Raw genomic sequence first — 54,304 nt, forward strand, 5'->3', positions numbered from 1 at the left:
TCCAAAAGCAAACGCAGATTTCCTTGTATATCAAGGATCACACGGCCCTTCGGGTCGGGATTTGGCGTGAGCGTTATCGAGTGCACCATTTCGCGCAGTATCTGTGCTTGTGCCGGTGAATGCTCCAAGCCCTTCGTCAGTTCATCACGCAGGTTATTAAGGCCAGCCTCATAGCGGGCTATTGTGCCAGGGTGAATCGCGACGACATCTACCGGCGCGGGTTCGCGGGCCAGTTCCTCACGCGCTGCTTGTAGTTCGGCCTCTGTGGCATTCATCTGTTCGCCCAGACGCTCCTCGTTGCCGACATTTTTAATCAGCAATTGTAGTATGCGTTCAGCTTGAGCGTTTAAGGTCGTCACCCGTTTTTCGAGCTGATCACGTCGCTTATGGGCCGCGCGGGCAAACTCGACGCGGGCGGCGTTATATTCGCGGACATACTCAGCCAGCATTTCAGGATCGCGCAGGCCTTCCTTCAGCGCGTCGATCACTAAAGGCTCTATCTCATCGAGATAATAGGTTTTAGGGTTTGGACAGGTCACCCCGTCACGGTGACGGCTGCACATGATCCGGGTGCGAGATTTTCGATCTGCGCCGAACGCGCTCATGCCGCCGCCACAGGCTCCACATTTCAGCAAACCGGACAGCAGGCGCTTAGGCCGCTTTGAGGTTCCGGCTTCAGCGGGCGTCTTGGTGCGGCCTGCGCACAGGGCCTGTGCGTCATCCCATGTCTTTTGATCGAGAATGCGCAGGTGCGGCGCTTCACCATAGTGCCATTCGGAGCGCGGGTTGACGCGGCTGATCCGACTGCCGGTGTCAGGGTCTTTGATGAAATGGGTCCGGTTCCAAACGATTTTACCGATATATAGCGGGTTTCGCAGTATGCCGGTGCCGCGCTTTTCCCAGCCATATATGGCAGATGGGAGCCAAACCTTACCACGCGGGCCGTTGATCTTCTCATTATTCAGGCGCGTGCAGATGTCACGCGGCGATTTTCCAGCGATGTATTCGGAGAAAATGCGGCGGATGATATCGGCCTGATCCTCGTCAATCTCTGCATGGCCCTTCTTTTCACCCGTCAGTCGGTAGCCATAGGCGGCACCGGCGGCGATCAGGCCCTGATCAACCTTACCCTTCATGCCACGCTTGGTCTTATGGACGTTGTCTTCACGGAACATCTGACCGATGATTCCGCGCAGGCCGACTGTCAGGGAATTAGCCTCGCCTTCGTGAAGCGCGATTATTTTGATCCCTGCAAAGGTCAGTCTTTTATGAATACCCGCCAAATCTTCCATGTCGCGGGATAGCCGGTCGAGCGATTCCACCAAAACGACGCTGAATAATTGGTGTTTGGCGTCGGCCATCAGGTCTTGAAGGCCGTCTCGGTTGATCATGGATGCGCCGGATTGGGCCGCATCTGCATAGGTTCTAAGGATTGTTAGGCCATTGCGGTCGGCATAGGCGCGCGCCATAGCCTCTTGATCGGCAATTGACCGTTCATTTTGTAGGTCTGTTGAATAGCGTGAGTAAATGACGGCGCGCATTAGGTCTCTGAATCAGTCGTGGACGCGACATGATCAGCCCATGCGTGTGCTCTAGCAAGCTCTCTTATCATTTTTTTGAGCGATGCGCGCAAATCATCATGTGCGCGGGCGTCGGCCAACGACAGCACGGCAGGGCCGTGGTGGGGTTTTCCCATGTTGTCGTTGACCGGGTTGTTCATCAGATGTCGATGTCTTCCGGCCGGAAGTGGCGGGCCTTGGCACCTACGGGGATGGGTAGGCCGGTATAGCTGCCGGTGTATCCGCGCTCATAGACAAAGAAGGCGTATTCCTGTGGTTTCGAGCATTTGGCGTTGTACTCACCAAGCTGCATGGGGGCGCGTTCGGCCAAGGGCAGGAGGAAACGCAAGTTCCCCGCCGGGTTATGGTGGTGCAGTTTCTGGCGCTCCTGACCGAACAGGAAGCCGCTACGGGCTAGAATGATCACACAGTCGCACGATGTTTGAGCGTGCCTGACGATCCTTTCAGCCATGCCTCGGAGGGGCTTATCAAAGGGCGGGTTGGTGAAACAGACGTTATACATTTCCGGGTGCTTTGGCCCCCATGTCAGGGCATCTCCCAGGTCAAAGCCCTTGCCCCAATCTTCGATATCGAAGGCATGGACGCGGGGGAACAGTTCTCGCAAGGGGGCGACCATGTGACCAAGGCCTGCGCACGGTTCATAGATGTCCACATCTGCCGGAATATGAGGCCATGAAAAGGGGAACAAGATCGGGCCTAAGACTTCCCAGACCGCGCGCACTGTCCACGGGTGCGACGGGAAAAGCTGCAAATGGTTGGCGCGGTCGAAGAATTCCACGCTTTTGAACATGTCGGACTGATATCCGCCGATGGGCGCGGGGCGGTGCTGTTCAGACACCGCCTTGCCTTTGGAGGTCGGGCGCATCAATCAGCCTGCTGGATTGGTGTGAGAAGGGGGGAACTGCCGGAGGTGCGGCCAAGGTTTGCACGCCAGTTGAAAAAGCCGAGTGCGCCCACAAGCGGGATGAATTTCACTGGGCTGACATTGGCCAGCCGGTAGCCATAACGGCCTTGGAACCACGGGCTATCGTCTTCGGTGACGATTTCGGTGATGGTGGCGACCGCGACAATTCCGCCGAACCTGGCATCGGTCAGGATTTTGTTTTGACGGCGGAGATGCTCACGCGGAGAGCCGAGCGGGGCGGCTTTGTCGATGAACTCAAACGCGTCGGACATGTCTTCGCGCTTCATGCCCAGAGAGGCATGGATGCAGATGTCGAGCGGCAATTCTGTGCGGGCTTTCCAGTTGCGGTTTTCAATATCCTTGCCCAGATGCATGATCGCGTAGGCATGTGGCTGACGTATCGACAGGGCGAAATGGGGGAGGTCGTTCATGTTAAAATTTCCACGACAGAGAGAATGACGGTGATCAGGAAGGCGATGGCCACGGCGGCGGCTGCGAACGGCACGATGGGGTGATCGTCGCAAACCAAACGGGTCGGGGGCCATGTCGGCTTTTCCGGCGGGACGGCGGGTTGAACGATGCCGGATTGCTGGGCGGTGAACCGGGCATGGCAGGCGCGGCACATGTTCCAGTCGTCCTGACCGAAGAAGGCGGCTTCGTCGCCGCACAGGGTGCATTCTTTGGCAGGGCAATAGGGGGCGGTCATGATACCCCCCATGTCAGGGCGCAGAGGGCACCGAAGACGATAGACAGGCCGAGAGCGGTGAAATGCGCGATCTGGCCCCAGTCGGCCTCAACGTGTCGGCCTTCCGAGGCCGCGCTATCGATAAGAGGTATCAACGCCTGAGAGATGCAAAGCAGGGCCACGGCTAGAAATCCAAACATAGATGACCAGTTCATGCGGCACCTTTGCGGGCGGCGCGGATGGGCTGGCCTTTGCAGGTCAGGGAGGTGAAGGGTTTGAGCGATTGGCGGTGGCATTTGGTGCAGACAAAGCGGCCTGTTTTCATGTCGGGCTGTGAGGTGTGGGCGTTCATGATGCCTTCCTTTCGTGGTGGTGGCCGACCGCGATCAGGTCGCGGAAGGTGATGTCGCCCCAGATCAGGGCCATGTAGACGGGGACGGTTTTGCCTTCGGGCCGTGCGCGGACTTCGATGCCTTCGCCGTCGCCAATTTGGACGGTGCGAAATTCGAGCGCATGGCGGGGGCGGTTCAGCCGGTTGGTGATCAGTTCCATAACGTCCGCCGGTGTCCGGTCGGCCCGCCAGTCGTAGGCTTCGCCGCCGGGGGCCGCGTCCGTGAAGTGGACGGACACCCCTGCGCCGTCAGAAAGGGATTTCGTCATCGAGATCGACCTCCGTTTTCAGAGGGACGGGGACGGGCTTTGATTTTTCGATGATGCGGCGAGCGCGGTAGCAGGTCAGCGGGCCGTAGACATAGAAAGGCTGATCCGGGTTGGTATCGGCCAGACGCTGGGCCTCGGTTTTGGCGCTGTTTATGCTGCCGTGCTGATAGTTCGGCTGGCGACCATTGGGGTTCCAGACCAGCCAGCCGGGATGGGCGGGGGTGGGGTGGTTGGCGGCGACCGTGGCTTTTTCATCGGTTAACGGATTGAGGCCCGCGTCATATCGGGCTTTCATGTAGCCGTCAGCGTGGGCGGCATCCATCAGGCGGTCTAAGTTGAGCGCAATGTCCCGCTCAGACAGGTACCCTTCAGGTGCGTTTCCCAACTCGGAGAGTTTGCCGGGAATTGTCGATCTTAGGAGGTGCCAGTTTTTGGGCGACAATGAGATTTTCACGGGGTGCCTTTGCGGAATAGTGAAGTTGTGAAGGCCCAATTCAGCGAGGCGGGCGGAATCGAAGGCGTAGTTTTCGAGGCTAATGGCGTAGTCGCTTGGGGGCATGATCAGACCTCCCCGATGGTGGACATGTAGAGGTCGAACAGGGCCTCTTCCTCTTCGCGCTTGACCTTGTCTTTGCGGCGCGCGCGGATGACCATCATGATGATTTTGACGTCGAAACCTTCGCCTTTGGCTTCGTTTCGCACCTCTTTGGCATCGCCCTGCAGCATGGCGATGTCCTCGAAAAGCCGTTCGAGACGCTCGATCATGGTACGCAGACGGCCCTGAGCGGCGGCGTTGATCACATCATTCGGGGTGCCGTCATTGCCCGCGTTAAGGATTTCCTCGGTGGACATGCGGCCTGTGGCGATGCGGCTGGCGTTTTTCATCGCGCAGTCATGGCACCGCGGCACTTCGCCCAGGCGGGCCGTGGTTTGCCAATGCCAGCCATCGGGCAGGGCGTCAGGCGGGCCATCACCGTGCGCATCACAGCCGGAGCAGGTGAAGCGTTTAACCGGGCCAGTATAGACGGGCTTTGGCTTTGGTGCCGGTACCGGTTCGGCGTCTGGTGCCGGTGTGGCGGTGGCTGGCGAGGGCTCGATGTTTGCATCCGGCGGGCCGACCAAGATGTCGCGTTTGCCGACATGATCGCATGGGCCCACGATGCCGTTTTTCTCCATCTCTTCCATTATGGCGGCGGCGGAGTTGTAGCCGATCTGCAGCCTGCGCTGAATGTAGGAGGTTGATGCCTTGCGGTCGAAGGTCACATGATAGACGGCTTTTTTATAGTGATCTGGATCAATGCCCATGATCAGCTTCCTTTCTTAAGAAGGGGGGTGGTGCGAAAAACCCAGCAATGTTCTGACTTGTCTGTGAGTGCAGAATTCACGGTGCCGACTTCGACAAACGGGCGGGACTTGCAGGCCTTGAGGTGCTTTTTCACATCGTCGATGGTGAAGGTCATTTGCAGGTTGGCGCGCTTCACGGCTTGCTCAACCTCAAGCGGTTTGAGGGCGATGCGGTCAGGCTGGCGATGATGGTTTAAGCCTGCGAGTGAGCCGTCAGCGTTGAGCTTTTTGGCCGTCTCCTGCAGGAAATCGAACCATTCCCAGAACTTTTTGACATAGGGGTGATCATCACCGATGCGGTCGGCGCGGGCGCGGGCCATGTCGGTGATGTGCTCATGGCCGACCAGCATCATATTGTCTGGGATATCGATCAGTGCGCACAGAGCGTCGAGGCCTGCATGAAGCTGGGCATGACATTTGCGCACCCGGTCGTGGCCCACACCTGCCTTGATCAACAGGCTTTCATATTTGGGAATGGCTTCGTTAAAGGCCTTCATGTAGGCGGCTTCGCGCCTGATGATATGAATCATTGTGCCGGACAACTTGTCGCGGGGCCATTTGGCGATTTGTTCGGCGGCAGCTTTGGTGCGTGATGACCAGTTATCCTTTGTCCACTTGGTGGACATGATGCGGCTTAGGATCGGTTCACCCGATTGAACTTCGGCGTTTTGCTCGATCAGCAAAGCGCCGCGAAAGATCGGCTCATTGGTGTCGTTGCTCTGAGATTTCCGGCCTGTCGCGCGCCCGATGGTGCCGTCGAACAAGCTTTTGATTTCAGACCAGTCATATTTTTTTATGTGGGGGCCTTCCTCTTCGCGGTCGGATTCCACGAAAATTACGGGCAGGTTTGCTACCTGCGAGAGGGTGCGCAGATATCCAACCATCGTTGATTTAGATGGGTCGATACCTTCGTAGTTTTCCTGCACCCGTCCGGCCATCCGCCAGAGGAATTTCACGATTGTGGACTTGCCGGTGTTAGCGGGGCCCCACATTTCAAAATAGCCCATCGCCTGTTGCTCAGAGCGGATTTGCTCGGCAAAAAATGACATGACCCAGAACGATAGAGCCGCCAGTCCATTACCGGCCCATGCGGCAAACATGGGTTCTAACCACGACGTGTCGAAGTTTTCGGCGTCATAGACATGTTTTAGGATGCGGGTGCGTGACCTGAGTTTGACCTGCGTAGAGCCAAGGTCGAAATAGTCTTCGGAATTGACCCGAAGCACCTTGCCTTTATGGACGGCGATATCACCAAGGATGTAGGCACCATGCTCTTTTGAGTAGCCGGTAAAGTCGATAGTTTCGACCTCTTTGATATCCTTGGTGTGGTGCGAGATTATCCGGTCAAGCTGGCGGGTCGAGCCTTCCCACAGTGCGCCCGGTGCGGCCCCCATGAGGGTTTTTTTAAATTCAGAACCTGACACGATAGCGGCAGGGAGGAACGCGCCCTTATAGGTTTTGTCACGGCCCGGCAGATCGATCGATAAAAAGTAATGGCTTTCAAGTGTCGCCGTGTCGGTTTGCTTATAGAGAACGCGGAAGGCACAGTTCGATATACAGTGCAGTTCTAGGCAGGCCTCGGCAGCATAGGACTTTGAGACATCGTCTTTTTTGCTGATCTCTTCGACCTTGGCGGGGTCAATACCGCCCCACCAGGTGCGGCTGTCGTAGGTGAAAAAGAAGGATGCCGGCCGTTTTTTTTCGTCCTCTTGTTTCTTCCATAACAGGAGGGCTTTTTCCGATGCGCTTTTTGCCAGAAGTATCTTACCGTTCCATAGGTAATCCTTGATGTGGCGTTCGCCCAGAAGGTCGCGGCCCAGCAAATCATTCCAGTCATGATCGCATTTTTCACCTTCGGCCACGGGCTGGGCGGCTGTCGCTTCCCAGCCTTTTTTACGGGCCATCTCCACATATTTGATTGTGAATTCAGTGCCTGCCTTGCCGGTGTCAAAGGCGAAGATCAATTCCGGCGGCCTGACATCGAGGTCGGCGCAGGTCTTGCGAAGCTGGTCTAAAAATAATGCCGGGTAATTGTTGGTGCTCATGGCCGAAACGGCAAACTCACCAACCTGCCGCCAGCTTAGAGCGTCAAATATGCCCTCTGTGATCCATATCCGATTTGACCTTGCTAACTGTTCATAGCCTTGATCCGGGCATAGCCAGACGTGGCCGGAATAGCTGGTGCCCTTTTTGAAGTATGCCTTCCGGTCAAAGCGGGACGGTTGGTCGAGCAGCCGTTCCCAATAGGCCCCATTGGGCAACGGGAAGCGGATCGTGGCCGAGGTGATATCCTTATTGTAGTCCTTATAGAGTTCCTGCGTGTAGCAGCCCCGTAGCCCCATGAGATTGAGGCGGCGGGAATGGACAAGGTAGGCATCGGCAGCGGCGTTAGGGCTTTCGGGTGTCGGTTTATACCGGTTCGACCAGTGGTCGAAAATTTCAGGGTAAAGTTCCTTGACGGAATATTCGCGACCGCACTTGTTCGAGCGTCCACATTTGACCTTCCACGGATTTTCCTTGTGGGTGTAAAACTCACGCTTTTCGCAGGCCGGGCACCGGCCTTCTTGCAACCACTGGCCCTTATCCTTAAACCCGTAATCGGCAATAAGGCGGGGCAGTAACTCATCATAGATGTCCTGTCTCATCGACATAGGGCAGGGGTACTTTCAGGCAAAGAAATAGCGTTCGCGGCCAGAGGCTCCGGCGCGTCACGTCGTAATTGTGGGGAAGGTGCTGGTTTAGCCGGTCGAGTCTGGGCGGGTGCGCGTCTTAAGCCGGAGCATCGGCGCGGGTTCCTTTACGGTGCCCAAAGCTGAGGGCGAGATGGTTTCAATAAATTCAAGGTGTGCTTTCCAGCTATGGCCACATTCCAGATTTTCACACCGGTAATAGAGCCGTCGCAAGGTGACGCTGATCTCTTCGGAACTCCGGCAAAGACCACGCTCTCCACAAACTGCGCATGAAAAGACAGGCGCTTGATTGCACTTTCGTTTCGGCTTGCGGACGGGCTCACAAACCAATCCCGCCGCCGCATGTTCATTGTTCATACGATTATGACCCAGCCCAATGGTTACTAATTGAGGGTGTCCCACCACCATCATATTATTGCCCCTCTCGTTGGGGGATATCCTGTTCCTGACCCACATCGACGCCGATCCAGACGGTCGGCGGCGCAGGGTGCTGATAGGCGTTCAAGGCGACCGTATCTGCGTGGGCTATAGTCTCGAAATTGAGCACAAGCTTAGAGTCCGGTTTATTATATGTGCGGCGCAGGTCGGCCTCGATAGTATCGAGGGTGTCCGGCGTGGTGCGGTGGCGGTCGGCTTCGGCGCGTTGCAGGGCGTTGAGCCTTGCAATGGTTTCCTTGGCCTCAACCAACTGGCGCTCAATGGATTCGACCTGATCGCAGGCGGTGCCGTGAAGTGCGCGCGTCTTGGCGTGTTCTCTGCGCTCCGTTTCGATCTCATGATCCAGTCCGCTGAGATAACTACGCAAGGCAACTAGATCGGTCTTTGTCCCTTGCACCCGGATTGCGCTACGACCGGGGATAGGAATGTCGAGGTAATAATCCCGCGATGACATCAGGCGTGACCCCCTTGCTGAGTGTTGCCGCCGTTGAGCCAATCACCTATCTTTTCGGCCAGGTCTTTCGACGCCGTGCGCTTGCCTGTAGCGACCATTTGGACATACTGACCAGAGACGCCAAGGCGTTCACCAGCCTGTTGGTAGGTGATGCCCTGCTCGAATATGAAGATCTCTAATTTGGAACGGATGCGATTCTGTTTCATAGTGGTTGTTGATTGGGTGATTTGTTGATACAGTCAACCCAATATGTTTAATGGTGGGTTAATTTCTAAACGTAGCAATGTTTATTTCCTCCACGATGATGGCGGGATGCTTAAACCTGCGCCCAAAGATTCGACATTCGCCGCCGCTATGAAGTCCTTAAGGATGCGGTCAGGAAAAACCCTTTCCGAAATCGCCCCCGATGTCGGCGTCTCGGCGCAGGCTATGTCGCGTTGGGAAAACGCCACGGCCTCGTTTCCGAGTGAGCGCGTCATTCCATTTCTTAAAGCTATCGGTGCAACTGAGGCCGATGTTGAAAAGGAAATCGCGCACCTCACTGACCCGTCATCGATCCTTGCCCCTGCTAGGGAAGGGAAGTGGTGGCATGAGTTTCCGGACGATCTGGAGAAACATGTCGTCGGTGATGAGGTGATGTCGCCATGGGTAGAGCCGGGCGAGTCAGTCTGGGTGCATCGTGATCGGCACCCCCGCCGTATGGAGGGGTGCCTCATCGAATTCAAAGATGGCACGACAAAAATCAGGCTCTATGAGCGCGGCAAGGATGGTTTTTATTTCTTCAAGCGGCTCGATACCGACATGTCCGAGCAAGTCCTGCACTCTGATGTTGCCGGTATTCATCGCATCGCGTTTCGTGGGCATTGATAAATCACCCATTTGTGGTTGACAATATCAACAATATGGTTGATCTAATCAACCTATAGCAAATCACGCTATAGGAGATTGAAGAATGACCACACCTAAAACAAAGGCTCCGGCACGGGTTGATCTGGCTGTCGGGGCGAACGTCCGCCGTCTGCGAAAGGCGCGCGGCTGGTCGCAGGAAAAGCTGGCGGATGCCATCGAGCTGACCTTTCAGCAGGTTCAAAAATATGAGCGGGGCTCTAATCGCATCAGCGCGTCAAAGCTGTTTGATATCGCCCTCGCTCTGGAATGTTCACTTGAAGACCTGTTCCCGCCGCGTGATTGGCAGGTACGCCTTACAGAAGGTGGCACATGGGTCGAAGAGGCGAATACGCTGTCGGCCAATCACCCCCATCTGTTTGAGGCCCTATGCAGACTTAAGCCGGGGCAGGTGGAAATTCTGCTGGCGACCGCCCGCAATTTCGTGACGCCGCTGCAGGTCGCGGTCTAATGTGCGGTTGCATCGAGCATATTAATACCGAATTGGCACCGGATCACTGCCTTAACACCAGCATGTCTTTTAAGACCAAGGACGAACGCCCGATCATCAACCTGATCCGGCGTGATCGTTGGGTGACAGAATCCCGCCGGGGTAAGCGGTCATATTTCGTCTGTAATTTTTGTCCGTTCTGCGGGGAGAAATATCCAGAGACTGCGCAAGCGGTCGAGGTGGCGGCATGAGCAAGGAGGATGCGGCCTATTGGGTATTTATAAGCGCGGCGCTCGTCATTATCTGCATCACTGGCTGGTTGGTGCATAAATACTTCCCGGCAGACGACAATGATGACGACGACGAAAACCGTCTGCTTTGACCGCCCGCCCGTGCAAATCTGCACGGGTTATCCCCTTACCGCGTAACGGTGCTATTTTAGGGGTTTGCATTAATTTAACCACGATCAACCTATTAGGGAATTAGGCAAAGGGTAATCCCGTGATTGGGGAACTCGGTGAAAAGCGGCGTGATGGAGACAGGTGCCAATATGAACGAAGTCAACAAAAACGAAATCAGGGAAGCGGCTATTTCCATGCAAAGGGTTTTGCGTCACATGGGCGTCAGCCTCGATGATCTGGCCAATGGCGCGCCGGAACCGATCAGTTCCCATTTGGTCACGCTGGCGGCAGCGTGTGAAGTCCTGAGCGATAAGGCCGTTTTTATCGGGCAGACGGTAGGGGATTAGGCCATATCAGCAAAGGCCCAGATGATCACGGAAATTACGGTGGCAGACGCCCTCGCGCCTTTGACATAGTAACATATTAACGCAAAGGCCTTGCGCCCTGGCATGAAAAATGCAACTCCCGCCTGTGTAACTGCAGGCGGGTTTTATGATCGACTTGATAATTAAATGTTTGATTTTATTGGCGTGGGTAGCGTTCGGGATTTGGATTTACAGATTACCGCCAGTTAAACCAAAAGACGATGATGACGATGACCGTTTCTTTTGAGGGCGCACCTAAGTTTTGATTGGCTTTACGAAAACATCGATCTGGTGAAATGGCGCGGATTGCGACCCCATAAACTCGAAAACGAGGGTGTGCCTGATCCGCGTCACGATTAAACCCTGCGGTTCGCTATTGCCGGTGGCGACGATAAATATCTCATCGCCGGTCTTCGGCACATGGGACAGCGTTAGGCCTTCGAGGTTGCCGACGAAGGTTTCATCGCTATCCCAGATCAGAGAAATTTTAGCCGGCTCATCGCTCAAAAGGGGATATCCTCATCATCAAAGGCGAACCTTTCATTGGGGGTGTCTTCAAGATCGAGGTCGGCTTGCATGATCCGGAAGGCGTCAGGATCGCCATTCCCCAATAGAATCATGACGCGGGCAAGGTCGAGACCGGCGGGGCCACCGTTCTGGGCGCTTTCAACAAAGCGTTTAATCATCGTTGTTTGTCTTGGTGATAGGCTCATGGTTTCATCCTCTCATGAAATTGGTAATTGGCAATCAGGCTTAGGGCATACCGGCCACGAAACCCTCTTCGAGTTTGTCGTGCATGACGCATATCCTGACCGGGCCGTCACACTTACGGTCGAAGCACCGGAGATCACGCTGCACCTGGTCGATATAGAACCCGCCTAATCGGCCAAGCTTGACCAGATCGCCCGCCCATTCGTAACGGTGCTTGCCGCACATGCGGCATGAGACTTCAAATTCTGTGTCCGGATCGAGGTCGCGGAGCATGGTTTCTGTGCGCCAAGACATCAGTTAAAATCCTCCCTTCTGGGAATACGCGTGTAGGAAATTTTAGCCCCGGCATGATCGCCGGGCGGCGGCACCCATAGGCCGGGTGTGACTACGGTCGCGCCATATTTACGGGTCAGGTGATCGAGCGCATCCGACAGGCCCTCTAACTCACGGCGCTTGGCGTCATCGTCTTCGATCATATCCAGTTGCCGGACATCGATCGGTTTCAATTCGCTCAGGTTCACATCGACGCGGAAGACCGAAAGTCGCGGATCGACCTCTTGTCGCGCAACGCGCCACAGGTCTTCGACGCGTTCAAGAATGCCGACATAATCCGCATAACCCGCCATGTTGATCGACTTCGACCAGCCGCAGTCGCCATATGAGGATATGCAGTACATGCCCAAGGTCAGGCGGTTGGCGCGCCAGTTATCCCGGCGCATCCGCCGAATGGCCTTGATCAGCAACATGCGCGAAATCGGTCTGGCCTGTTCAAGGGTGCGATGGCTGGGTGGCAATATCCGGCTATGGCCGTACATGCCGCGCTTGGTCGGTTCGGCCTGAATGTCGTAGCCGTGCAGGGCATGCCACATTCTAATGCCACTGACCCCGCCCCATATGCCCCGTAGCTGATTGGGCGTCAGGTTCATCAGGGCTTCCATATCCCAGATGCGGGCAGCAAATAGCCGCTTTTTGATACCGGCGGCGATGCCCGGCACATCATCCAGCCGCTTATTGATCAGGATGTTGAACGTATCTTCAGGCGCCCACACCAGATTGCCGGTCGGCTTTGAGTCCTTGCAGGCCATCTTGGCCAGCAAACGGTTTGCACCATAGCCGATTGAGCATTCAATCCACGGCCCGACCACCTTATAGAGCCTGCGTTTGATTTCCTTGCCCACGGCCAAGGGGTTAAATTGCTGGGAGGGATCGAGCCTGCAGGTCATTTCATCAATCGATTTTACCGCATCGACCGGCACAACCATGTTGATCTCAGATATCATTTCATTGTGGGCGCGCCGGTAAAGGTCTGGGTCTTGGGGCCATAAGACTATGTCGGGGCATTTCTTATAGACCTCATTAATTGGCATGACGTTTTTAACGCCCATCGCCTTGGCTTCCCGCGAACAGGCTATGACGCACGACGATCCCGTTTTCATAGGGATGACGCCGACCGGCTTGCCTCTTAGATGTGGGTGGCGGAACTGCTCACACGACGCAAAGAAACCGTCGAAATCGAGATAAAGCCGTTCTGGCCGGATAGGTTTGCGCATGAGAAACACCAAAGGGCAGATGACCAATTGCCCGTTGTTCTATCTTTGTTCTCAGTTTTAAAAAGAGTCAAGCCGTGCGCCGGTTACCTCAAAGCGGGGAGGGGTTAAACCTAAAAGTCCCTGATGGCGCGGACAAATTTACACTTTCGACCGGCTTCAAATCCAGCCAATCGCGCCATTCATCTGGCAATAAAGTGATCGGTTCGCGCGTGTGATATGGGGATAAGTCGTCACCAGCGGCGCGGGTGAGCATGGTAAAGCTGATGATCGGTTCGGCCTGATCGGTCGGTTTGGCGATATCCCAGATACCGGCAAAGGCCATCATGTGGTTGTCGGCGCGGTGGATTTCCTGACGCTGTTTCTTTTTCGGATCAGTCGGATGCGGCCCCCACCATTCCCAGAAATAATCAACGGGGATGAGGCAGTGACGTTTCGCAAACGCCCCTCTGAATGACGCGGCGGTCGAGGCCGTTTCGACCTTGGCGTTAAAGGTGGATAGCTTGAAATCGGCCAGAGGTTTATCCCACCAGTTGGGCACAAGGCTCCACCGGCCATCGACAATCTTGGTCATGCCATCCTTGCCGACCGCGATAAACGGGTAATGGTTTGTCGGGCGAATTTCGACCTTATCCAGCAGGGCAGGATTCGGGCCGTCCGCAATGGCCAATATGTCCTGCAGTTCCTGCCAGCTAATAGGGTTCTTTGGGGCAAAGCGTCCGCACATAGTCTTAAATTCGCACAGTGATGTCGGTGCATATGTTGCTGGTGAAGCCCTTCGACAAATGCGGCGGGTTGATGGATTCGAGTTCTGCAACAATTTCGTCGAAGTCTTCGTCAGGCACAACTTCCTCGCCACGGCAAAATGCGTATTCGCCTTTTACCCCGCGCCGGATCATGTCCAGCTTCTTAAGACGTTCAAATGTCCAAGGATGGAGGCCGATGCGAAGCGCCTGAAATACATAGCGCCAATGACCTGGTACCGTCGTGCCGGGTTGTTCCCACTTTTCGATGCCTTGGCGCGATAGGCCTGTCGCCTTCGCCAGATCGGCCTGTGTCCAGCCCATGTATTTGCGAAAGGCTTTGACCTCGTGCAGGTCGAGGGGTGGCGGGTTGGTGAAATTTAATGACATGGTAGGCCCTTTGTGATACCTCTAAGGGAAGGATCGAGGAGCGTTTCCGCCCCCCAATCCCCCCGCTTAGAGTTTTAGTCTCACATTGCTGATCATCAGTTTGGCGACTACAATCAGCTTTGTGAGGCTAAACTTAGCGGAGAGGGTGAAACTAAGTTTCATCTTTGGTCTCCGTAAGTATCAGGCAACAGCGCCTGACCAGAAGACATTATCCCTACTAAGTAAGGATTGCAAGGCTTAATTGCTTTCCTTTTTGGAAGCTAAATCGGCAGCGAGCTTGGCCTGCTTTCGTGCGTTCTTTTTATCTAAAATGCTCTTCATGGATTCACTGAAAATGCGTTGGCTCCCTTTGGATGACTGTATCTGCGAGGCGAGGAATGTTAGAACAGATCGAAGGCTTGCCGCATCCTCAAGACATTCTTCATCGGTCTGAGCATGCAGTCCCTCACTGAAAATTGAATGAAGTATCCCAAGTGGATTGATACCTTCGGTTTTCAGAACAGGCGGCAGTAAATCCATAACGAGTTCGATTTTCTCGGAGGTTTGTTGAGTTTTCTTGACCTCGATTAATGCCTCATCAAATTTCTTTAAGTGATCAGGTTCAATTAAATCGTGTATATCGTCTATCAGCTGATCGATTAACTCTTCAACTATACGTCGATAATACGAGAACGCTGCAATGCCGTATCCTTGGGACTCGCACAACAACCCCTTAGATAAATAATCTCTATGCTCTCCGAGCATATTTTCAATGTTAGCATCAGATGACATTCGCCAAGGAGGATGTTGTCCAACTTTCATGACGAATTCGCTTTTTGGGGATGTGTAAATATAGAACCGGTAAGTCGTATTCTGGCAATGTGTGCATCTATAATCAATTGCTCTGTAACTGTTCGACAGATCAATGTTTCCATGTACAGTAGATGTAAAAGAAAATGTCCTCGTGTTGTTGCATGAGTCTTTCTTGCAGAATAAGGAAAGCTTAGCAGTAGCGTAGTCGGTCATCACGTTTGGTGTATCATCCTTAAATTTTCGATATAAAGGATATTGTTCTAAAAATTTTGCAGCCGCCGACATTTTTCCTCACAAGCTTATAATATGCTTAAATCATAAAGGTTGTGAGGAGACGTGTATAGGAATTATATCGTCTCAAGTTTAAGCCGTGACGACAGACCGCCGCTGCCATCCATCTTGTGTTCGGCCTCTTTGACCAGCCACTTATGCGCGTCGATTTCTGATTTAAATCCGGTCAAGGTTATGGGCCGCTCCGGCGTGATGTCGGGGCGGCCTAATGCTAACGGGATAGAGGTCGTGGCCTTGGATCGGGACACGCGCTTATGTTCGGCCTCGGCGGCTTGGCGGGCGCTGGTCTCGCTGGCATAGGTTTTTTTGAGGCGCTTGGGCTTGCCATCGCCGTTGCCGCCTCCGGCCACCACGGTCTTTTTCGTGCCGGTGGCTATGTCGTGATAGCTGGCTTCCACGCCATTGTAAGTCTCGCGTTCGGCCCGCGAATATTCCGGAGAGCCTTCGGTTTGATTGCGGGCGATGGTCTCGGTCGGGATGGCCTTGCCGCCTGCGGTCTGGCCCTTGCCGATGGGCGCAAAGATCAGCTTTCCCATCTTGATCGTGGCGACCGCGTCGAACCTGCGTCCCAATTCACTGAGGCGGGCGGCATCGGAGCGCGCGCCGGTGCCCAGCGCCGGGATCGGCTTGCCTGTCAGGTCTGAATCGATATGGGGCGTCAGGCCATTGTCGGCAGCTATGGCCCCGATGATGTCGCCCACGGTGGCATTGACGAAAGACCGCTCCCGCCGGATGGCAAAGGCATCGGTAAAATCGGCCGACCGGGCGCGTATGGTAATTGTGTCGGGATTGCCGCGCCAGCTTGCCTCATCGACTTTGAACGTGCCCTTTTTTATCAGGCCTATGGGTAGGTTAGCCCCTTGTTTCCAGCCCATTTCAACAGTCAGAGTACGACCGGCGGGCGGAAGTTCGATCTGCCCGTCCTTATCATCGAGCACGATTTCAAGGTCGTCGGCCTCTTCGCCCCGCTTTTCGGTTAAGGACAGGCTCAAGAGTCGCGGGCGCATGAGGTCGGTCAGGTCGCGACCGTCGAGCGTCACACGCCATGAGGCGATAGGATGGCGCTTTTCACCGGCCATTACGCCACCCCTGCTGTCGTGGTCTCAGTCGCCGTTTGGGTGGCCGCATCTTCGGCGCGCTTAAGCTCGATGGTGAAATCGGACTTGCGGTGCATGCCATCGACAAAAAAGTTCGAGCGTTTCTCATCAAGGCTGAGGATGGCCCATTCGCCCAGGACTTCGCCGGTGCCGCTGACCATCGTATAGGCATCGCCTGCGTCGGCCATTTCGCGGATCTGTTCAATCGCGCCGTAGCTCCCGATGACGCCGCCATAAAGCACGCCCGAAACGGTGATGGTCTCTTCGCCGGGGCCGACATATTGCAGGGCAGGGCGCGCCCCAAAGCGTTCAGTCTGGGCATGACGCCATGAGGTGCGACGCTGCAGTTCCTGATAGGGCATTGAGGCCAGTTCAAAAATGAACATGCCAAGCGTCATCATCATGTCGCGTTACTCCTAATCGTCACTGTCGCGAAAGGCCGACCGGTCGCGGGCCTTTTGCTTGTCCATGAGGTTGTTAAACCGGCGCTCAACCTCGGCTCCGATATCCTCTACCGATTGACCGGGGGCGGCATGGATATGGATTTCTACCGTGCCGACGCTGGGGGTGGCGCTCATGGCCATCGGCGCACTATTGGAGGTCAAGGCAGGCGATGCCCCGGCAGACGTTCCCACGGCCACCGCACCGGCGATACTGGCGGCAAGGGTCGTCATGCGCTTCAGCGGGTTCATGCCGGTCGTATCGATCCCCTTAGCCAGACCTTCGGTGACATAGCCGCCCATTTGCATCATGACCCGCGACGGGGATTTGATGTTCAGCTTTTCCTTGAAAGCATTTAGGCCCGACATGGCGAGCTTGCCAAAGGTCAAGACCAGATTGGGGATGCCGCCTAAAATGCCATTGATGATGCCCTGCACGATATTGAGGCCAATGGTTTTCCAATCGAGGTTTCGGAAAAAATCCATGATCGGTTGCCATTTGGAAATGATGATCCCAAGCGGCGTCCACCTGAAGAACGCCTCTTTCAGAGCATCAAAATGTTTGATGGCCAAAAACACACCGGCCCCGATCAGGGCTATGGCCGCGATCACCGCCAGAATTGGCCACAACGCCGCCCATGTCGTGATCCCCAAGGCCCCGAAGGCAAATGAGGCCGCACCAGCGGCAACGCCCAAGGCTCCTAACAGGGTGATCAAGCCACCGCCGATGGCGACGAAGGTCATCAGCGCACTGGATAAGGCCGGGTGATCCTTGGCCCAGCCGCGCCACAGATTGGCCATGCCGCGGACTTTGTTCGAGACGGCCACGACCGTAGGTAACAGGCCTGTGCCCAGTTCAATATTCAGGGCCTTGAGCGAGTTCATGGCCAGACCGGTCGCACCCTCGGTCGTAGCAATCCGATTGAGATATTCCTGAGTCATCGAACCGGCATAACGCGACCGATCCCCGACCATGTTGAAATTGGTTTGAAGCTGGTCAAGGCTGGTCAGCAGGGGCGCGATGGCGGCAATCGACTCTGAGCCGAACAGTTCGGTCAAGGTTCCCGCCTGCGCCGCCTTGGGCAGCTTGGCGATGCGCTGCAGCACATCAAGGATGGTGCCGCGTGAATCGAGCTGCATACCCTTCGATACTGCCTCGGCATTAAGCCCTAAAGCCGCGAAGGTTTTCACCTGCGTCTTTGTGGCGGCTTGGCCCTTGGTGAGGGCCAGCATCATGTTTTTGATGCCGGTGGCGCCGATTTCGGATTCGATGCCGATTGAGTTCAGAAGCTGGGCCATCGCCGCCATGTTGTCGGCGCTGACACCGGCGACCTTACCCAAGGGGCCGATACGGGTGACCATATCGGTTACAGCAGCCGCATTGCCGCCATAGCTATTGGTCAGGGCATTGATCTGATCGCCCAACTGGATGATGCCAGTTTGATTAAGGCCGAACGCCGTGCGCCATTTGGCCATGGTCGATCCAGCCTCTTCGGCGGATACGTCAAAGGCCACACCCATCTTTGCGGCCTCTTCGGTAAAGGCCAGCAGTTCTTTGCGGGCCTCATCATAGCGGCCCGCGCGCAAGGCTTCCTGCGCCACACCGGCCCGACCGGCGGCGGCGGCGATCTGGGTCAAACCCTCGGCGCTCAAGGGAATTCGGGTGCTCATATCGAGCAGATCATTATTGAGCCGGCGAATACCTTCCGGCGTAAAATCCATGACCTTTTTAACATCGGCCATCGCCGCTTCCATCGTCATGGCTTGCTGGGTTGCCAGCACCATAGGTGCTGTAATAACCGCCCCAGCCCCCATCATGCTGGCCCCGCCGCCCATCAGCTTGCCGCCGGTATCCTTAAAGCGTGCCGCGCGCTGTGACGCCGCCGCCAGCTTCTCAAGTTTCTGTTCCTGTTCGCGGATAGCCAGATTGGCGCGGTCTGCGTTCAGCGTCAGCCTGCGTTCGGATTCAGCCAGGTCATCCATGTTGATGCCCGCCGCCTGCAGCTTGGCCGACAGGCGGGTCAGTTCCTCGACGTTCTTGGTAGTCTTAAACTTCTCAAGGTCTTTTTGGGTTTTGGTGATGGCCTTGAGTTCGTCCTTTGCCCCTTTGAGGCTTTCCTTGGCGATCTGAGCGCGCTCGCCAATGGATTTCAGCGGCCCGGTCAGCTTATCGAGCGCGCCGAAAATGACGCTTATGCGCAGGGATCGATCAGACATTCGACTTACTTTCCGGGGCGTGGCGAACGGCGGCACGTTTGCGCCAGCTCATCAGATCGGTGATGGACATGTCATCCATCACCGAGGGGGGCCAATTGAAGACAAGGGCTATGTCGGCGTAGCTGTCTTCGATATATCGGGGGAGGCCGTTTGCATGGCCTTCGGCAGCAAAAAATTGCCCACCTCCACACCGATCGTCATCAGGTCGGCAAGGCTAAGGGCAGACACTTCCGCCTCAGTCACATGCGGGATCGCAATACGGGGAATGACCGTGATCAGGGCGTCGGTTTTGAGCTGGCCAAGTTCGACCAGGCTAATGCCGCGCATCTCCCCAGAGGATGGGGCGCGAAGGGTCAATTCCTTGATGGCGTTATCGCCGGTGCCAATGGGCGTATCCAGCGAGACTTTGATAAGCTTCGTCATAGTCGGGTGTCCTTAAGAGGGTTAAGCTTCGATGGCGGCGCGCAGTTCGGCGTAGCGGTCAACGCCACCCACGATCATCTTCATGCCCAGCACATCATTCTCGATCAGGACGCGGCCATCCTCTTCGATGCGGTAATAAACAAGCTTGGTGGTGACAGTCGGCTCGCCCTTTTCACCAGCCTTGGCCGTGCCGGGTGCGATCTCACTATGCTTGCCACGCACGATGATCTCGACCTTGCGCACCTCGCCCGTATCATCGGACTGATAGCCGCCTGCAAAGCGTAGCTGAACGCCATCAAGGGAGGGGACGCCCCACTGCGCATACATGGCTGTCAGATGCCCGCCGGGCTTCCATTCCAGTTGCTGTTGTTCCATGCCCTGATCGATAGAGACCGGGCTTTGCATGCCTGCACCGCGATAATCTTCGGTGATGGCCGTCAGGCTGGGTAGGGTGACCTCGGCAATGCGGCCAAGGAAGCTTTGGCCATCAATGAACAGGTTAAAGTTTTTGAGTACGGCGGGCAGCATGGGGATGGCTCCGATGTGAAGGGATGGCTAAGCGGGAGGGGAAGGAGGCCAACGCACCGCGAAGGCCTTTATTGTTTAAGCCGCTATCTGGTCGGCCAGATTGGCATAATAGGTGTCGGTGATGCGCTGGTTTAGGGTCAGCGATTCCAGCGGGGCGCAGGGGGTGTAGTCGTAGTCGATGACCAACTTGCCGCCCGCCAATTGCGCCTGAGCGTTTTTGGCCGGGTCGTACCACATCGAGGCCCCGATCAGATAACCTTGGGCGACCAGCTTACGCAGGGCGTTGTTGCCGGTTTCAATGATATCCTTGACCAACGACGCGGTCAGGGGCTTATCGATGGCCCATGTCAGGCTATCGCGAATGATCTGGCGCACGGCGGCACCGGATCGCACGGCAGGCTCAAAGGCAAACAACGGCTCATCCGAACAGGTGCGGTTACCCCAAAAGCGGAAACCTTCGTTGCGGATCAATGCCGTGACTTCGGCATCGTTCAAAATCTGCGTGTCGGTATTTTCACCGGAGATGTCGAAGAACACATCTTTCGACAGGCCGGTGACGCCTTGGACGGCGACATTGGATAGCGACCGGTGCCAGCCTTCGCGCTGATCGATCAGGGCGCGCAGGCCCAAGGCGCGGGCGACCGCCGAGCCCGTCCAGTCGGTGAAGTCCGGCCAGATCAGCATCATTTCACGCGAAATGAAACCCGCCCTGTAGGCGGTGGCTTCCGCAATGGTGGCACCGATAGCGCGGACATAGGCCATGGCGTCAAGCTTGGCAGCAATTGAGGCCAGCTCGGTGGCGACAACCTGCGTATCCAGACCCGGCACACCGATGATCTTAGGCTGAACACCCAATTGAGCCTTTGCGGCCAGCAGGGCTTTCAGTCCGGTTTTCTTACCGGCATTGGTCACGGTGCCGACAATGGCCGTTTCGGTCGCGGCAGGGTTAGCGCCTTCGGCCACGCGCACGATCACAAGGGTGGGGTTGCACTGTTGCGCGATAGCCAGCAGGGATTTACTAAGTGTGCCATTCACGCCCGCCTTGGCGATGGCGGCATAGATATCGGTGAACAGTACCGGTGTGTCCGCCGGGAAGGCGGCGATATCGGCATCGGAAGAGGTGGCCACCAGACCGATGACGGCGGTCGAGGCTTCTGCACTAGGGCGGGTGCCGGTCGTGATTTCAAGGGTTTTAATGCCGTGGGGATTGGCCATCGGGTTAAGCTCCGGTTAAGGGGATTTGCAGAGAAACGTCAGTCGGGGTCGGGACATCAATGCGCTTGGCGTCGATGGTCAGGGTCAGGCGACCGGCGGCGGTCGCGTCTGAAAGGACGATGCGGGTGATGCGCACTCGCGGCTCCCATTTGGCGATGGCTCCGGCACTGGCCGCACAGATCAGAAGGCGGGTCTTCGGATTGCCCGGCGCATCGAGCAGGCGATAGAGCAGCGATCCGAAGGTGCGGCGCATCGGGCATGACCCCAGCGGCGTCGTTAAGATGATGCCGATGCTTTGGGCAATGTGGGCCAGCCCCTCGATGCGCTTGCCGGTTTTGCGATCCATGCCACTCATTCTGGATTACCGGTCTTAGCCACACCGGCAGACACGCTGCCGTGCTTGTGAGACTTGAGGCTAATGGCTCCGGCAAGGACATCATCTTCCGAGGTGATCTTGCCGGTGGCATCAATGGGGCCGGTGACCTTAACAGGGCCTTCGATCTCAACACCTTCCGGGGCGATGATCACGGCCTTGCCGGTCAAGTCGAGGGTAAGGACATTGGCTTCGTAGTTGTAGTCGAAGGTGGTGCCATTTGGCATTTTGATGTGGACGCGCGCACCGGTGACCGGTGGCGGATTGGCCGTGGTGAACAGGCCGCGCAGGATGACCGCGCTTTCGATATCGCCTTCCATACAAAGTAGGATGACGGACTCGCCCTCCGACGGCGGGCACCAGGTCGAAACGGAACCGGCGCATTCACACCACGGCAAGGCCGGAGAGGTGATGTCTCCGACCTTAACCGTGGCGGTGCCGGTATTCAGATCGACAGTGTCAATGATCCCTTTGCGGATCACATCACCGATCAGGCCGGGGATATCGTCATTGTAGCGCATAACTCGCACGATCATCGCCCCCACCGGATCACGCCAGTGGGGGCGATTGTCAGGTCGCACCTGACAAGATCAAGGTTTATGCAGGCTCAGAGGGCGTATCGCTTACGGGATTGGGCAGGGGGTTGGTAATCACCCCGGCTTCGATCTTGGCTTGCACGCCGTTGGCAACCTCAGCCACGCGGGCAGTCGTGGCCTTGGCGTCATACTTGCCCTTGTCGGTAAGGCAGGCATTGACCGGGCGAATGTGGGTCACGCCGTTGTGCGAGAACTCGACTTCGACGGCTTTGGCTTCCGGATCGAAAGCGCCGATATTGGTTTTCATGGGGGGCTCCTTAAGCGTAGGCGATGGCGATCCACGAGATGTTGATCGCCGGGTTTCCGTTTGAGTTGTTGTTGCAGACGACCATCTGATTGGCGGTCGGGGTGCCTTCGACTTCGCCCTGACCTTCGGTTGCAGAGTTAAAAACCGCCCTCCCGATACCACTGGCGTTATACCAATGGGGCGGCGCGGCAAAAGCTTCCGGGAAGTTGATCGTGCGTTTCTGATCGGCGGGCACGTTCATGGCGATCCCTATCTGGATTTTCCACGGGCCGATGCGCATGACGTGGCCATTGGCATTAGATGCCGCGCTGAACATGCTGTTGATCAGGTCGATAAAATATTGTCCCTGATAGCCGTCAAGCAGGTCGGCATCTAGGCCTGATCCAGAGCCATCGTTTGACGGCTTCCATGTATCGGCGACATTGGCGGGCGTATAGCCCAGACGGGCGGGAACATTGGTATAGAAGCTGCCGTCCTGACCATCAAGCAGATCAGCATCGAGGCCAGACCCTGCGCCATCATTGGCCGCGTGCCAGACGATCCCGCCATTCGAGACCATGGTCGCGGCATAAAAGGGCGCGTATGAGCCGGGGTCATCATTGTTGGTGCGCGCACGCAACGAGCCATCCGCGTACATTTTCAGGTGGGCAGCGGCGACTCCAGACCAGTGAAACGCGATAGACGGCGCATAGGCCGCGTCATTGGTGACGTTGCCGACATAGTTGACCTCACGAAGCTGGATCGGGGCCGATCCGAAACCCTGAAGCGCCTGATGACCGGCAAGGATAGCACCTGCTGATTTTGCCGCTGATGCCACACCGTTGTTGCGGACATAGCCATCCCCCTGCAGGCCATCGAGCAGATCGGCATCGAGGCCGGAGCCCGCACCATCATTGCCTGCATCCCAAACCCGGTAAAAGGTTGAGTTGCGCGCGACATTGAGGCCGGTAGCGCTGACGCACCACAGGCCACCCGTGCCAATACTTGGATCAGTTAATGGCACGCCCTTGGCGCGGTATGCGTGCTGGGCATCGACATCGGAGCGGGCAAACTGCGATCCCTGAACGCCATCGAGCAAGTCCGCATCGGAGCCGGAGCCGGAACCATCATTGCCCGCATTCCAGACCGTTTGACCGGCGGCAGTCATTTGGCCGCCGCTTTGAAATAACCCGCTGGCATCAAGGGCGGCACGGGATGCGCCGCCGATCATGAAATAGTAGGTATTGTTGACCCGGTTGAAATACAGGTAGTCATTAAGGTCAAAACTAATGACCGGGTTATCCCCCTGAATGTCCGCATAGAAATTGGCATCGCGGCGGATGGGGCCGCTAAAGGTATCTCCTGCCTTATTAGCCGGAGAGTATCCCAGCCGCGCCGGGATATTGGAAAAGTATGCCCCGTGCTGCCCATCGAGCAGGTCGGCGTCCATGCCGGAGCCGGAACCATCATTCGAGGCCCGCCAGACATCGCTGAGCTGTGCGGCGACCCATGCGGAGAACGCAAACCACAGGGTTTTAGGGGTAATGGCGGCATTGGCGACCACACCCGCCTGTGCTTCGGCATTGGTGGCCAGCCGCAACACACCGACCACGGTTTCGGTGGCGGGCGGGTTTAGAAAACCGGTGCCTTCAAATTCAATGGTGGCGGCGGCGACATCGACAAAGCCGATATCAGCCGACATCAGGACGTTAGAATTGGCGGTTTTTTCAGCAATCGGCGTGGGCGATCCGAACAGGCCGAACAGGGTGCCATCCGAGAGATAGAGCGCAAACCCGCGCAGGGTGTAGTTGGTCGCACTTTCGTCGTTAAGCGTGACGTGGATGATGTCATCGGCCACGACCAGACCGCCGAAGGTGGCCAGCCGTTTGATTTCACCGGGCAGGGCGATCATGGCGGCATTGGCGACAAAGACCGAGGCCGTTACCCCGATGTGGGTAATCGTGACCTTATTGGTGCCGGTATTAGCCGCATTGACCAAGGCGGCGCGACCGGCAGTGGTGATTATAAAGGTCTGGCTCATTCAGGACGGGCCTCTTGCGTAAGCGTCACTTGGGATTGCAGGGCGACAAGCTGGGCGCGGATTTGCCCGGAGGTGTCATAGAGATCGAGCATGGACTGAACACAGTCCGCGGCAGTCATTTGCTCTACCGCTCCGCTGCTTGAGAGCGTCATTCCGATCTGGCTATTTCCCGGCGGCGGACTTTCGGTAGTTCCGGCGGCGGTGTCAGCAGGTGCGGCGAGATTTCCGGCCGGTTTGGCGTTGGCGAGATCGGCGGCTTGGTCGAGGATGCGCAGGCCGTCAGCATCGACGCAAATAGTGCGATAGACAGGGCGTACAATAATGCGTTCAGTTTCACGGCGGATTTCCTTCACGGCAGTTTGGCGCTGGGTTTCAGCAATGGCGGCGTCGTGGCTCAACAGGTTGATGTGAGACTGCAGCCTGCGGATGGAGGTCATGGCGGCCTCGGCTTGGCGGGCCGATGCCAGTTCCGCTTTCTCGTAAGCATCCTTGCTGCCTTCGAGGTAACCGGCCCCGAATGTGAGCGTGACCATCGCCAGGCACAGGCCGAGTGATTTTAGAATATCGATCATTGAAACAACCCGATCAGGTTGCCCGCGATCTTCTTGGCTGTGGCCAGTTCAAGGACGGCAGCGCCATTGATCCCACGTCGTACCCATTTGGCGTCGTTGCGATCAGCGGGGATCGACAGGCCATTGACGTTCCAGAATTCGACGGCGGCAATGGCCGCGTACAGGGGCTGCTCAAGGAATTGAGGGGATTCGATCAGCGGGCGTCCGACTGCCTTTTCCAGATCGGCATAGTTCTTTTTGCCGGTGTGCATCAAAAAACCCCGACCGCGATATTTAAAGCCGTCGCCACTGGCCTCATTGCCGTTACCGTTACGGTTGGCATAGATCCGATTGCCGATAGCTTCATCGCCGCGACGGATCAGCCCGGTGGCATCCGCAATCCCTTTAACGGCGCTGAACGTGGCGTCGAGATGGGCGGCGTCTTTATAGTGCAGGCTTTCCACGAGCCGGGAAAACCACTGCGATTCAATGGCGGTATTGGCCAGAAAATGGGCGAGGCGGTAACGACCGATGATGCCGCCCTTGATGAGTTGTGGGGCCAGCGCGTCGGCATAGGTTTGCAACTGCGTATCTTGCCTGCGGCCCGCTGCCATCGCCATCATGGCGCAAAGCTTTTTAGGGCCGAACACACCATCAGTCGGGCCGGGATTATAGCCACGCTTGATCAGGTTGGTTTGAGCGGTTTTAACTTCGGCGGGCGTCATGTTCAGGTCTCGCGATTGTGACGGCAATGGACTTCGCGGCGCGCATGATGAAGGGCTTTGCGAAGGGTAAAAATGAGGGCGATCAGGCCAAGGGCTGTGAGGATCAGGGGCAGGGTCACGGCGTCGTCTCCATTTCCAGCTTGCGGCGGATGAAGAATTGCAGCCCGTTCAGCAGGAAGCCGAAGCCCAGCGCCCCCATGATCATGGTGAGCAGAACCGATACGACCGGCGGAAAATTGGAATAGACCGTGACGGCGACGCTGACGGTCGCAAAAGCGGGCAGGGCTGACAGATCGGAGATGGCCAGCCAGCGGCGTTTGCGCCGCCAATGGCTGAGTTCAATCGGATCGGTGGGCGGTTGTTTGCCAATGCCAAACAGCATGTAGCCCAGCCTGCCGGTGATCGAGGTCAGGCCCGCAAAGAAGCTGATTAACCAGAGGATGGCCATTTCGGGATGCGTCATAGGCCGCACGTTCATCGCGCGCATGGGGGAAGGGAAGGGTGGCCCCTTGTCAGGTCACACCTGACAATCGCCGTCGGTCGCGTGTGGTTTCGGCATGGGCGCAAATGGCCTCATGAGCGACGCCACCTTTAACGCCATTGACCTTTCGCGCTTGCCCGCGCCGGACGTGATCGAAGCCTTAAGCTTCGAGGCGATCTATGCTGAGATGCTGGCCGCGCTCAAAGTCTATATTCCCGATTTTGATGACCTGCTCGAATCCGATCCGGCGGTGCGCATCCTTCAGGTGTGCGCCTATTTTCGGATGATCGACCGGCAACGTATCAATGACGCGGCCAAGGCGGTCATGGTGGCCTATGCCTTGGGCGCTGATCTCGATCAGCTTGGCGTCATCTTTGGCGTGCGCCGTCTGGAAATCACCCCGGCTGATGTTGAGGCGGGCACCGCCGCCGTCATGGAAAGCGACGATGAATTCCGCGAACGCATCCTGCTGGCCCCCGAAGGCTATAGCGTGGCCGGGCCGGTCGGGGCCTATATCTTTCATGCCAAGTCCGCCGATGCCGATGTCGCGGACGCCTCCGTCATCAGCCCAGACCCCGGCGAAGTGCTGGTCACGATCCTATCGCGCTCAGCCAATGGCGCGGCATCGCCCGAACTGATCGCCACCGTAAGCGCGGCCCTGTCTGATGAAACCGTGCGCCCGTTGACAGATTTTGTCACCATACAGGCGGCGACCCTGACGACGTGGCAGATCGTGGCGGACATCACCACCTATGCCGGGCCGGATGCGGCGGTCGTGATCGCCCAAGGGCGTACAAATGCCGAGGCGCTAATCGCGCGGCAATACCGTCTGGGGATGCGCCCGACGCGGTCGGCCATTATCGCCGCCCTTCACGTAGAAGGGGTTCAGAATGTGGTTCTGACGTCTCCGGCGGCTGATATCGTCATCGGCCCAACCGAGGCCAGCCGATGCACAATGATTACCCTCAATCATGACGGGGTGGTCTGATGACATCGGTGCTGCCCCCCAATGCTTCGGCCTTAGAACGCGCCTTTGAACAGGTGATGTCGCCCGGTTTGCCGGTGCCGCTCCGCGATCTGTGGGATGCAGATACCTGCCCGGCTGTGCTTTTGCCGTGGCTGGCCTTTGGGCTGTCTATCGATGGCTGGTCGGCAGACTGGCCGGAGGCGGTTAAGCGCCAGCGTATCCGCACGGCCATTGATATTCAGCGGCGCAAGGGCAGCGTCAAATCGGTGCGCGATATCGTCACGGTGTTTGGCGGTCAGATCGCCCTACGAGAATGGTGGCAGACTGAGCCGAAAGGTGATCCCCACACCTTCACGATCAATCTCAGTCTGAACGATGGCGCAGGCGCACCGGCAACCGCCGCCTATATCGACGCCGTCATCAACGAGGTCAGGCGCACCAAGCCGGTCAGGTCTCATTTCGAGTTTATCCAAGGTCTCAATGTGTCAGCCAGTGTCGGTATCAAGGCGGTGGCGCGGGTGGCGGTCTATGCCCGCCTCAGCCTGACCGCCCCGGCCGCAGCTTAAGGAACGTAACATGCCCGATGTCGAAGGCCGCGAACTCAATGAACAGGATATCCGCGATGCAGGCGGGCTGGCGCGTGCCGATGTCACCGAAAGCTTTCTGATCGACCGGGGCATGATCTCGACCGAGGCCATCACGGAAGAACTGTTGGCCGACAAAGGGGCCGCGCTCCGTGACGAAGTCATCGGCACCGATGACGACCCCGGCGATCTCGTTTTGCTGTTTGAAAACAAGCTTATCTGAAGGAGGCCCCATGGCTGCTTTAATTACTCGCGTCCTCGATCTGGCAACCCGTATCGCGACCCAATGTAAATCGATCAAAACCCTGATTAACGGTAATACCGCTGATCTGTCAGGCCTTAACACGACCATCAAAACCAATCTGGTGGCGGCGCTCAATGAGTTGAAAACGGAACTCGATTCCGTGGCTTCCGCTGGCGGCGCGACCATTAATGATGCCTCGAACGCGTCGGCTACACAGACCTGGTCGATCAACCGGATCACGGTCAAGATCACTGAGGCCATGAATGCGGTCTTAAACAATGCTCCGGCGGCGCTCGATACCCTGGACGAATTGGCGGCGGCGATTGGCGATGATGCTAATTTCGCGGGCACCATCACCACGGCGCTGGGCAACCGCGTGCGGCATGACACCGCCGCGCAGGGCCTGACCGATGTCCAGAAGCAAAACGCCTGCGCCAATCTGGGCATTGGCAATCCGGACACCAATTTCGTCACCACCTTTGAGGCGGGGCTGGTCTAATGGATTTGGTGGATCGCGTTAAGGCGCTGGCCACGCGCATGGCTGGCGAAATTAAGGCCGTACGGCTTGAAATCGGCTCCGGCGGTGCGCCGCGCGGCGTGATCACCTATGACGCGCCCATCGAAGCCGGGACGGTTTTCACCAGCGTCTTGCCGGAGGGTGTGATTTCCGCCGACCGGCAATGGACGCTCGATGAGGCCAACATTCCCGGCGAAACGGGCGAGACCTATACCGCCACGGCGGCGGGCAGCTTGAAGGCCTTGGGCTGTAAGCTGTCGAATCCGGTCTATGCCGCCGTCAGCATTGACATGCCTGAAATCGATACCGCCGAAATCGTCATTGTCAGTCTGCCGATCTGGTCAGCAACCCTCAACGCCGTCCGCGCCGGTGAGCGCAATGGCCGGATCATGGTGTTTGGCGACAGCATTCCTCGCGGTTATTATACTGGTGGGATCAATGGCTTTGGCAATGACGAAGCCTCCAAGAATCTGACGGCTTTGCTGGCGGATAAGATCACCGCCGACACCACCTTTTTCGCATCGAGCAATTCGCTGGTCGGTAACGGCAATATGGGCGCGGTGGCCGCATCGGACTATGACGCGCGCATCACCGATGGCACGGGCTGGGATAATACCGAGGTCTATGACGACGCAGGTATGACAACCGGCGCTTATAATCTCTGTATCGTCGGGGCCGGTCGAACCCCGCTGACCTTTGCCCCTGATCATCAGACCGATACCATCGAAATTTATTATCCGCGTGCCCCCTATCTGGCGGGAGACGGCTTCAACGTCGATCTGGTTGCGGGTGGTGCGGTTACCTTCCTTGATGCCTACAACGCCACGGCGACCTTCCAGAAAACCACAGTCACGCGCGCTAAGGGCACCAACGTCTGGCGGCTCACACCTGCATCATCCGATATGACGTTTCTGGCGGGCTTTGTCGCTTATGACTCGACCAAGAAAGAAATCACGATCCTCAATGCCAGTTGGTCGGGTGGCGGTATCCTCGATCACGCCAGTTCGGCCAATTCCGGTTTACCTTTGGTCGGCATCGATGTCTTTGATCCCGATCTGGGCATCATAATCCCCAGCGGCAATGATATCTTAGCCGGGGCTACCGAGGCCAGCTATAAAGCGGCGCTCAATGCCCTGATCGACAAGCTTCAGAGCCTTAACAGTGACGCGCTTGTGGTTCTGCCGCCACCTGCCGCCCCCGCGATGGGTAGCATGACCAATCTGCGCACCTGGTCGACTACCGTTGCGGCCGCACAGGGCGTGCCGATGATCGATCTATTCGATGTCTTCGACTATGAAGATGCCGTGGCGGCAGGCTGGTATGCGCCGGACGGTGTCCATGTTATCGGGGCCGGTCAGGCTGCAATGAGTGATTTCATTTTCGCCCGGATCATGCCGTAGCCCTGTTCATCTCACCGTCCTTAGCTATATTGGGCTCAAGCAATCAAAAGGGGCGAGCATGAACATCGACTGGGTCTCGATTATTTCTGGATTAGTCAGCGGTCTCATAGCGGGCGGCGGCATTGTTGGGTTATTCGTGAAGCATTTAGGCCAGAAATGGATTGATGAACGCTTTCATAAATCGAGGCTCAAATTACAACATGAAAATCAGCGCGAAATAGAACGCTTAAAAGGCGTCGTGCAAGGGTACATCGACCATCAAACCCGCTTAAATACTCAGGAATTTAATGCATTAACTCAAACCTACAACTCCATGTATGAGGCTGTCGTAGAAGCTCAGAGTGCGCTCGCAATATTTAGCAGATCCGATTCGATTTTGGGTGTAAACGAAAAAGTAAAAAAGCATATTATGGAAACAAACGGTCTCATAGATATTGAGATAGAATTTGTCTTTGAAAAGAGTTCAGATTTTGAAATGGATAGTGCCTTTCGCACGATACTTTTCCGGAGGAAGGTTCGTTACGCCCGCATTCTTTGCCAAAACTTTGGTGATACACTCAACAAAAATTCTATATTTATAGACAGTGAGATTTTAAAAGAGCTTCGAGAAGTCCATAAACTTTCAAGCTGCGCACTCTTTGAGCGAATGAATGCTGACGATGTTCCTGGCATCCTTCCCGTAGAGCAGGATAAATTTCGCTCCCAAATTACGTCATTGCTTGAAAATGTAGAGCTTCAGATAAGAAAACGTATTTGGGATCGCCAAATCTGATTTGGACTCCTTATTTCATCTTAATAAGTGCTTGAATACTATATCCAGCACGTCTTCGCGTTCGGCCAAGGTCATGCCCAGAAGCTCACGCACGGCGTAGGTGACAGCTTTTTGTCCACTAGCCGGCTCATCTTTAAGGCCCTCCTGATGCACCTTGGCGATGCGGGAAATGCCGCCGATAAACCCGATCCACGCTTCGCGTTCATTGGCGCCAGAACGCAGGTATCGCGATGATCTGATCTTGCGGAACATGTCGCGGTCGCGCAGTGCCGGGCGATTGCGGATTTTGCCGCCCCCCTTGTTCTGATCCTCCGGTGAAACGCCCAGCCATCTGATGACCTTGTCCCAGAAGAACGACCGTATGCCGCCCGCTTCGACATCATAGCCCGTCAGGAGCGGCCCATCCCTGCGCCATGATTTCATGAGCACGGCACGAGCCGGGCCGATGCCGTGCTCTGGGTATAGGAAACGTACAGTGTAATTCCCCATTGACGGTTCGCGCTTTTTCCGGCGCGCCTCAAAGGCCGATCCATCGGGATTTTTTTGTGACTTGATCCGGTCGGACTGAGATTTACGCAGATCCCGCGCCACACGCCGCATGACAGAGCGCTGACCGGCGGGCGACAGATCGCGCAACATTGTGGAGGCTATAGCTTCGAGGTCTTCGACGGCCTTCAGGTCATCCATTTGCGGTTAGCGGCGTGCCGTCTGTGCCGATAATCTGGCTGCCGTCCGATAGCTTCAGGAAGGTGATCACCGGATAGCCCGCGACGAATTCGCCCTGCCCATTATAGACGCGGCGCAGGGGCACGGGGGGATTGACGATCAACTCTTCACCCGCGATGTCGGGTTCGGCGCGGTGGGTCATTTCATAGTCGCCGGGCTCGCCATTAGGCTTTGGCCGGACATCGACAGCTTCGACCAGGCTAAGCGTGATGTTCAGGTCTATTTCGTCAGTGCTGATGTAGTCGGCATCAAAGGTAATAGCCTTGTCGCCGGTGCCATGGTTGAGCAGGGCGTCAGGCTGGTGTACCCGAAGCCACAGAACGATCGGCAAAATGATTTCGTCGGGGTGGCCTGAGAAGCTGCGCACCTCGATTTCGAGCGTGTAGCGATATTCAAAGCCGTGGTTTTCACGGTGATAGCGGGTGGCAATGTGACCGCCGCGTATCCAGATGCGCAGGTTTGAGGATTCGCGCTTAAGTTCCGGCACGCTCTCGGTAATAAGGGCGCGAAGGCTGGCGGGTTTATCCATCGATGTTTAATCCCACAACTGAACGATTTCGCGGGCCGCGACGGGTGATGCGGCGGCGACCGGTAGAGTGACGGCAAAGCCTTCGGGCAGGATTGCACCAATATCGGCAATACCGCGGTTAAGATCGAGGACGGTCTCGACGGTGCCAGAGCCTGCGCCTAACACCCGCCAGACCAGCGCATCGAGGGTTTCGCCCTGCAGGGCTGTCTCGACAATCGTGCGCATCAGATCAGTTCCACGGTCGTTCGGGTGACGCCCAAGATATCGCGGATGGCATGGACGCCGTTGCGGCGATGGTCGCAAGCGGTAGGAGCCTGTTCTTCGGCGCGCTTGGCCCCTTCATTGGTGGCGCTCACGTCGCGGTGCGTTTCCATCAGATCGGCGGCGGCGAAGGCCATCACGGCACGTTTCCAGATGACCACCAGTGCCTTTTCGCCGTTGACCTCATCAGGGCTGACCGCCGATAGCAGGGCATGGCCTTCGGCCAGCCGGTCGAGCCGCCAATCGCGCAGGTCACCATTGACCGTTATAATCGCTCCTTCGATGGCCTCGATCAGGCGGGGATCAGGAATGGTCGAGCCGCCGATCCGCATCGTGTCACGGAAATCATTTAGTCCGATATCCGGCCAGAACGCGCCGCCGATGACCTTTAATCCGGCGGGGGATGCGGGCTTGGGCGGGGAGGCGATGAAACCGGACATGGATATCAACCATTTTGTTGACGTCACCAAAAAGGTGGCTGGAAAGGTTTCGGGGGTGGGGATCAGGTTTCAGGACGGTGTTGATGCCGTCTGAAGCCTTCACCGCCCCCGAGCGCCGGGGGGCGGTTCGTTAGGTGTCAGAAGGTTCAGCCGTTGCGTACGGATCAGTTTCCGGTTCCTGTTCGGCTGGCTCTTTCTTCAGTAGACGGGTGAGGACACCGATCTCCTTTTTGACACCGCTATTCGTGTTAAGTTCATAGGCGCGGCGCAGGTGCTTTAAGGCTTCACGGCGGGCGGCATTCGGTGCCCCAACTGAGGCTTCCTTATTGTCCATAAGGCGGTCGGCCTCGCGCATCAGCAATAGGCCGATAGCCTTATGAAGGTTGGCGCGGGCCTGATCAAACACGTCATGGGTAAAGGTCAGGGCGGAGGCACGTTGCAGATGTTCGACCGGAAATTCATCATGCAGGGTGTGGGCCTTGATGGCGGCGGCTGACACGGTATCGATCAGGAATGTAGCAGGGGAGCTTTTGAAACGAGCAGGCAGATCAATATTGTGTTCAAGGATATGTTCGGCCATCGTGAAGGCCGATGAGAAATTGCCCACGTCGAGTTGCCAGACCATCAAGTTGGCGAAGATTTCATCCTGGAGGGCGAGGCCTGAATCTTCGGCAGCGCTGAGGACGCCGTAAATATAGTCGTCATACTCCGGCAGCATGTCGCGCTTTTTGGCGATCTTGTCCTCGGTCGATTCGATCTGCTTAAGCTGGGCGCGGTGCGCGCCAAACTTGGCGCGGAGTAACTCGTACTCTGTCGCTTCTTTTCCTTCCTGCGGACGGTCGGCGGCGCGCCCGATTGATCCGGCGGCAAGGATAGCGGCTCCGGCAAGGACAGCAATGCGGTGGGCGCGGGCGGGACTGGACATTAAACACCTAAAAAAAAGGGGGGAGCGGACGCGCCGATCCCCCTCAGTTGCAGGGAGGAACGGGTTAAGCGGCGTTGCGCTCTTCGATATTTTCGATCAGGCAGGCAAAGTCCAGGTCTTCGATGACGTAGCATTCGTTCACCGATTGGAAATCATCGACCTGGTCGAGTTCGGGGTTGTCCTTGATGTTGCGGCGACGGGTGTCTTCCTGCTCATAGATCGACAGGTTCGAGAACTTGGTGATCAGGATTTTTCCGGCGGGGAAGAATGGGGCGCGGTAGGCAGGCAAGCCGCCGAGGCGCTTTTCGGCCATGATCAGTTTCAGTGCATTTTCTTCGGTCGGGGCCAGAGGCTGGTTGACCTTTGGCAGATACTTGTCATGGAGGAGGTCGCGACCGACAATGGCGACGAGGCCGGTGTCATCCGCCGCCCATGACGGCAGGAGTTCTTCGACGGCATCCATCACAATGGCGTCAAGGTTCTTATAGCTGTTGCCAGCGTGCGTGCCGTAGTAGACCTTGGTGCCGCCCGCCGGGGCTATGGACAGTACCTGTGCCGGGGCTTCGACGCGCAGTTTTTGTAGCCAGCCGATATTCACATCCTGCAGCATCGGGTTCGCGACCAGATCGGTTGTGACAGCGGCAGAGATGCCGTTAAAACCTATGCAGATACGGTCAAGGCCCTGCGCATGAGCGATGTGATTAGAGATGCGCACCTCGAAATCGTCGAACTTGGCCCAGCGGTCAACTTCGGAATATTTCAGGTGGGTATCGAAATCGGTCTTTTTACACAGGTACTCACGGCCATCCATCGAATGGACGGACTTAGTGGCGCGCTTGGTACCGCCAGCGGTATTGGTGCGTGAGGCGATCCGGCGATTGACGCCAAGCCCAAGCAGTTGCCCGCCCTGTTCCTTGACCAGTTCGATGTTAATCAGCTTAAGGAAATCAACCGACTCCTGTTGCTTATCGAGCAGCTTTTGCTGGATCGTCGGATCGACGTTGAATTTCGTTTCAGCCGACGCCACATTATTGATCAGGGCGATGTGGGAAACGAAAGCGGTGTAAAGGAGGCGGGTTTTGTTACGCATGTGCGGGGAGGCTCCGGATAGGTGACAGGGCTACGAGGTGGCGCTGATTAGCAGTCAGCGCGCGGGCGGTTGTCGCCGCCGGGGGAAACGGGGCGTTGGGTGAAGGTGTTGGACGGGGTAGTTTCCATCTTGGTTTGAAGCGCGGCCAGATCGCCGGTCAGCTTGGTGAAGCGCTCATCATTGGCCTTGGTGGTCGCCTCAAGCACGGTGCCGATCCTAGTCAGGCCTTCGGTGATCGCGGCGGAAAACTTAGCATAATCAGACGCATCAGCGGGTGGTGTTACGACCGGCGGTGCTGGCTCAGTCTTGGTGGGTGTCGCCAGACCCGTGAAGAAAGCCTTCATGGCCGAAAATGCCGAGATGACCTCGCTGTTTTCACCGGTCGCCTCGTCTTCCAGTTCCAGCGTAAATTCTTCGGCGGCGGTGATCAGGTTGCCAGCTTCGACCTTGCGTGTGGCGAACGGATTGACGGTGGCTTTGGCGGCAAATTCAAGCATTTCGGTCGCCAGCGAGGCCGGGCTATCGGTGACCGCCAAACCCTGCAGATAGGCCTTTCCCGACTGAGCGAAGTTGGGGTTGATTTCGATTGAGGTGAAAAGCTTCTGCCGCTTTTTGTTGAAGGCGATCAGTTCTTCGGTCGGGTCGATCTGGGCCAACAGGGCCAGACGCTTTTCTTTTTTACCGCCGACTTCGATTTCGATTTCTTCGGTTTTCAGCGCCAGCACATCGCCATAAGCTTTGAATGGGCCGTCCGCTGTCAGACCGCGAAAATGTTCCATGTTGACGCGAGACGCATAGGTTTCACGATTATAGGTCGCGGCCATGTCTTCGATGTCTTTGCGCTCGATCTTGCGACCATCGGCAGTCGCACCCTCAGTGGCTACACGGTGAAATTTCGATTTGGCCATAGCTGGCGGCTCCTTGGGTCAAACGGGGCATGAAAATGCGTTTGGGGCCAAAGAGGTGCTACGCGGTGTTTGAAGGCAACCAGCCCCAATTGTGAGGTATGACCTGACAAATGGCGTGTCTCACGGGCGCGCGATGGGGCGGCATATCGTCCGCAAATGACCTGCGTCCACCCTGACACCATCCCCTTTGATGCCCGCCGGATGGCGCGAAGCCTATATTGGCGCGGCTGGGGTGTGTCTGAGATCGCAGAGGAACTGCGTTTAAATCCAAACACGGTGCAGTCGTGGAAAACGCGCGAAAAATGGGATGACGCCCCGGCGATCCGCAAAGCCGAAGACAATATGGTCACCCGCTTCAATATGTTGATCGCGAAGGAAAAAAAGACGGGGGCGGACTTTAAGGAAATCGACCTTGTGGGTCGTCAGCTTGAGAGGTTTGCGCGGATACATCGATATTTAGAGCCTGACGGGCATGAGGGCCACCTTAACCCCAAGGTCGAGAACCGGAACAAGGGGCCGAAAAAGGCACCGGATAAAAACCTGATCGATGCCGAAGCGGCTATAAAGTTGATTGAGGCGTTTTCGGCTGGCCTGTTTGAATATCAGGAAGGCTGGCGCGATTCATCGTCTTATCGCACCCGCTTTATCCTCAAGTCCCGTCAGATTGGGGCAACCTACTACTTTGCGCGTGAAGCCTTCATTCGTGGCCTTGAGACCGGCAATAATCAGATTTTCATATCGGCCAGCCGGGCGCAGGCCAATATCTTCAGGCAGTATATCGTTGAGTTCGTCAGGGCCGCGACCGGCATTAAGCTGACCGGCGATCCTATGGTTATCGAGCGAACGGACGCAGACGGCAATTCACTGGAACCGTTTACGCTCTATTTCCTCGGCACCAATTATCGCACCGCCCAAGGTTATCACGGCGATGTCTATATCGATGAAACCTTTTGGATTTACGGCTTTGACGAAATCTTTAAGGTCGCGTCAGCTATGGCGACCCACAAGCGTTACCGCCGCACGCTGTTTTCGACGCCGTCGACCATCGCCCATCAGGCCTATCACATGTGGACGGGCGAACGGTTTAACCGCCGCCGCGCCAAGGACAAGCGGGTTAAAATCGATGTCAGTCACAAGACGCTTAAAAACGGACACTTAGGCCCAGACGGCATCTGGCGTCAGATTATATCGGTTCACGACGCCATAGCGGGCGGTTTCGACCTGGTCGATCTTGACGAGTTGATGATCGACTATTCGGTCGGAGAGTTCGCAAACCTGTTTTTGTGCGAGTTCATTGACGATAGTGAATCGTGCTTCCCGCTGTCGCTGGTCAGGCCGTGTATGGTCGACAGCTATGAGGTGTGGGACGACTATGAGCCCTATGCCTTGCGGCCTTATGCGGGTGAAGTCTGGATCGGGTACGACCCGAATAAGGGCAATGTGGGTGATCCGGCGGGCTTGGTCGTTCTGGCGGCACCCCGAAATTCCAAGGGCAAGTTCCGGGTACTTGAGCGGGTGCGCCTGATCGGCAAGGACTTTGAAGAACAAGCCGCCGAAATCAAAAAATACTGCGCCAAATACCGCGTGACCGAAATAGCCATCGACACGCAAGGCGTGGGCGAGGGGGTCTATCAAATCGTTAAGCGCTGGTTCCCGACCGTTCGGTCTGTGGCCTATTCGTCGCAGTCCAAAGGCCAGATGGTGCTTAAGGCGCAAAACGTCATGCGCAATGGCCGTCTGGAATTTGATGCGGGCTGGATCGACCTCTATGCGGCGCTCGCTTCAATCCATCCGCAAATTACCGCCAGTGGCCGGGACGTGACCTATGTGTCGCGCCGGTCGACGGAAACCGGGCATGGCGACATCGCCTGGGCGCTTTTGAACGCGCTTTTCTGTGAACCAATGGACGCCACAGACGGCGTCACCCCTACCGCAACCGTGGAGTTCTTCTGATGACTAATGCCGCCCCTGCGACCAAAACACCCGCCAAGCGCTCAAAGGGGAAGGTCGAAGCCTTCACGTTTGGCGATGCCGAAAGCGTTCTGGATCGGCGCGAGTTGCTGGAGCATATCGAGTGCTGGCGCAACGGAAAATGGTATGAGCCGCCGATCAGCCTTAAGTCTTTGGCGCGGGTCATGAACGCGGGATCGCATCACCGGTCAGCCATCGTTCTCAAAAAGAACTTACTGGCGGAAAGCTTTATTCCGACATCGTTGTTATCGCGGGCAGACTTTGAGCAATTGGCGTTGGATTATCTGGCGGTAGCGAATTGCTATGTCGAGCGCGTCGACAATATGATCGGCAGGCCAATGGCGCTCAAGCGGTCAATGGCCATGTATACGCGCCGGGGTGTCGAGCCTGATCAGTTTTATTACGTGAATAACCGGTTTCAGGCCCATGAGTTCGCCAACGGCTCAATCCTGCAAATCATGGAATATGACCTGTCGCAGGAGATTTACGGCCTGCCTGAGTATCTGGGGGCGCTGCAAAGCCTGCTGCTCAATGAGGCCGCGACCCTGTTCCGCCGCCGCTATTACCTTAATGGCGCTCATGCCGGGTTCGTGTTTTACCTGTCGGAATCGACGCTGGCGGTAAAAGACGTGGACGCTATCCGCGAACAAATCCGCAAGGCCAAGGGCGTCGGCAACTTCAAAAACCTGTTCCTGCATGTGCCAAACGGCAAAAAGGACGGGGTGCAGATCGTGCCCATGAGCGAGGCGGCGGCGAAAGACGAATTTCTTGGCATCAAAAACACGACCCGCGATGACGTGCTGGCCGCGCATCGGGTGCCCCCTCAATTGCTGGGTATCGTTCCTGCCAATTCCGGCGGGTTTGGTGACATCGGCAAGGCCCGCGACGTGTTCTTTGAAAACGAAATCAAGCCGCTGCAATCGAAGTTCCTGCAGATCAATGACTGGCTTGGCGTCGAGGCGGTCAGGTTCAAAGAGTTCCAGGCGGTTGGCGTTGGTTTAGATTAGACTCTACTAAGCGTTGTGTTATGGATCATGTGATAGCGGAGGGGCGATAATGATCGAAATAAAATATAATTGGGAACCAATATCCAATATCAGCTTAAGCCTAGACGGAAAGCCGACATTCGGTGATCTGAGTAGTTTACAGCTTGCGGGTATCTATAAATTCGACCTGACCTGCACACAACTGGGACCGTGCATCTATATCGGTGAAAGCAAAAACATCAAAAATCGTTGGGGAAACTATAGGCTTGGCGCTGCACAGACGGCATATAAGGTTCACCACGTCCTTAAGAGTGTCCTGCGCCGACAGGGTGTAGGTGCCGCGCATAGGATGATCGACTTAGAACTCAAAATTCACGGCATCACAAGGGACGTGAAATTAGAGGATAAAGATTTTAGGCTGCTATTTGAAACCTCCGCAATAGAGGACGCCCGGAGCCAAGGATTAATTGTCTTGTCCAGGCAAACCCTAATCGACCGCCTATTGGAATATGATGTTTTAGATGGCGGGGAAGTGACCTAAACACCTCTGCTCTTCGTTCAGATCGCACCCCGCCGCCTTGGCAGGCGCGTGGAATAAAGTGTGATTTGAACGGAGTTTCAATAAAATGAATGAGTTATCAACGGTAAAACCGGTGAAACCTGTTGCCGCATACATTGGCGGTAAACTTGGATTGGCCCGGCGCATCGGTGAGCGGATCAAAGACATCCCGCATGAGACCTATGCCGAAGCTTTTGTCGGCATGGGCGGGGTGTTTTTCCGGCGGGATGTGAGGCCTAAGTCCGAGGTCATCAACGACTATAGCGAAGACGTGGCAACCTTCTTTCGGGTGTTGAGGCATCATTACGTCGCCTTCACCGATATGATCCGCTGGCAGATATCTAGCCGGGCTGAGTTCGAAAGGTTGATCGCCACAGATCCCGCGACACTGACGGACATGCACCGGGCAGCGCGGTTCCTCTATCTCCAGCGTCTGGCATTTGGCGGTAAGGTGGCGGGGCGAAATTTTGGGGTATCGACGGGCAGGCCCGCCGCATTCGATGTCACTAAGCTGGTGCCAATGATCGAAGAGGTGCACGACCGGCTGGCCGGTGTTGTGATCGAGCGGTTGCCGTGGGCTGAGTTCATCCGGCGTTATGACCGAGAGGGAACGCTATTCTATCTCGACCCGCCTTATTACGGGAACGAGGGCGACTATGGCCGCGATCTGTTCAGTCGCGATCAATTCGAGGCAATGGCCGAAGTATTGGCCGGGATCAGGGGCCGGTTCATCTTGAGCCTGAATGACAGGCCAGAAGTAAGGGCGATCTTTCAGGCGTTCGATATTGAGGCGGCAAGGGTGCGGTATACGATCGGCGGAATGGACAAAAGTATTATCGCAGGAGAGGTCATAATAGGTAACTAGACGGCCACTCACTAGCTGTACCACCCAGCAGGCCACGGCCTGTCGGGCTTCTTTTTGCGCGTGAGCGGCCTCCCGTGGGTCAGGGCGGGCCAAAACAAGGCCTTGGGCGTCCAGCCCTGCGCGCCGCGCTCGTCCCCCCACCTCGCCTGCGCGCTTTTTGTATCACTTTTAGTGCAGTCTGGCCGATTCGTGCAGCCCTTGCCATGTAAGCATTAGCGGTAGGTTTTGAGGTGAGTTGTGATCGTGCAAATTCGTGCAGCCAGAAGGCCTTATTAGCCTCCGTGAGAGTAACGATCTGTGGTGAGAAATCTTTATGAGGGGAGGAAGTTTTTAAGGTGCAGTCGGGAAAAACCTAACATTTTCGATTTTCGCCCTCATCCCTTGCTCGGCTAAATATTTACCTAGTAATTACAATATGTTGCGATCTTTAAAATGTCAGGGGTGGTTCCTAATCTCGTCTAACATTCATGCCTCACTTTCCTAATGTCATTGAATTATAAGAATAAAATATAACCAATAATATAGAAAAGGTTAGCTGATCAGGTTAGGTCGATGTTAGGCCCCGATTAGACGGAAAGCCGTTTATATTCAATGACATTAGAAATGTTAGGTTTTTCCCGATAATACCCAGAAAATGGGGGCGGTTTAAACATAGCGCTAAAGGTGACGTGAAAAGCGCCGCGCAGATACCTGAGCGGCGGCGGGCGGTCTAAGATTTGCGTGGGGATTAAGCGCAGAGGCGCAGATGGTAGGTCGCGGGCGCTTGGCCGGATATGTGTGTGGAACGCCCAAATCTGGCCCCCGCAACCATCTCAAATTCGCTAGGATTTGAGAGAGCTAAAGTAGAACCAGAAGCCGCCCTATCGGGGCGGCTTTTCTTTTTGTCCAATTTATGATTTGAGCAGTCTTTCGTAGCCAACTCTGAGTCACCGATATTTGTACCAAGCGATTTGACATCAAGCGGTAGCGAAGAAGCTGCCTGGCGTGGGTCGTGCTTTTGGGATTGCTTGCTTGGCTTTCGGGTGGAAATATCCAGGATTCCAGCGAGTTCACCTACCACAAGGACTTCGAGTTTTCCGTTCTCAGGTATCAGCGTAAGGTGGCAGACGATGCCGCGTATTGTTTCGGCGGCGCTTAAACGCTTTGCCTCTGTCTCGTCAGCAAGCGCATTGTAAAGGTCGGAAATTTGAGTGCGGTAGAAGTTTGCCATTTCCGGATGTAGGAGAGGAGGGGGCTCTACAAACTCGGCAATGAAGCGGTCGAGTTCCAGTTTTCGCCTTTCCATTTTGGAATTCTTGTCTCTGACAGTTTCTTTCGAGATCGTGTCACTCAGATAGAGATCGATAAGCCTTTCCGCCTCCCTCTTAATTTTGGCGACTTCCGCCCGTGCGGCTTCAATGGCTGCTCGGGCCTCCATACGACTTAAATTGACTTCCTTAGTGTACTCGACACAAAACTCTTGAAAAAGTGACGGCTCCATCAGACGATGTCGCAAGGCATTGAGAACCCGTTCTTCCAGTTCGGCTCTGCGTATAGTCAAGTAGTTTGAGCAGGTGCCTTTATTCCGGGCCGTTGCGCAGCCTACCGATGTTGCTGAAACAACTATGAAGCCGCCACCGCATGTAGCGCATTTGGTCATCCCAGAGAATAGGTACTTTGGGCGCCGGCGCTCGCGGAAATGATTATCGGGTATTTGGTCATCGGCCGCATTAACTGGATTATCGTTAGACTTGCCCTTAATACGATCTTGTCGCAGCTTAACCGCTTGCCAAAGTTCGTCCTCAATGATCCGCAATTCTGGAACATCGTGGATTACCCACTCAGACGGTGGGTTTGGCCGGGCTTGCCGACGACCGGTACCTGGTTCTTTGACAAAGCGTTGGCGGTTCCAAATCAAACGGCCGATATACATCTCATTGTTCAGGATGCCGTTTCCGCGTTTGCGATTGCCGTTTATTGTGCTGAAGCCCCAGTCTCCGCCGCCAGGCGCACGAATTCCACTCCTGTTCATTTCAGCCGCAATAACCTTTGGCGACTTGCCATTGGAAAAGTCACGATAAATACGGCGTACCACATCCGCCTCGACAGCATTTATGGTGCGATCACCTCGTATCAGTTCACCATTGCCGTCGAGTTTGCGAACCACATCATAACCGTATGAATTGCCGCCCCCCGATTTGCCTAGCTCCACTCGACCCTGCATGCCTCGGTGTGTCTTCTCGGCTAAATCTTTTAGAAACAGCGCGTTCATCGTGCCCTTAAGGCCGATGTGGAGGTGTGAGACTTCGCCCTCCGAAAGGGTGATAATCTTCACACCGGCATACGACATGCGTTTAAAAACACCGGCGATATCTTCCTGGTCGCGCGATAACCTATCCATGGCCTCAGAAAGTACGATCTGAAAGCGACCAGCCATCGCGTCAGTTATCAGAGCCTGAATTCCTGGACGTAGGAGTGAGGCGCCTGATACGGCGTGATCGGAATATTCTTCGACGATCTGCCATCCCTGCTTTTCGGCATGGGCCCGGCATATACGGAATTGGTCTGATATGGATGCGTCACGTTGATTGTCTGACGAGTACCGAGCATAGAGCGCGACCTTCATAAGCCTGACTCCGGAATGACTATTGTTAGTGATCGACAGGTCTGGCGAGTGGGTCGCGATGGACCTGACGGGCTGCGCGCCGCGCGAGAATTTTTACTAACTCCCGAAGCCTTGGATCGGGACCGCCCTCTTGTGGTGTCATTTCTAAGGGAAGCTCCAGAACAGAGGAGGGGATACGGTAAGTTTGCTTGGACATTTGCGGGCCTGAGTAATTGAGATGGCATTATTTCCGCCTAGAATTGATTGAGCTTGGGAAAAAGGCAAACAAATTCATTATGTTGAGTGGAGTGGTTTCTCGCAGCAGCTCAAGCGACAGCGAACGCAATCGTAATCAAGCGTCGTGCGACGTAGTAGGAAAAGGTAGGGACGGCGGCGACTTCACGTTGCCAGCAAGGTCCAATATGCGTCGAGCCACTCTGGTCATGGTTAAACCGCTGATGTGGACGTCTAAAGGTAACCAAATTTGTTGATGAGGTTCAAGAGCAAAAATGATCCTGAAGGCCACTCAGCGCCACCGCGTAATTTATCTGCTGGCCCAAAATCAAAAGACCAGGTTTGTTAGGTACGTGTACGTTGCTCCAAACATCGTGCCCGAAAATCATCTCAAGCGGAGCCTGCCCGTCTTGCTAAACCCAGCAACGGAGTTACTGAGGGCACGAGGAAGGGGGGAAATGCTAACGCGCGCAGCAAATTCATGGCACGCAAATCCATAGCATTCATCGAAGTGAAACCTCCGCAGACTGTTTGCATTCTTGCAGCCTAGACTCATTTAAAGGGTAGCGTTAGGGTTTCACGACGGAGATAATCATGGACCAACAGACAACAGCTATAGCGACGACCCTCGCCAGCCAAGCTGCCGAAAAAACTTCAAACTTTATAAGCGAAGTAATCGGCGACAACTTGAAAAACGCTGTGGGTCTAATGGGGGCAGATTGGCTGTTGGTTAAACGGGAGGAAAACCTTGAGCAGCTCCGCAGAAAGAAAGACGAAAGATTAAGCATCCGCGGAATTGCTGATACGGTGCCGGTGAGTTTATCCATTGCCATCCCGCTCATTAGGGGAGCTGCAGACGAAAGCAGAGATGAAATCCAAGACCTTTGGGCAGCGCTACTGGCCGCTGCCTTGGACCCAAATCGTGGGAAAGACGTTACCCGGTTTTTTATAGACGTATTGCAAAAGATGGAGCCTTGGGACGCGAAGGTCTTTCAAGCAATATGGACTTACGAGCCGGACTTGAACAAGGAAGACACTATGGCTGCCCGGATGGGCGCCTCGTTAAACTCCCGAGAGAGCAAGGTGTTGAGCTGCTTTGCCAACCTCGTAGACCTTGGCCTTGTGAAGGCACGTGGGCCGGGCAACTATTTCCACGATTATTACGAAGTCGTTTTGACCGCTCGCGGGCGGGAGCTTATCGAGTTATTGCAAGATTAGGCCTATCAGGATTTCCACACTACAAATCAATACTCACAGACCCTTTCGAGATGCACAGGCAGGTAACGACGTATTCAATTCAAGGAGCGTAGAAATCAATTTTTGGATGAAATTGGTTATCCTTGTGCTTTCGCAGGAGGATATCCTTCAATGGGTCGAAGCCACGAATTTGCATCAGGATACTGATCAGGTTTTTACCGAGCTACTTCAGACTGTGGAGTCAGCCAGGCACAACGTAGCCATCCGCGATGCAGGTTTAAATACGGGGCCGATGCTTTGAGGAGGTCTGGTTTGGACGTTGAAACCGTCCCAGGCGTATGTCACTAACATACAGGCACTAAAAACCCCGGGGTCGGCGTACCTGGCCCGGGGTTGGGGTGCACTAACCTAATAGCGCTGCTTTAGAGAATTGAGACACTAACCAAAAATGGCCGAAAGTCAAGAAATAATCACTTACACGCGAGCCTTGCTGGCGGCTCTTGATCGTTCACTTTCGCCGGAACGTCTGGCACCTTATTTAGGGGTTGCGGCTCAGGACCGCAAGCATGCCCTGCATCTTTATCTCTGGAACGCCCGTCTCAGCAAGTCGTTCCTCTATCCGCTGAACATGGCGGAGGTGGCGATCCGCAATGCCATGTACAACGCGATTTCTAACGAATACGCCGACCCTAACTGGCTCCTCAATCCGCCCTTTCCGCTGACGCGGCACTCGCGAACGTCTTTAGATGTCTGCGCCGCCTGCGTGGTGCGCCGACCGCGCCCGACCTAGGTGGCGGCGCTGACGTTCGATTTCTGGTCCAACCTATTCCGATTCGAATATGATGCCGTCTGGTCCCAGAACAACCTGCTTCATCGCACATTTCCCAATCTGCCGGCGGCAGAGACACGCGGAACCGTACAAGCCCGAATCGCTCGCATAAACGAACTGCGCAACCGCATTGCCCACCATGAGCCCATACATCGCTCACGGCATAAGGACTTGTACAACTTGATCCTTGAGTGCATCGGCTTCGTCGATACGCAAACGCGCGACTGGGTCAAGTTGCACTCAACCGTGTTCTACGTTGCGGGAACGCCGCCGACCCGTTCGGCAGAACTTCCGGGCCTGCCTTTATCCTCAACCAATCTACGGCCGCCGCCTATCGTTAGCGCCGATACATCTGTGCTAGACGCGCTAGGTTTGGCGGTAGCAGCCAGGCCGCCTGTTGTAGTCTTGGAAGAGGAAGGCGCTCCGCCGGTCGCTATCACTTTGGATATGCTGAGCGCCTTCATATCTGTGCAGGCCACGCATGGAGGGGGTTTGGTCGACTTGAGCGAAACGAACATTGCTGATGTTGTTGCCAACGTCGCTGGACCAGTGACGCGGACTATCGATCTCGGTGCCAGCACTGGCGACGTACAGGCTGCTTTTTTTCCGCCGGGCGTCGTTCACAATCTTCGGCCGCAGGTCGTGATAGTTACTACCAGTAACAGCATAGCTGGGGTCGTGACACACCCCGTGTTGAAATATAGGTAGGTGTCGTTGGAGAGGGCCGAAGCGGCGCTCTAAAGTCGATCAAGGTCGGGGGACGGCACCTCATCCTAAACAGTGATCTGATGGATGCTTAAACGGGTAATCTACACGAAGCGATCGACCAATCGTCGTCCATCGCATGTCACCTGAGATCCCTTAAAGGTATGGCTCTAACCCGGAAGCGATTTTGTCCTGTGTTCTGGCGCGCTGTGTCGTCACGGTCGGATGCCCAGCATCAGAACGCTCCAAGCCGTCTCAAAATATTGGCTGCGTTGCTCGCTATCGCGAAGTCCTTCTTCTCCTAAGAGGCCATTTAGCAAGGTCCACCCCGTGACCATACTAGACACCACGCGGCCAAGATTTCGGATATCGATATCGGCGCGAATTTGACCCTGTTTTTGAGCCTGATTGAGTAGCTCCAGGTTTTTGCCTTCGACGGGTTCCTTCATCTTGCTGACTGTTGAAGCTACAAGTTCTGGAAACCGTGTACCAGCGTCAATGAGCACGCGGTATATGGCCAGGCCCTCTTCTGTTGCCGTCATATCAAGTATCACTCGGCAGCGTGCCTTAAGAGCATCTAAGGGAGCATCGACAAAGGCACGGGCCTGTGGCGTTTCCCACATACCGGTGCTCATGCTCTCAAGCACCGCTATGAACAAGGCTTCCTTCGAGGCGTACCGTCGATAAATCGTCAACTTGCCAATGCCAGCCAAAGACGCGATTTTTTCAACAGAGGCGCCTTCATAGCCTTCCTTGATAAACAATGCTTTCGCGGTGTCGATAATCAGGCCGTTGAGGGCTTCGACGTCAACGGCTGCGGGGCGTCCCTGGCGTCTTTGCGCCTGTCTCTCTGTCATAACCCAAGGCTCCTCCATTTTATTATCGATACTGTACCGTTTCTTTATTGACAAAAGCAACCTTACACACGAAAAGAACGATACGGTATCGTTTAAATAAGGTATGCGCGCTTAGGGGCAGGCATGATCAAGTTTTGGGCATCCATAGCCTTGTGTTGCGTCGTGGTGTCCGGCTGCGCATCCGCGCCGCGGGCGGTTTTTGACGAGCGCCAGGCTGCAGCGGCGCAACCTTATGGATTTGACCATATTCGTGTCTCCCCACGAGATCCGGGACTGGCCCAGCGTCTGGAAGCGGATGTCCGTGAGGGACTGCGAGCCAACCCAAACTCCGATATATCCATCCTGTCGTTGTCAGGTGGCGGTGCTGACGGCGCCTTTGGCGCTGGCGTGCTCAATGGATGGACGAAGCGCGGAGACAGACCCGCGTTTAGTGTGGTCACCGGCGTATCGACGGGCGCACTGATTGCGCCTTTCGCCTATCTCGGCCCCCGATATGATGAAAAGCTTAAAGCGGCCTATTTGAGCGCTGACTCATCAAAAATTCTAAAGCGCAAAGGCTTGAGTGTTTTCGTAAGCCCCGGGGTTTACAGTTCTGAAGGGCTAAAGGCCCTGGTCGCCCAATTTGTCGATGTCGCCATGATTGAAGACCTCGCCATAGAAAACAATAAGGGGCGCAGACTTCAGGTCGCCACGACCAATCTTGATGCCCAGGCGGGCGTAATCTGGGATATTGGTGCGATCGCAACCCAAGGCGTCGCGCAAGGTGCGCAAGGCAAGGTTCGCGCGCGCGATCTGGTGCGTGAAATTCTCGTGGCCTCCGCTAGCATACCGGGGGCCTTCGCTCCGACGTTTATTCCCGTCAGTTACACAGATCGAAAGATCCGGCATGATTTGTTGGAGATGCATGTCGATGGCAGTGTCACCATGCCGTTATTTATATTGCCAGAATCTATGCTGACCTGGCAGGTGCCGCCTGACGTCGCCCTGCATGGCAAACTCTACGTCCTGATCAATGGTAACATCAATCCGCGTTTTGCGTTCACGCGCTACGGTGCATTCGACGTCATTGGTAAGAGCATTGACACCCTGACCCGCGCGCAGGCCCGTGCCACGCTGCTGGGGATTGAGGAATTTTCAAAACGAAATGGCTTTGTGCTCTCGGTCGCCAGCTTGCCTGACGATTTCGAAGGCGGGGGCCTAATGGCGTTTGATCCTGTCAGCATGGGTCGCGTTTACAACGAAGGCTATGCCCTCGGTCTTAGCGGACAGGCCTTCGGTCGCAAGTAATCGATGCCATCCTAACGCATCATCCCTTTTCCCTCCCCAAGGATACCCCGAAATGCGAACGATCTTACCGACCTTTTTTGCGCTTATGCCCCTGTTGTGGGGGCAAGCGCAGGCGCAGAGCCAGCCTTTCAAACCGCTTGGCCCGCAACAGACCTGGACGATTGATGCCGGTGGGGGCGCTGTTTATGGTTTTAGTCCAAGTGGCGGCGCTACTGACAAGGTAAACGCGATCCCTTGGGTATCGTTCAATTACAAGAACAGGGTCTATGGTGATCCATTGAGTGGTGTGGGCTATAATCTTATCTCACGCGATCGTCTGATAGCTGGTGTTCAGGTGCGTCCGCATTTCGGGGGCAAATCGGATGAACTGCCCGGCCTTACGGTGCCCGGGCTGGGGGCTGACCTTGCGGCTTACGCCTTCTACCGGATCGGCGAGAAGACGTCAGTGGGCGGTCGTGTAACGCAGGACGTCACTAATGTATCGCAGGGCGCCGGCTTATTTCTCTCTGCATCGCGTCAGGACGTTACGCGGGTAGGCTTGTTTCAGACGACGCTCTACTCCCGCTTTGGCGACAAAAAGTCCAATCAGGCCTACTATGGCGTCGATCCGTCGGAAGCCGTATCCACCGGTCTTAGCCCATACGAGGTGGGCGCCGGCCCGCAGAGTGTCGGAATGGCCGTTTTATGGATCGTGCCTGTTCATGAAAAATTCGTGCTGGCCAGCTTCCTGAACGCGGATCGTGCTCTGGGTGATGTGGCGGAAAGCCCTTTGCTGCAACTGACCAAAAACAAAGAGATGAGCTACCGAGCCGGCATCCTCATTATCCGTCGATTTGGAGGCACCTAAAGCGGTGCCGTTAGGCTCTGTCGATTTATATGCAGATCCTAAAAATCAATAATGTCGAAATCTGCGGGCTCCGGCGGAGTTGCAAATACCCGTCTCGCCACAAATAGTCCCGCAACCGGAATGCCAGGAAACCGTGCAGTTAGGGCTGTTTTCATGGCGCGGAAATGAGTGCCGGCAGTGAGAACGTCATCCACCACGGCAAGATAGGTCGGAGGCGGGGCTGCCAAATTTTCATTGATCGCGTAAATACTATTAAGTTCGTTCACCGTGACCCGTTCACCTACACCCACTTCGTGAGATGCGGCCGTGGATTGAGATTGGGTCACAAGATTTCTGACGTCGACATTCTGCCCGAGGCTTTGACAAATCAGCTCGATGCGGTTGTCAAAGTCGGGGTGACCTGGGGCCTTCGATCCGGGCACGGGAACAAACGTTGTTGTAGATATCCAGCCGCTATCCAGTGCGCCGCGAAATTCACGCGCACACTGCTCTATTGCCCGAGCTTTCCATGCGTACTGCGCGGTGCCGGCCAGACTTGGCTTCTTCTTGAGATTGTTGATCAGATTGTTGGTCTGGCTGAACGTAAAGTCCCGCCCGGACGTATACTCGTACATAAACACACACGTATCATCTGCCCGAAGATGGGTATGATCCACCCGTGTGGTGTCGTCAATTTCAGTGAACCTAGGCAAGCGCGTCCCATATATCCTGAGTAGTTCTTACCCGAACGGCCCCTTCAGCTTCAAAACGTGCAGGCCACGTGATGGCGGTGTTTTTAAAGCATGATTCAAGAATAAAGAGCTTTCGGCCTTGATGAAGGGCTGCCCGCGCTTGAGTTAGAGTGCCTGAGGTTTCGCCAGCCTCGACGATGATTGTGCCTTCGGTTAAGGCGCTCATCGTGATATTGCGCTCAGGGAAAAACAGTCTGTTTTGGGGCACCGCTTGGTTGCGGTATCGCAAGACAGGTACTTGTGAAATGAGCAGATGATCCCGGGCAATTTGGTCCTGAAGCGCTGTGTTTTCCTTAGGGTAGTAAGATCCCAGCGGCGTGCCAATAACAGCAATGGTACGGCCGTTACTTTGCAAGGCGGCTTGGTGAGCCGCCGTATCAATACCCTTGGCAAGGCCTGAGACCACAGTAAAGTCTCGCTTTACCAGGTCGCGGGCCAACTGAGCTGCCCTTTGCACGCCCTCAGGCGATGCTTCCCGGCTCCCGACAATCGCTACGCTGCGGGTTTCCGTATACTCCCACGCCCCTTGGTAATAGACCAACTCTACCGGGTAGCGCGCATCGCGCAGTTTCTGAGGATAATCGCCACCGTGATTGATGCGTACACCGAATTTATGGACGCCTGCGGCCTTCAGGGCCGCTAATACCGCCTCTGAACAGCGATCAGCTTCAGCCGGGGATACAAAGTCAGAGGGCAACGCCGAAGGGTCGCGGGCGAACCGATCGGCAATTGTCTTGAAGGTAGAGCCTTGTTCCAGCCAAAGGGCTTCATAAGCACCAAATTCACGCCGTGGAGAAATTGACCCAATAGCGGGACCATCGCTACGCAGAGCAAGTTGCATTCGTGTTCCTAGGTTGTGACGGTATGAGGCTATCTGCAAAAGAGACTTCTACAATCTATGCTGCGGATCAAGCCAAATTTATTTGATACTGATGTCTACCGCGATTCCTAAAAAAAGTAATGTTCTTTATTTGTTCCATTTCGTCAGTGATATTGCCCGATGCTGTTATCCTTGGTCTTTCAATATCCAGTCCATGACGTGATTGTAGTCCTTTAGATCCAAGAACCATTCAGCGGTGTGTTTTGTAGCTGCGAACTTTTTGGCGCCGGCTGTAAATTCCGAAGTCGTCGCTAAAATTGCTTTATTGGCCCCTTCGTTCATCTGAACGCCAAACAAGCTCCGAACGAGCCCAACCCCCACCTTGTTTTGCGGTGCGTACTTTTTACACTCAATTATATATTTGCACGGAATACCCATATCGTTTCGCAGAGCGATAACGTCCCGTCCTCCGTCGCGCGAACGCTTGGTCAGATCGACGACAAAGCCATTATTTTTGAACACGTGAGCGATTATTTCTTCAAACTGACGGGGGTCGATATCGTGGATTAGATTGTGACGTTTTTTAATCTCAAGGATTAATTCCGCTACTCCGTCATTCAGGTGGCCGACGATCAGCTTTCGTTCCGGTACAATTAGGCCACTTTCAGATTTATCTACCGTCTCATAATCGTAATCTTCGTCATGAAAGGAGAAATCGACTAAGGGGACACCTTTAACGATCGTTACGCCTGTTGGATGATATTCAGCGTAGTTTGGCATACCAACTGGATATTCAGACGCTTCATACTCGATCTCGAATGGGCTTCGGCATTGCGGACAATGAGCTCCAATCGCACCGTGGTAGAATACTTCAAGCCCCATTCCACGTTCATCAGCGCCATCTTGCTGCACATTAAGATCGTCCCCATCAACCTCAAAAAGGTGAGCGCATCGCTTACATTGAACAATGATTGTTTTGTCCATCGCTAAAATTCTCACTAACGGTCCAGGCACAGGCAGTATAGATCGATACTGATTGGAAGGATGTTCGGCGGCAAGTTTAGGATGGCCCGCTAGTTCGAACTTATCAATCGAAAAGCTTGGATGATACCGAGGATCGCCGACCGTTACCTATATCCACACTGTACCATTGGCGTGGTCAACCTCCGGCGGCGGTGGCTTGACGGAGCGCGGCCGCCTTTTAGGTGGAGCCTTGTCTATCTTGCTATTCGTCTCAGGATCGGGAGCGCTATCCGGCAGGGAGTCTGAAGGGATGTCCTCAGGTTTGTCTTCAGGATTTCCAGTGTCATGGTTCGGCATTCGACCACTCTTCGAGTTAGGTTAGCACGATGTGCGATGGTTGTTTGCGGGGCCGCTTGAACCAGCTCCTCATCATTGCAAGCTATTGAGTTAGAAGGCCGCTCGCTGTGGCAATCACATTAATTATTCCCGGTAAGGGTGGTATTAATAAAATTGCACGCAACAGGATAGTTTAAATCCCTAATTGATGGCAGACGTTGCAAACGGCTCCGCTTTGATGATTTTTTAGGCAATAATTGGCGACTATTGTGTCATTTCCGTGCGACGGTTGGGACAAACCTTTCTCGTCAGCACAACATAAATCTATCTTCGCCGCAGTTTTGAAAAGGCTCTGTCGGTTCCGATAAACTTGTCGATCATCGGCGCAATTAATTTCACAGGGTCGGGTTTCGCCAGAGCTGTCTCGCTTGCAAGCGCCTCCGCATAGGCTTCGAGACTGCGGTAGGTAGCGGCGGGCAGTTCTACGGTGATTTTGACCGGTTTATCATCCGTGAGAGGACCGAGCTTGAGACGTGACATGACTATGGCTCCTGCGGGGCGAGAATAAGATCCTTGGTCAGGATTATCCGGACAGGGTGGCCAGGCCTTACCGTCAGGGTCGGCTGCACGTTCAGTTGGCGCTCGACCACCTGTTGGCCGACTTTATCAAACGTGGCCTGCGCGCCGTCTTTGAGAGCCTTCAGGATGGTGCTTTCGTCATCACTGGCGAGTTCAGCACCAACACTCAGAAGGCTCGTCAGCGCTGCCGCTTTGACCATACCGCCCCAGTGGTAATCGGTCCGGTCCGAGAGGCCGGCAAAGCCCTGACCGTCGGCAGCGGATTGACGTTCGAGCACGATCGATTGGCCTGTCGGGAATATCAGGCGGGTCCACACCAAGAGCACGCGGGTTTGACCGAACGCGACGGCATTGTCATATTGCCCGACCAGACGCGCACCCTGCGGTATCACCACATAGCGACCCGTCAGACTGTCATAGACATTTTGGGTTACCTGAGCTGTCACCTGCCCGGGCAGGTCTGAGCGTATACCGGTGATGAGGGCTGCCGCGATAACGCTGCCGGCTTGAAGGATGTGGGGTGACGGCGGGTTTACCAGTCGCTCTTCCGAGACCACACGCTTGTCCGTTGTTTGACTTAGGAACGCGACCTGTCGATCTTGCGCAGTCGCTATGGCGGGGACTACGCGACTAAGCGGATGGGATGCGAGATCGGACACCGGCAGCGGCGGTACATATACCGGAGTTGCGGCGTCCTGCGATTGCGCGGCGGTGGCCGTACCTCGTGCAAATATCTGGCTCGATATGGCGGCGTCATGTTCCTGGTCAACCCGCTGCCTTCGCTGTGCGTCCGGGCCATCGAGCGTCGAGGTGTTGCCGTTCGCCATCACCGGTGGGGCAACTTCTTTGCCTTGAGACCGGGCGGCTAAAATGGGACCGCCCAGGTCACCCGGTAGGGGCGCGCCTAGTTGCGGGATTTCTGAATAGTCCTTTGGAAGGCCTGCCAGCTTTTCAGATTGGGTTTTTGTCTGTGTGGGCGCGGGCGATTTCTGAGATTGGGACGGTTTGGCAGCCTGATCCTTGAGGGCGACGATCACGGCAGCCCCCACGCCGAGACCGGCGACGAGGCCTAACCCAGCTAAGGCCTTTCTGGAAAGACGCATCACGGGTTTTGGTTTTGGCCGCAGACGCAGGTCAGGTGTTTGAAGTGTGGCGGAAGGCGTCGTCTCGGTCATGGCATTTTCCCTTCTACACGGGTGATCCGCACGGCCTTTTGGCTTTTTTTATCGCCGAGCCGCATCTCCGCGGCGCTAAATATCCGGTCAACGATCAGGTAATTTCGGCTGATGCGATAATTGACGAGTTCGCTGGATCGGTCCGGTCCGACCAAAAATAGGGGAGGCAGTTCACCCTGGGCTATGTTTGCTGGCAATTCGATGTAGGTTTTCTTTGCGTCATCGAACGCGCGGATAGGCCGCCACGGTGTTTTATCGCCATCGATCCTGTAGTTAAAATTCAGCGACTGAATATCCAGGCCAGTAGCGATGGGTGCGGCCGCGGCCTCTATGGCCGCCCGTCGCTGAACCGCGATCAAATCATCCTCGGTGTATCGCCACGACACCGAGGCCATGTAGGTGTTTTGAAACGCACGTAACTCGATATGGTAGGTGCGACGGTTGGTGTTGATGACCAAATTGGTGCTGAGTCCGATACGGGTCGGCTTGACCAGGATATGGACTTGTTTGCCATCGCCGACGCCGCTTACCGTATCGCCAATGACCCAGCGGGCCGTGTCTCCAGCCGCTACGGGCCCGGTCCCGGCAAGTTCCTCGCCCGGCTGCAGGGCAATATCGGTGATTTTGCCGACGGCGGTATAGACTTGAAACAAGCTGCCTTGCGTGTACGCATAGGTCTGCGTCGCGTTGATGAAGCCTTCCGGTGCGGGTTGGACGCGGGCCGCTGTGTTCGCGGCCCGTACATTGGCCGCAGGCAGGTATAGCCCATTGTAGGCAGGCGCTTTGGGCTTGGCGGGTTTAGCGAAAGCTGAAGGGCCGGGAATAGACGACATGGCTATGGCCGTCAGCAGGAGTGCACGTTTGAATAGGGTCATTTACGAGAGTTCCTTGGACCAGTTAAAGGCGTTTATGTAGATGCCGAGCGGATTCCTGCGCAGGCGTTCGGGATCGCGTGGGGGCTCAACGACAAGCGTAAGAATGGCAGTCCAGCGTTCTGTGCTGGCGATCTGCCCGCTGGTGTACGTACGTTCGGTCCAGCTCACACGAAAGCTATCGGGCGAAGCACGGATCACGCTGGAGACCTCGACGGCGATCTGTTGCTGGCCGACTTTGGCAAACGGGTCGTTGGTTTGCGCATAGCCGTTCAGTGCCGATGCACCTTTGTCCGTCAT

General features: G+C 55.6%; 67 protein-coding genes and 1 pseudogene (1 of these 68 cut by a window edge). 18 read left to right on the forward strand and 50 right to left on the reverse strand.

The window, feature by feature from the left end; genetic code table 11:
* The 13 genes and pseudogenes from IE102_RS08430 to IE102_RS08490 form a co-directional block, all read right to left on the reverse strand.
* Positions 1-1,541 (reverse strand): recombinase family protein (locus IE102_RS08430; RefSeq protein ID WP_189486070.1); only part of this gene is annotated, 1,541 nt, incomplete at its 3' end.
* Between the two features lie 178 nt (positions 1,542-1,719).
* Positions 1,720-2,445 (reverse strand): hypothetical protein, encoded by a 726-nt coding sequence (locus IE102_RS08435; protein ID WP_189486071.1) that lies wholly within the window; start codon positions 2,443-2,445, stop codon positions 1,720-1,722.
* Entirely contained in the window at positions 2,445-2,915 is a 471-nt protein-coding gene (locus tag IE102_RS08440) for an ASCH domain-containing protein (protein ID WP_189486072.1), read from the reverse strand. Before IE102_RS08440 ends, IE102_RS08435 begins: the two co-directional genes overlap by 1 nt.
* Positions 2,912-3,190 (reverse strand): hypothetical protein, encoded by a 279-nt coding sequence (locus IE102_RS08445; protein ID WP_189486073.1) that lies wholly within the window; start codon positions 3,188-3,190, stop codon positions 2,912-2,914. The genes IE102_RS08440 and IE102_RS08445 overlap by 4 nt, the downstream gene beginning before the upstream one ends.
* A 190-nt stretch (positions 3,191-3,380) precedes the next feature.
* Positions 3,381-3,521, reverse strand: a complete 141-nt coding sequence (locus IE102_RS08450; protein ID WP_189486074.1) for a hypothetical protein — start codon at positions 3,519-3,521, stop codon at positions 3,381-3,383.
* Positions 3,518-3,829, reverse strand: a complete 312-nt coding sequence (locus tag IE102_RS08455; RefSeq protein ID WP_189486075.1) for a hypothetical protein — start codon at positions 3,827-3,829, stop codon at positions 3,518-3,520. The genes IE102_RS08450 and IE102_RS08455 overlap by 4 nt, the downstream gene beginning before the upstream one ends.
* Positions 3,810-4,388 carry a hypothetical protein gene (locus IE102_RS08460; protein ID WP_189486076.1) on the reverse strand — a complete coding sequence of 193 codons (579 nt, stop codon included), beginning with the start codon at positions 4,386-4,388 and terminating at the stop codon, positions 3,810-3,812. The genes IE102_RS08455 and IE102_RS08460 overlap by 20 nt, the downstream gene beginning before the upstream one ends.
* 2 nt (positions 4,389-4,390) lie before the next feature.
* The gene (locus tag IE102_RS08465; RefSeq protein ID WP_308429920.1) at positions 4,391-4,714 is read right to left on the reverse strand and encodes a DUF2312 domain-containing protein; all 324 of its coding nucleotides are present in this window, start codon (positions 4,712-4,714) and stop codon (positions 4,391-4,393) included.
* Positions 4,715-4,936: 222 nt separating this feature from the next.
* Positions 4,937-5,119 (reverse strand): annotated as a pseudogene (locus IE102_RS08470) (DNA translocase FtsK); the annotation flags it as partial.
* A 17-nt stretch (positions 5,120-5,136) separates the two neighbouring features.
* A complete protein-coding gene (locus tag IE102_RS08475) occupies positions 5,137-7,824 on the reverse strand; it encodes a toprim domain-containing protein (RefSeq protein ID WP_189486077.1) in 2,688 nt (895 codons plus the stop codon).
* 87 nt (positions 7,825-7,911) lie between these two features.
* On the reverse strand, positions 7,912-8,319 hold the full coding sequence (locus IE102_RS18075; protein ID WP_373295595.1) for an Ogr/Delta-like zinc finger protein: 408 nt from the start codon (positions 8,317-8,319) through the stop codon (positions 7,912-7,914).
* On the reverse strand, positions 8,276-8,755 hold the full coding sequence (locus IE102_RS08485; RefSeq protein WP_189486079.1) for a hypothetical protein: 480 nt from the start codon (positions 8,753-8,755) through the stop codon (positions 8,276-8,278). The genes IE102_RS18075 and IE102_RS08485 overlap by 44 nt, the downstream gene beginning before the upstream one ends.
* Positions 8,755-8,961 carry a helix-turn-helix domain-containing protein gene (locus tag IE102_RS08490; protein ID WP_189486080.1) on the reverse strand — a complete coding sequence of 69 codons (207 nt, stop codon included), beginning with the start codon at positions 8,959-8,961 and terminating at the stop codon, positions 8,755-8,757. Before IE102_RS08490 ends, IE102_RS08485 begins: the two co-directional genes overlap by 1 nt.
* A gap of 106 nt (positions 8,962-9,067) precedes the next feature.
* On the opposite strand from IE102_RS08490, the gene IE102_RS08495 reads away from it, so the two are divergent.
* From IE102_RS08495 to IE102_RS08505, 4 genes are all read left to right on the forward strand, one after another.
* Positions 9,068-9,622, forward strand: coding sequence for a helix-turn-helix domain-containing protein (locus IE102_RS08495; RefSeq protein WP_189486081.1), 555 nt, complete (start codon positions 9,068-9,070; stop codon positions 9,620-9,622).
* 85 nt (positions 9,623-9,707) lie between these two features.
* Positions 9,708-10,112, forward strand: coding sequence for a helix-turn-helix domain-containing protein (locus IE102_RS08500; protein WP_189486082.1), 405 nt, complete (start codon positions 9,708-9,710; stop codon positions 10,110-10,112).
* Positions 10,113-10,338: 226 nt separating this feature from the next.
* Complete coding sequence (locus tag IE102_RS17975) at positions 10,339-10,473, forward strand: hypothetical protein (RefSeq protein WP_268247469.1); 135 nt, start codon at positions 10,339-10,341, stop codon at positions 10,471-10,473.
* Between the two features lie 168 nt (positions 10,474-10,641).
* Entirely contained in the window at positions 10,642-10,839 is a 198-nt protein-coding gene (locus IE102_RS08505) for a hypothetical protein (protein ID WP_189486083.1), read from the forward strand.
* Between the two features lie 273 nt (positions 10,840-11,112).
* Here the strand turns inward: IE102_RS08505 and IE102_RS08510 are convergent, their stop codons facing one another.
* From IE102_RS08510 to IE102_RS08610, 21 genes are all read right to left on the reverse strand, one after another.
* Complete coding sequence (locus IE102_RS08510) at positions 11,113-11,364, reverse strand: hypothetical protein (protein WP_189486084.1); 252 nt, start codon at positions 11,362-11,364, stop codon at positions 11,113-11,115.
* Positions 11,361-11,543, reverse strand: a complete 183-nt coding sequence (locus tag IE102_RS08515) for a hypothetical protein (protein ID WP_189486085.1) — start codon at positions 11,541-11,543, stop codon at positions 11,361-11,363. Before IE102_RS08515 ends, IE102_RS08510 begins: the two co-directional genes overlap by 4 nt.
* A 67-nt stretch (positions 11,544-11,610) precedes the next feature.
* Positions 11,611-11,862 carry a hypothetical protein gene (locus IE102_RS08520; protein WP_189486086.1) on the reverse strand — a complete coding sequence of 84 codons (252 nt, stop codon included), beginning with the start codon at positions 11,860-11,862 and terminating at the stop codon, positions 11,611-11,613.
* Complete coding sequence (locus IE102_RS08525; RefSeq protein ID WP_189486087.1) at positions 11,862-13,118, reverse strand: Y-family DNA polymerase; 1,257 nt, start codon at positions 13,116-13,118, stop codon at positions 11,862-11,864. The genes IE102_RS08520 and IE102_RS08525 overlap by 1 nt, the downstream gene beginning before the upstream one ends.
* A gap of 88 nt (positions 13,119-13,206) precedes the next feature.
* Positions 13,207-13,842, reverse strand: a complete 636-nt coding sequence (locus tag IE102_RS08530) for an SOS response-associated peptidase (protein ID WP_189486088.1) — start codon at positions 13,840-13,842, stop codon at positions 13,207-13,209.
* 4 nt (positions 13,843-13,846) lie between these two features.
* On the reverse strand, positions 13,847-14,248 hold the full coding sequence (locus IE102_RS08535; RefSeq protein ID WP_189486089.1) for a helix-turn-helix transcriptional regulator: 402 nt from the start codon (positions 14,246-14,248) through the stop codon (positions 13,847-13,849).
* 237 nt (positions 14,249-14,485) lie between these two features.
* On the reverse strand, positions 14,486-15,049 hold the full coding sequence (locus IE102_RS08540) for a hypothetical protein (RefSeq protein WP_189486090.1): 564 nt from the start codon (positions 15,047-15,049) through the stop codon (positions 14,486-14,488).
* A gap of 338 nt (positions 15,050-15,387) precedes the next feature.
* Positions 15,388-16,410, reverse strand: a complete 1,023-nt coding sequence (locus IE102_RS08545) for a contractile injection system protein, VgrG/Pvc8 family (protein WP_189486091.1) — start codon at positions 16,408-16,410, stop codon at positions 15,388-15,390.
* A complete protein-coding gene (locus IE102_RS08550) occupies positions 16,410-16,832 on the reverse strand; it encodes a phage tail protein (protein ID WP_189486092.1) in 423 nt (140 codons plus the stop codon). The genes IE102_RS08545 and IE102_RS08550 overlap by 1 nt, the downstream gene beginning before the upstream one ends.
* A gap of 12 nt (positions 16,833-16,844) precedes the next feature.
* Positions 16,845-19,085: a phage tail tape measure protein gene (locus IE102_RS08555; protein ID WP_189486093.1), complete on the reverse strand. Its 2,241-nt coding sequence runs from the start codon at positions 19,083-19,085 to the stop codon at positions 16,845-16,847.
* The gene (locus IE102_RS18080) at positions 19,078-19,164 is read right to left on the reverse strand and encodes a GpE family phage tail protein (RefSeq protein WP_373295602.1); all 87 of its coding nucleotides are present in this window, start codon (positions 19,162-19,164) and stop codon (positions 19,078-19,080) included. Before IE102_RS18080 ends, IE102_RS08555 begins: the two co-directional genes overlap by 8 nt.
* 29 nt (positions 19,165-19,193) lie before the next feature.
* On the reverse strand, positions 19,194-19,508 hold the full coding sequence (locus tag IE102_RS08565) for a phage tail assembly protein (protein WP_189486094.1): 315 nt from the start codon (positions 19,506-19,508) through the stop codon (positions 19,194-19,196).
* Positions 19,509-19,529: 21 nt separating this feature from the next.
* Positions 19,530-20,036, reverse strand: a complete 507-nt coding sequence (locus tag IE102_RS08570; protein ID WP_189486095.1) for a phage major tail tube protein — start codon at positions 20,034-20,036, stop codon at positions 19,530-19,532.
* Between the two features lie 75 nt (positions 20,037-20,111).
* Positions 20,112-21,251, reverse strand: a complete 1,140-nt coding sequence (locus IE102_RS08575; protein WP_189486096.1) for a phage tail sheath subtilisin-like domain-containing protein — start codon at positions 21,249-21,251, stop codon at positions 20,112-20,114.
* A gap of 4 nt (positions 21,252-21,255) precedes the next feature.
* Positions 21,256-21,597: a GPW/gp25 family protein gene (locus IE102_RS08580; protein WP_229807655.1), complete on the reverse strand. Its 342-nt coding sequence runs from the start codon at positions 21,595-21,597 to the stop codon at positions 21,256-21,258.
* A 5-nt stretch (positions 21,598-21,602) separates the two neighbouring features.
* Positions 21,603-22,205 carry a phage baseplate assembly protein V gene (locus IE102_RS08585; protein WP_189486098.1) on the reverse strand — a complete coding sequence of 201 codons (603 nt, stop codon included), beginning with the start codon at positions 22,203-22,205 and terminating at the stop codon, positions 21,603-21,605.
* A gap of 16 nt (positions 22,206-22,221) precedes the next feature.
* Positions 22,222-22,467, reverse strand: a complete 246-nt coding sequence (locus IE102_RS08590) for a hypothetical protein (protein WP_189486099.1) — start codon at positions 22,465-22,467, stop codon at positions 22,222-22,224.
* A 10-nt stretch (positions 22,468-22,477) separates the two neighbouring features.
* Positions 22,478-24,487, reverse strand: a complete 2,010-nt coding sequence (locus tag IE102_RS08595; protein WP_189486100.1) for a hypothetical protein — start codon at positions 24,485-24,487, stop codon at positions 22,478-22,480.
* Positions 24,484-25,059: a hypothetical protein gene (locus IE102_RS08600; RefSeq protein ID WP_189486101.1), complete on the reverse strand. Its 576-nt coding sequence runs from the start codon at positions 25,057-25,059 to the stop codon at positions 24,484-24,486. The genes IE102_RS08595 and IE102_RS08600 overlap by 4 nt, the downstream gene beginning before the upstream one ends.
* A complete protein-coding gene (locus IE102_RS08605; protein WP_189486102.1) occupies positions 25,056-25,763 on the reverse strand; it encodes a glycoside hydrolase family 19 protein in 708 nt (235 codons plus the stop codon). The genes IE102_RS08600 and IE102_RS08605 overlap by 4 nt, the downstream gene beginning before the upstream one ends.
* 115 nt (positions 25,764-25,878) lie before the next feature.
* Positions 25,879-26,226: a hypothetical protein gene (locus IE102_RS08610; RefSeq protein WP_189486103.1), complete on the reverse strand. Its 348-nt coding sequence runs from the start codon at positions 26,224-26,226 to the stop codon at positions 25,879-25,881.
* A 112-nt stretch (positions 26,227-26,338) separates the two neighbouring features.
* Between IE102_RS08610 and IE102_RS08615 the strand changes: the two genes are divergently transcribed.
* The 6 genes from IE102_RS08615 to IE102_RS08640 are packed head-to-tail and all read left to right on the forward strand — an operon-like array spanning position 26,339 to position 30,728.
* A complete protein-coding gene (locus tag IE102_RS08615) occupies positions 26,339-27,232 on the forward strand; it encodes a baseplate assembly protein (RefSeq protein WP_189486104.1) in 894 nt (297 codons plus the stop codon).
* Positions 27,232-27,777 carry a phage tail protein I gene (locus IE102_RS08620; RefSeq protein ID WP_189486105.1) on the forward strand — a complete coding sequence of 182 codons (546 nt, stop codon included), beginning with the start codon at positions 27,232-27,234 and terminating at the stop codon, positions 27,775-27,777. The genes IE102_RS08615 and IE102_RS08620 overlap by 1 nt, the downstream gene beginning before the upstream one ends.
* A gap of 10 nt (positions 27,778-27,787) precedes the next feature.
* Positions 27,788-28,018 carry a hypothetical protein gene (locus IE102_RS08625; RefSeq protein ID WP_189486106.1) on the forward strand — a complete coding sequence of 77 codons (231 nt, stop codon included), beginning with the start codon at positions 27,788-27,790 and terminating at the stop codon, positions 28,016-28,018.
* A gap of 10 nt (positions 28,019-28,028) precedes the next feature.
* Complete coding sequence (locus IE102_RS08630) at positions 28,029-28,538, forward strand: hypothetical protein (RefSeq protein WP_189486107.1); 510 nt, start codon at positions 28,029-28,031, stop codon at positions 28,536-28,538.
* Positions 28,538-29,956, forward strand: a complete 1,419-nt coding sequence (locus tag IE102_RS08635) for an SGNH/GDSL hydrolase family protein (RefSeq protein ID WP_189486108.1) — start codon at positions 28,538-28,540, stop codon at positions 29,954-29,956. Before IE102_RS08630 ends, IE102_RS08635 begins: the two co-directional genes overlap by 1 nt.
* A gap of 58 nt (positions 29,957-30,014) precedes the next feature.
* The gene (locus IE102_RS08640; protein WP_189486109.1) at positions 30,015-30,728 is read left to right on the forward strand and encodes a hypothetical protein; all 714 of its coding nucleotides are present in this window, start codon (positions 30,015-30,017) and stop codon (positions 30,726-30,728) included.
* A 15-nt stretch (positions 30,729-30,743) separates the two neighbouring features.
* On the opposite strand, the gene IE102_RS08645 is transcribed toward IE102_RS08640, so the two are convergent.
* The 7 genes from IE102_RS08645 to IE102_RS08675 form a co-directional block, all read right to left on the reverse strand.
* Positions 30,744-31,415, reverse strand: coding sequence for a phage virion morphogenesis protein (locus tag IE102_RS08645; protein ID WP_189486110.1), 672 nt, complete (start codon positions 31,413-31,415; stop codon positions 30,744-30,746).
* Positions 31,408-31,983, reverse strand: coding sequence for a phage tail protein (locus tag IE102_RS08650; RefSeq protein ID WP_189486111.1), 576 nt, complete (start codon positions 31,981-31,983; stop codon positions 31,408-31,410). Before IE102_RS08650 ends, IE102_RS08645 begins: the two co-directional genes overlap by 8 nt.
* A gap of 6 nt (positions 31,984-31,989) precedes the next feature.
* Entirely contained in the window at positions 31,990-32,208 is a 219-nt protein-coding gene (locus IE102_RS08655; protein ID WP_229807656.1) for a tail protein X, read from the reverse strand.
* On the reverse strand, positions 32,208-32,684 hold the full coding sequence (locus tag IE102_RS08660; protein WP_189486112.1) for a head completion/stabilization protein: 477 nt from the start codon (positions 32,682-32,684) through the stop codon (positions 32,208-32,210). Before IE102_RS08660 ends, IE102_RS08655 begins: the two co-directional genes overlap by 1 nt.
* A gap of 130 nt (positions 32,685-32,814) precedes the next feature.
* The gene (gpM, locus tag IE102_RS08665; RefSeq protein ID WP_189486113.1) at positions 32,815-33,609 is read right to left on the reverse strand and encodes a phage terminase small subunit; all 795 of its coding nucleotides are present in this window, start codon (positions 33,607-33,609) and stop codon (positions 32,815-32,817) included.
* Between the two features lie 64 nt (positions 33,610-33,673).
* Positions 33,674-34,699 carry a phage major capsid protein, P2 family gene (locus tag IE102_RS08670; protein ID WP_189486114.1) on the reverse strand — a complete coding sequence of 342 codons (1,026 nt, stop codon included), beginning with the start codon at positions 34,697-34,699 and terminating at the stop codon, positions 33,674-33,676.
* 47 nt (positions 34,700-34,746) lie between these two features.
* On the reverse strand, positions 34,747-35,607 hold the full coding sequence (locus IE102_RS08675; RefSeq protein WP_189486115.1) for a GPO family capsid scaffolding protein: 861 nt from the start codon (positions 35,605-35,607) through the stop codon (positions 34,747-34,749).
* Positions 35,608-35,763: 156 nt separating this feature from the next.
* Between IE102_RS08675 and IE102_RS08680 the strand changes: the two genes are divergently transcribed.
* From IE102_RS08680 to IE102_RS08695, 4 genes are all read left to right on the forward strand, one after another.
* Positions 35,764-37,560: a terminase large subunit domain-containing protein gene (locus IE102_RS08680; RefSeq protein ID WP_189486116.1), complete on the forward strand. Its 1,797-nt coding sequence runs from the start codon at positions 35,764-35,766 to the stop codon at positions 37,558-37,560.
* Positions 37,560-38,585, forward strand: coding sequence for a phage portal protein (locus IE102_RS08685; RefSeq protein WP_189486117.1), 1,026 nt, complete (start codon positions 37,560-37,562; stop codon positions 38,583-38,585). Before IE102_RS08680 ends, IE102_RS08685 begins: the two co-directional genes overlap by 1 nt.
* A 49-nt stretch (positions 38,586-38,634) precedes the next feature.
* Positions 38,635-39,105 carry a hypothetical protein gene (locus IE102_RS08690; protein ID WP_189486118.1) on the forward strand — a complete coding sequence of 157 codons (471 nt, stop codon included), beginning with the start codon at positions 38,635-38,637 and terminating at the stop codon, positions 39,103-39,105.
* A gap of 85 nt (positions 39,106-39,190) precedes the next feature.
* Positions 39,191-39,988 carry a DNA adenine methylase gene (locus tag IE102_RS08695; protein ID WP_189486119.1) on the forward strand — a complete coding sequence of 266 codons (798 nt, stop codon included), beginning with the start codon at positions 39,191-39,193 and terminating at the stop codon, positions 39,986-39,988.
* Positions 39,989-40,715: 727 nt separating this feature from the next.
* On the opposite strand, the gene IE102_RS08700 is transcribed toward IE102_RS08695, so the two are convergent.
* Positions 40,716-42,593, reverse strand: a complete 1,878-nt coding sequence (locus IE102_RS08700; protein ID WP_189486120.1) for a recombinase family protein — start codon at positions 42,591-42,593, stop codon at positions 40,716-40,718.
* Between the two features lie 807 nt (positions 42,594-43,400).
* On the opposite strand from IE102_RS08700, the gene IE102_RS08705 reads away from it, so the two are divergent.
* Together IE102_RS08705 and IE102_RS08710 are read left to right on the forward strand one after the other, a co-directional pair.
* A complete protein-coding gene (locus tag IE102_RS08705; RefSeq protein ID WP_189486121.1) occupies positions 43,401-44,024 on the forward strand; it encodes an Abi-alpha family protein in 624 nt (207 codons plus the stop codon).
* 427 nt (positions 44,025-44,451) lie between these two features.
* Positions 44,452-44,793 (forward strand): hypothetical protein, encoded by a 342-nt coding sequence (locus IE102_RS08710; protein ID WP_189486122.1) that lies wholly within the window; start codon positions 44,452-44,454, stop codon positions 44,791-44,793.
* A gap of 959 nt (positions 44,794-45,752) precedes the next feature.
* Here IE102_RS08710 and IE102_RS08715 read toward each other — a convergent pair.
* Positions 45,753-46,394, reverse strand: a complete 642-nt coding sequence (locus tag IE102_RS08715; protein ID WP_189486123.1) for a TetR/AcrR family transcriptional regulator — start codon at positions 46,392-46,394, stop codon at positions 45,753-45,755.
* A 123-nt stretch (positions 46,395-46,517) separates the two neighbouring features.
* Between IE102_RS08715 and IE102_RS08720 the strand changes: the two genes are divergently transcribed.
* Positions 46,518-47,681 carry a patatin-like phospholipase family protein gene (locus IE102_RS08720; protein ID WP_189486124.1) on the forward strand — a complete coding sequence of 388 codons (1,164 nt, stop codon included), beginning with the start codon at positions 46,518-46,520 and terminating at the stop codon, positions 47,679-47,681.
* A gap of 52 nt (positions 47,682-47,733) precedes the next feature.
* Complete coding sequence (locus IE102_RS08725; RefSeq protein ID WP_189486125.1) at positions 47,734-48,528, forward strand: MipA/OmpV family protein; 795 nt, start codon at positions 47,734-47,736, stop codon at positions 48,526-48,528.
* 38 nt (positions 48,529-48,566) lie between these two features.
* On the opposite strand, the gene IE102_RS08730 is transcribed toward IE102_RS08725, so the two are convergent.
* From IE102_RS08730 to trbF, 7 genes are all read right to left on the reverse strand, one after another.
* Positions 48,567-49,142 (reverse strand): hypothetical protein, encoded by a 576-nt coding sequence (locus IE102_RS08730; RefSeq protein WP_229807657.1) that lies wholly within the window; start codon positions 49,140-49,142, stop codon positions 48,567-48,569.
* Between the two features lie 70 nt (positions 49,143-49,212).
* Positions 49,213-50,100: a DNA-processing protein DprA gene (locus IE102_RS08735; protein ID WP_189486127.1), complete on the reverse strand. Its 888-nt coding sequence runs from the start codon at positions 50,098-50,100 to the stop codon at positions 49,213-49,215.
* A gap of 165 nt (positions 50,101-50,265) precedes the next feature.
* Entirely contained in the window at positions 50,266-51,063 is a 798-nt protein-coding gene (locus tag IE102_RS08740) for a restriction endonuclease (protein ID WP_189486128.1), read from the reverse strand.
* Between the two features lie 639 nt (positions 51,064-51,702).
* Positions 51,703-51,918 (reverse strand): DUF2274 domain-containing protein, encoded by a 216-nt coding sequence (locus IE102_RS08745; protein ID WP_189486129.1) that lies wholly within the window; start codon positions 51,916-51,918, stop codon positions 51,703-51,705.
* Positions 51,919-51,920: 2 nt separating this feature from the next.
* Positions 51,921-53,060, reverse strand: a complete 1,140-nt coding sequence (locus IE102_RS08750) for a TraB/TrbI/VirB10 family type IV secretion system protein (protein WP_189486130.1) — start codon at positions 53,058-53,060, stop codon at positions 51,921-51,923.
* A gap of 68 nt (positions 53,061-53,128) precedes the next feature.
* Complete coding sequence (trbG, locus tag IE102_RS08755) at positions 53,129-54,007, reverse strand: P-type conjugative transfer protein TrbG (protein ID WP_189486131.1); 879 nt, start codon at positions 54,005-54,007, stop codon at positions 53,129-53,131.
* On the reverse strand, positions 54,008-54,304 hold the 3' portion of the coding sequence (gene trbF / locus IE102_RS08760) for a conjugal transfer protein TrbF (protein WP_189486132.1). The gene runs 384 nt beyond the window's last position; 297 of the gene's 681 nt are visible here — the last part of the coding sequence; its start codon lies beyond the right edge, outside the window — the gene reads right to left on this strand; the stop codon is at positions 54,008-54,010. It lies immediately after the preceding gene.

This window comes from Asticcacaulis endophyticus (assembly GCF_014652575.1).
GTDB lineage: Bacteria > Pseudomonadota > Alphaproteobacteria > Caulobacterales > Caulobacteraceae > Asticcacaulis > Asticcacaulis endophyticus.

Bases quoted from the DNA above. Each gene is read 5' to 3' on its own strand.
- IE102_RS08590 (WP_189486099.1), bottom strand. From the start codon at position 22,467: ATGAAAACCAATATCGGCGCTTTCGATCCGGAAGCCAAAGCCGTCGAA.
- IE102_RS08680 (WP_189486116.1), top strand. From the start codon at position 35,764: ATGACCTGCGTCCACCCTGACACCATCCCCTTTGATGCCCGCCGGATG.
- IE102_RS08465 (WP_308429920.1), bottom strand. From the start codon at position 4,714: ATGAAAAACGCCAGCCGCATCGCCACAGGCCGCATGTCCACCGAGGAA.
- IE102_RS08610 (WP_189486103.1), bottom strand. From the start codon at position 26,226: ATGACGCATCCCGAAATGGCCATCCTCTGGTTAATCAGCTTCTTTGCG.
- IE102_RS08450 (WP_189486074.1), bottom strand. From the start codon at position 3,521: ATGAACGCCCACACCTCACAGCCCGACATGAAAACAGGCCGCTTTGTC.
- IE102_RS17975 (WP_268247469.1), top strand. From the start codon at position 10,339: ATGAGCAAGGAGGATGCGGCCTATTGGGTATTTATAAGCGCGGCGCTC.
- IE102_RS08640 (WP_189486109.1), top strand. From the start codon at position 30,015: ATGAACATCGACTGGGTCTCGATTATTTCTGGATTAGTCAGCGGTCTC.
- IE102_RS08700 (WP_189486120.1), bottom strand. From the start codon at position 42,593: ATGAAGGTCGCGCTCTATGCTCGGTACTCGTCAGACAATCAACGTGAC.
- IE102_RS18075 (WP_373295595.1), bottom strand. From the start codon at position 8,319: ATGTGGGTCAGGAACAGGATATCCCCCAACGAGAGGGGCAATAATATG.
- IE102_RS08445 (WP_189486073.1), bottom strand. From the start codon at position 3,190: ATGACCGCCCCCTATTGCCCTGCCAAAGAATGCACCCTGTGCGGCGAC.
- IE102_RS08455 (WP_189486075.1), bottom strand. From the start codon at position 3,829: ATGACGAAATCCCTTTCTGACGGCGCAGGGGTGTCCGTCCACTTCACG.
- IE102_RS08565 (WP_189486094.1), bottom strand. From the start codon at position 19,508: ATGACGAAGCTTATCAAAGTCTCGCTGGATACGCCCATTGGCACCGGC.
- IE102_RS08595 (WP_189486100.1), bottom strand. From the start codon at position 24,487: ATGAGCCAGACCTTTATAATCACCACTGCCGGTCGCGCCGCCTTGGTC.
- IE102_RS08675 (WP_189486115.1), bottom strand. From the start codon at position 35,607: ATGGCCAAATCGAAATTTCACCGTGTAGCCACTGAGGGTGCGACTGCC.
- IE102_RS08635 (WP_189486108.1), top strand. From the start codon at position 28,538: ATGGATTTGGTGGATCGCGTTAAGGCGCTGGCCACGCGCATGGCTGGC.
- IE102_RS08725 (WP_189486125.1), top strand. From the start codon at position 47,734: ATGCGAACGATCTTACCGACCTTTTTTGCGCTTATGCCCCTGTTGTGG.
- IE102_RS08600 (WP_189486101.1), bottom strand. From the start codon at position 25,059: ATGATCGATATTCTAAAATCACTCGGCCTGTGCCTGGCGATGGTCACG.
- IE102_RS08720 (WP_189486124.1), top strand. From the start codon at position 46,518: ATGATCAAGTTTTGGGCATCCATAGCCTTGTGTTGCGTCGTGGTGTCC.
- IE102_RS08570 (WP_189486095.1), bottom strand. From the start codon at position 20,036: ATGCTGCCCGCCGTACTCAAAAACTTTAACCTGTTCATTGATGGCCAA.
- IE102_RS08620 (WP_189486105.1), top strand. From the start codon at position 27,232: ATGACATCGGTGCTGCCCCCCAATGCTTCGGCCTTAGAACGCGCCTTT.
- IE102_RS08605 (WP_189486102.1), bottom strand. From the start codon at position 25,763: ATGACGCCCGCCGAAGTTAAAACCGCTCAAACCAACCTGATCAAGCGT.
- IE102_RS08615 (WP_189486104.1), top strand. From the start codon at position 26,339: ATGAGCGACGCCACCTTTAACGCCATTGACCTTTCGCGCTTGCCCGCG.
- IE102_RS08520 (WP_189486086.1), bottom strand. From the start codon at position 11,862: ATGTCTTGGCGCACAGAAACCATGCTCCGCGACCTCGATCCGGACACA.
- trbG (WP_189486131.1), bottom strand. From the start codon at position 54,007: ATGACCCTATTCAAACGTGCACTCCTGCTGACGGCCATAGCCATGTCG.
- IE102_RS08440 (WP_189486072.1), bottom strand. From the start codon at position 2,915: ATGAACGACCTCCCCCATTTCGCCCTGTCGATACGTCAGCCACATGCC.
- IE102_RS08695 (WP_189486119.1), top strand. From the start codon at position 39,191: ATGAATGAGTTATCAACGGTAAAACCGGTGAAACCTGTTGCCGCATAC.
- IE102_RS08730 (WP_229807657.1), bottom strand. From the start codon at position 49,142: ATGTACGAGTATACGTCCGGGCGGGACTTTACGTTCAGCCAGACCAAC.
- IE102_RS08485 (WP_189486079.1), bottom strand. From the start codon at position 8,755: ATGTCATCGCGGGATTATTACCTCGACATTCCTATCCCCGGTCGTAGC.
- IE102_RS08625 (WP_189486106.1), top strand. From the start codon at position 27,788: ATGCCCGATGTCGAAGGCCGCGAACTCAATGAACAGGATATCCGCGAT.
- IE102_RS18080 (WP_373295602.1), bottom strand. From the start codon at position 19,164: ATGGATGACATGTCCATCACCGATCTGATGAGCTGGCGCAAACGTGCC.
- IE102_RS08660 (WP_189486112.1), bottom strand. From the start codon at position 32,684: ATGTCCGGTTTCATCGCCTCCCCGCCCAAGCCCGCATCCCCCGCCGGA.
- IE102_RS08540 (WP_189486090.1), bottom strand. From the start codon at position 15,049: ATGAAAGTTGGACAACATCCTCCTTGGCGAATGTCATCTGATGCTAAC.
- IE102_RS08515 (WP_189486085.1), bottom strand. From the start codon at position 11,543: ATGATTAAACGCTTTGTTGAAAGCGCCCAGAACGGTGGCCCCGCCGGT.
- IE102_RS08710 (WP_189486122.1), top strand. From the start codon at position 44,452: ATGGCCGAAAGTCAAGAAATAATCACTTACACGCGAGCCTTGCTGGCG.
- IE102_RS08630 (WP_189486107.1), top strand. From the start codon at position 28,029: ATGGCTGCTTTAATTACTCGCGTCCTCGATCTGGCAACCCGTATCGCG.
- IE102_RS08740 (WP_189486128.1), bottom strand. From the start codon at position 51,063: ATGGACAAAACAATCATTGTTCAATGTAAGCGATGCGCTCACCTTTTT.
- IE102_RS08715 (WP_189486123.1), bottom strand. From the start codon at position 46,394: ATGACAGAGAGACAGGCGCAAAGACGCCAGGGACGCCCCGCAGCCGTT.
- IE102_RS08645 (WP_189486110.1), bottom strand. From the start codon at position 31,415: ATGGATGACCTGAAGGCCGTCGAAGACCTCGAAGCTATAGCCTCCACA.
- IE102_RS08655 (WP_229807656.1), bottom strand. From the start codon at position 32,208: ATGCGCACGATTGTCGAGACAGCCCTGCAGGGCGAAACCCTCGATGCG.
- IE102_RS08495 (WP_189486081.1), top strand. From the start codon at position 9,068: ATGCTTAAACCTGCGCCCAAAGATTCGACATTCGCCGCCGCTATGAAG.
- IE102_RS08550 (WP_189486092.1), bottom strand. From the start codon at position 16,832: ATGATGATGACGCTTGGCATGTTCATTTTTGAACTGGCCTCAATGCCC.
- IE102_RS08705 (WP_189486121.1), top strand. From the start codon at position 43,401: ATGGACCAACAGACAACAGCTATAGCGACGACCCTCGCCAGCCAAGCT.
- IE102_RS08750 (WP_189486130.1), bottom strand. From the start codon at position 53,060: ATGCGTCTTTCCAGAAAGGCCTTAGCTGGGTTAGGCCTCGTCGCCGGT.
- IE102_RS08535 (WP_189486089.1), bottom strand. From the start codon at position 14,248: ATGTCATTAAATTTCACCAACCCGCCACCCCTCGACCTGCACGAGGTC.
- gpM (WP_189486113.1), bottom strand. From the start codon at position 33,609: ATGTCCAGTCCCGCCCGCGCCCACCGCATTGCTGTCCTTGCCGGAGCC.
- IE102_RS08525 (WP_189486087.1), bottom strand. From the start codon at position 13,118: ATGCGCAAACCTATCCGGCCAGAACGGCTTTATCTCGATTTCGACGGT.
- IE102_RS08650 (WP_189486111.1), bottom strand. From the start codon at position 31,983: ATGGATAAACCCGCCAGCCTTCGCGCCCTTATTACCGAGAGCGTGCCG.
- IE102_RS08580 (WP_229807655.1), bottom strand. From the start codon at position 21,597: ATGGATCGCAAAACCGGCAAGCGCATCGAGGGGCTGGCCCACATTGCC.
- IE102_RS08505 (WP_189486083.1), top strand. From the start codon at position 10,642: ATGAACGAAGTCAACAAAAACGAAATCAGGGAAGCGGCTATTTCCATG.
- IE102_RS08745 (WP_189486129.1), bottom strand. From the start codon at position 51,918: ATGTCACGTCTCAAGCTCGGTCCTCTCACGGATGATAAACCGGTCAAA.
- IE102_RS08735 (WP_189486127.1), bottom strand. From the start codon at position 50,100: ATGCAACTTGCTCTGCGTAGCGATGGTCCCGCTATTGGGTCAATTTCT.
- IE102_RS08530 (WP_189486088.1), bottom strand. From the start codon at position 13,842: ATGTGCGGACGCTTTGCCCCAAAGAACCCTATTAGCTGGCAGGAACTG.
- IE102_RS08500 (WP_189486082.1), top strand. From the start codon at position 9,708: ATGACCACACCTAAAACAAAGGCTCCGGCACGGGTTGATCTGGCTGTC.
- IE102_RS08685 (WP_189486117.1), top strand. From the start codon at position 37,560: ATGACTAATGCCGCCCCTGCGACCAAAACACCCGCCAAGCGCTCAAAG.
- IE102_RS08435 (WP_189486071.1), bottom strand. From the start codon at position 2,445: ATGCGCCCGACCTCCAAAGGCAAGGCGGTGTCTGAACAGCACCGCCCC.
- IE102_RS08475 (WP_189486077.1), bottom strand. From the start codon at position 7,824: ATGTCGATGAGACAGGACATCTATGATGAGTTACTGCCCCGCCTTATT.
- IE102_RS08545 (WP_189486091.1), bottom strand. From the start codon at position 16,410: ATGGCCGGTGAAAAGCGCCATCCTATCGCCTCATGGCGTGTGACGCTC.
- IE102_RS08460 (WP_189486076.1), bottom strand. From the start codon at position 4,388: ATGCCCCCAAGCGACTACGCCATTAGCCTCGAAAACTACGCCTTCGAT.
- IE102_RS08555 (WP_189486093.1), bottom strand. From the start codon at position 19,085: ATGTCTGATCGATCCCTGCGCATAAGCGTCATTTTCGGCGCGCTCGAT.
- IE102_RS08670 (WP_189486114.1), bottom strand. From the start codon at position 34,699: ATGCGTAACAAAACCCGCCTCCTTTACACCGCTTTCGTTTCCCACATC.
- IE102_RS08690 (WP_189486118.1), top strand. From the start codon at position 38,635: ATGATCGAAATAAAATATAATTGGGAACCAATATCCAATATCAGCTTA.
- IE102_RS08575 (WP_189486096.1), bottom strand. From the start codon at position 21,251: ATGGCCAATCCCCACGGCATTAAAACCCTTGAAATCACGACCGGCACC.
- IE102_RS08490 (WP_189486080.1), bottom strand. From the start codon at position 8,961: ATGAAACAGAATCGCATCCGTTCCAAATTAGAGATCTTCATATTCGAG.